The organism is Vibrio vulnificus CMCP6, from assembly GCF_000039765.1.
In the GTDB taxonomy this organism is placed as follows: Bacteria; Pseudomonadota; Gammaproteobacteria; order Enterobacterales; family Vibrionaceae; genus Vibrio; species Vibrio vulnificus_B.
The window spans coordinates 2132888-2190558 of sequence record NC_004459.3; the positions used below are offsets into that span (position 1 = coordinate 2132888).

Sequence of the window (57671 nt, forward strand, 5' to 3'; positions counted from 1 at the left end):
GGTGTGATTGAAGTCGATGCAGAAGGGCGTATGGTGGGCTTTGAAGAGAAACCGAGCGCGCCTAAATCGATTCCGGGTGACCCAGACTTTGCCTTGGTTTCAATGGGTAACTATATCTTTGAAGCGGATGTGCTGTTCGCTGAGTTGATTGAAGATGCGGACAACGAAAACTCATCCCACGATTTTGGGAAAGATATTATTCCTAAGATGTTCCCACGTGGTGATGTATTCGTGTACGACTTTAGCCAAAACCGCATTTCCGGAGAAAAAGCGGAAGTGTATTGGCGTGATGTCGGTACCATTGATGCTTACTGGCAAGCGCACATGGATCTGTTGAAAACAGACGCGCCATTCTCTCTATACAACCGAAAATGGCCGCTGCACACCTATCAGCCACCGTTGCCTCCAGCGACGTTTACCGATTCAGATAACGGGCGTGTACAGATTATTGATAGTCTAGTTTGCAATGGCAGCTACGTACGTGGTTCACGTATCGAAAAGTCTGTGCTAGGTTTCCGTAGTAATATCGCATCAGCCTGCGATATTAGCGAGTCTATTTTATTGGGTGATGTCAAAGTTGGGGAAGGCTGCGTGTTACGCCGTGTTATTGTTGACAAGGACGTAGATATCGCGCCAGGAACGCAAATAGGTGTGAATTTGCAGGAAGATAAGAAAATCTTCCATGTCTCTGATGACGGTATCGTTGTTATTCCAAAAGGAGCAAGAGTTGGCTACTAACCCTTTGTCGATTCTGTTTGTAGCATCGGAAGTCGAAGGTTTGATCAAAAGTGGTGGCTTGGCGGATGTTGCCAAGGCACTGCCTGAAGCTTTAGTGAACCTTCAGCATGATGCGAGAATTGCCATTCCGGCTTATACCGCAATTCCAGATGTGTGTGATGATGAAGTCATCCTCGATACACATCTAGAAACCTGGCCACATACTCATTATCAAGTCAAAAAACGTTTCTTAGGTGACAATCCTGTCTACTTAATTGCGTGTGGGCATTATTTTGACCGTCCGTCGATGTACGCTGAGAATAATCAGGCGTATACCGATAACGGTGAGCGCTTTGCTTTTTTTAGTGCTGCTTGTTTGGATATGTTACCAAAGATTGGTTTCCAGCCTGACATCGTGCATGCCAATGATTGGCATACAGGCTTAGTGCCATTTTTGCTTAAGCACCGTTACGGTCAAGATCCGTTTTTTGCACAAACAAAGAGTATTTTGTCTATCCATAATGCGGTCTTTAAAGGTGTCTTTCACTATGATGAGATGCAATGTTTGCCTGAATTTCATTGCCGAAATGTACCCGATGCTGCTGTCAGCTCTACGCATATGACGATGCTGAAAGCTGGGGTTATGAATGCGGATAAAATCAACGCAGTGAGCCCAACTTATGCAGAGGAACTGAAAACTGAACTTGGCAGTCACGGAATGGCTTGGGAGTTTCAGCAACGCGCGGGTGATCTCGTCGGGATTCTAAACGGCTGCGATTATTCTGCATGGCATCCAGATACTGACAGCTATTTACCCATCAACTACAAAGCAACTAAGCAGAGCATGGTGAGAGGGAAAAATGGCTGTAAACGTGCGCTTCAAGAGCAAGTCGGCCTACCTATAAAGGACGTCGCTATGTTTGGTATGGTATGTCGCTTGACGCATCAGAAAGGGGTGCATTACCTATTGCCAGTATTAACTGAGTTCCTGAAGTTGGATGTTCAGTTGGTTTTGGTTGGGACCGGTGATCCGTTGCTTGCTGCGCAATTACGTGATGTTGCAGCACAGTTCGGTGAAAAGTTTGTCTTTGTTGAAGCTTATAACAATCAACTCGCACACTTAGTTGAAGCTGCATCCGATTTCTTTTTAATGCCTTCAGAGTTTGAGCCTTGTGGCTTAAACCAAATCTATAGCATGGCGTATGGCTCCTTGCCGATCGTGAGAGGCGTTGGGGGTCTAAAAGACAGTGTATGTGATTACGATGTGAATCCAGAGACTGCGACAGGATTTGTGTTCTATGAGCCCACAGCGCAAGCGTTGTTGATTACCATGCAAAGAGCGTTGTTACTGTATGCACAGAACCTAACAGAGCTTCGACGGGTTCAGCTGTACGCGATGGAACGAGATTTTTGCTGGAACAAGGCAGCAGAGCAATATGTGGAGTTGTATCGTTCTGCGCTAAAATAGAGTAAAAGTTCTGAAATATGAATGGAAAGGCACTGATTATGGTGCCTTTTTACGTTTTTTAACCGAACTCAAATAGAATTTGAATTGATATGTGGTAGGATTCTTGCCTCCCATTCTTACTATGGTGATTCATTAACTATCCTTGTGGCTGAAGTCCCCATTTCGATTGGATTGTTCTTTGATACATCACCATTGCAAGTGGGCTAGCTATACTGTTTAAACCTTTTAGTTTTCTTTTTTTGGCGTTGTTTTATGGCTCAGGCGTTACTATTTCACAAAACTTATCTCCATCCTACCAGCCAAGAGTGGGTGGTTTTTGTGCATGGTGCGGGTGGCAGTTCGTCCATCTGGTTTAAGCAAATTAAAGCGTACAAGCAGCATTTCAATCTGTTATTGGTTGACTTGCGTGGGCACGGTAAATCCAATCAACTATTAAAAGAATTGATCAGTAACCGCTATACCTTTGGGGCGGTGACGCAAGATATCCTTAAGGTGCTTGATCATCTTAAAATTCATTCCGCGCATTTCGTTGGGATGTCGCTAGGGACGATCATTGTCCGAAATCTTGCGGAATTGGCAGGAGAAAGGGTTAAATCTATGGTGCTTGGTGGTGCGGTAACGCGTCTCGATGCGCGCTCTCGTATCTTGGTCTCTCTCGGTAACTTTGGCAAACATGTGTTGCCCTATATGTGGTTATACAAACTGTTTGCCTATATTGTGATGCCGCAAAAAAATCAGCAGGAATCACGCCATCTCTTTATCCGTGAAGCGAAGAAGCTTTGTCAAAAGGAGTTTAAGCGCTGGTTTATACTCGCGGCAGAGGTGAACCCACTAATGCGTTATTTCAAAGAACGTGAATTGCCGATCCCAACGTTATATTTGATGGGAGACCGTGATTACATGTTCATTAAACCCGTCAAAGAGATGGTTGCGGCTCACACCCAGAGTGAGTTGCTAGAGATAAAAAACTGTGGTCATGTGTGCAATGTGGAAAAGCCCGACGAGTTTAACCAGCATTCGATCGATTTTATCCAACGTCAAATCTAATGAAATAAGAGGAAGGCTAGGACCTTTCTCTGTCAATTGCGCTCATTACTCAAGTACTTGTCCACAATGCCAGCAAGCTCCAAATTGACCTTCTATTTCTTCTCCGCACTGTGGGCATAGCCAATTTTGATGTGCGACTTGCTGCTCACGAAAGCTGGCTAATATCGCTTTAGCAAAATCGAGTTTCTCGGGTTCCAACAACCAAATGTATGGATTGGTATCCTCGGTTGCTGGTAATTCACCTTTTAAGCCAAATAAACCCTCACCTCGAACCTCACATTGTACCGCTTCATTAATCAGCAATTGACACACAATATGTGCTTCGATAGGGGTGTTGGCGGTGAATATCTTCATAAGTGGCTTCCTTTTATGAAGAGAGCTGAGGTCTAAATTTACTCATGATCCATTTTACAGCGATAGGAAACACACCCAGTAACGCAAATGAGGCTAATACTGTCGGTGAAAGTATCCCCGACAACGAGTTGATGTCGGCCAATTGTGTCCCCGCATTTAGGTAAACAGCCGTACCAGGTAGCATGCCGATCTGGCTAGTAAGATAGTAACGACCAATGGAAATTGGTGTTAAACCCATCAGCAAGTTAATAAGGAAAAATGGGAAGACTGGGATCAGGCGTAACGAAAATAGATAAAAGGCGCCATCCTTTTCAACGCCTTGGTTGATCGCGCTAAGTTTGTCTCCAAAACGTGCCTGCACCCAATCTTTTAGCAGGTAGCGACTACTCAAAAATGCGATGGTTGCTCCAATGGTGCTGGCAAATGAGACAAGCAATAGGCTATACCAAAAACCAAACAGAGCAGCGCCCAATAGTGTGACGACGGTTGCTCCTGGTACTGAAAAGGCGGTAAGACCAACGTAAATGACAAAATAGCTTATTGAAGCAAACAGAAAGTTTTCTTCAATAAAACTGTTCAGGGCAAGTTGTTGTGCTTTAGCGTTGTCGAGTGTGAGGTATTGACTAAAATTAACCGCCAATAAAATAATGGTCGCGATAAGCAAGATTCCGAATACGAGTTTTTTGTTCATTCAATTTTTCTCCAGATAGCTTGGTTATCAGACCTGATTGATACAGAAAATCTTTCAAACGATATAAAAAAACCACATCATTTTGATGTGGTTTTAATCTATAAGAAATAATAAACGTGCTTGCCTACAAAGACAATTTATTCACTAATTCGTCTCGACGTTGCTGAGGAATCACACTCCAGTGCGTACCATTGATGGCTCCCTCTAACGCCCAAAGCAGCTCTAAGCTCACGGCACCACTGTGGGTGTTTTTAATCGCTTCGTATGCACGAACCGCGCCTTGAGACTCCAACTGCTCGACTGTTTCAATTCCCGCCTTTTTCAGCATTCGTTCGGTGGCTAAACGCAGGTTAGGCAGGTCTTTTAATCGTTCAGGTTTTGCTGTTGCTTGCTGTTGTTTATCGTTATTAGCACTGGCCAATGCACGTTTGGCTACGTTGAGTAGTGCATTTTGGTCTTGCCATAGCGCGTCTGAAATCGCGTAGTACTTAGTGACAACAGGGAAACCACGCTTAGTATAAACGTATGGTTTGAGTCCTTGCTTTTCAAAAAGTAATGTTGATTTTTGATCTGCGCGAATATGAAGCTGGTCTTTCACCACAAGTGCGAACATGGTCTCATCTGCAAAAAGGCCGAATCCGCCAAACATTGAGCGAGATTTTATCGCACCAAGTTGCTCAAAAAGCTTCATTGAATCTTTGAGTATCGGTTTATCCATGATGTGTTATCTCGGTGTAATTACTATTACGCCACCAAATCAGGTCCGAGAGATTAGCAAACCAATGCAAATACAATGTCATTAATGGGTAAACTTGTTGTTATGCATTTTTGCCATCGGTAACCCCGCTACCTACCAAAAAACGTCTGGTTTAGGCCGGAGGCTTTGCGTCCCACTTTTTCAAATGGTTTGCCCTGTGCGTGACACTAGAAGGATACGATTTCTATTGGAGTAACATCACATTTTCAAATAAAAAATGTGACATTGGTTCAGATAATAGTTGCAGTTAAGTGAATGATTGCTCGATTTTAAGAACTTAACAGAATTTGACTTAACAAATCACTTACTAAGAATGAAAAAAAAGCATCCAGATTTGGATGCTTTAGAATATTAGTCTTAACTAATTGATTTTTTTAACGGTATCGCGAACCACTAACTCGGGATGCATTTCAAACACGCGTTTGTCATGTTCTTTGTCCTTAATTCGTTCGAGAAGGATCTCAAATGCATTTTTACCAACACGGCGTTTTGGCTGGTGGATCGTTGTTAGCGGTGGTGAGAAGTACTCTGCTAACTCAATATTATCGTAGCCAATCACAGAGATGTCTTCAGGAATGCGAAGGCCTAACTGTTGAAGGCGGCTCATCAAACCCAGTGCCATGGTATCGTTGAAGCAGAAAACCGCCGTTGGGCGATCTTGCCACGACGCGATCTTGTCAGCAGCCATCACAGCCGTGTCACATTCGAAGTTTCCTTCAAGGATCCACTCGTTGTTTAGTGTGATATTGGCTTCCTTCATCGCACGTTTAAAGCCTTGGATGCGCTCTTGGCACGCGGCTTTTTCAAAGTGGCCACTCAAACATGCGATTTTTGTATGGCCATTATCAATCAGGTACTTAGTGGCCAAGTAGCCACCTTCTTCTGAGTTATCGATAATTTTATCGGCTTGTGAGCTGATTGGACCCCAGTCCATAATCACTTTAGGAATATCTGCATGCTTATCAAGCATTTCGCGGAGCTCTTCGGTGAGGTCTGAACACATCACCAAAATGCCATCTACGCGCTTTTCCGCAAGCATACGAATGTAGTCACGTTGCTTCTCGTAGATACCGCCCGTATTACAAAGAATTAGCGTATAGCCTTGGCGGTAACAGTAGCTTTCTACGCCATCAATTACTTCAGAAAAGAACAAATTGGTCGACTGTGTGACCAGCATACCAATAGTACGAGTGGTGTTGCACTTTAGGCTACGCGCTACTGCGCTCGGTGCGTAGTTGAGCTCGTCAACCGCTTTCATGACTTTTTCTTGAGTGGCTTCTGCAACAAAACGCGTTTTGTTGATTACGTGCGACACTGTGGTCGTGGATACTCCAGCGAGACGCGCGACATCTTTAATTGTGGCCATAGGTATTGTCCTGTCTAAGGTTGCATTTTGAATCTACGATTCTTTGTTGCAACACAGTTTGCTACCTTTCTCCGAATTCGCTTTGTAAGGAAGACACACTAGAAAAGCAGCAGCTTAGCTTTAAATAAACACAAAAACCGCTGTATTTCAGCGGTTTGCATTAAAATCATATTTTATCGATTGCGGTCTCAATTTTAGACCGAGACGGCAAGAGTGGCAACCTACTCAAACGGCGAATAGTGTATCCGCGTTCACACTTTAGTGGTTAAAGTGTAACCGAGTGTTTGCTCTATTGATAAGGGCGTAATTATTATCCAACTAAATAGTCGCTGTCCAGCATACAAAACGCAACAAGTAGTTTTATTGCACTGTTATAGAAGCCAAACTCATCATATTCTGCTGCTCGTTGAGAGAAGCTAGGTAACCAAGAGAGCAACATTTCTTGAATAAATGCGTTTTGCTCAATGAAGGCTTCTTCCATGTGGCGATCTTGTTCAAACTCATTTGAGCGAATGATAAGGTTGCCAAGAAAGTCGAGCATGATCGCTAAGTGATCGGCCGGTTCATTCAGTTGTTGATTGACCTGCACACCATGTTTTTTCAGCCAAGCGTCCATTTTTTGTGCTGGTTCGCCATTGAGTAGGCCATCTTTTGTTAGATAAATTGATGCGTATGGAAGTGCGCCGTGTTTTGCGGTTTTCAAAAATAGGTCACAAAAATCTGCCGCTAATTCCAATTGCGCATCTTGACGGTCAACAAGACGATTGAGTGCATCGACAAAGGCGTTAACGGATGGTCTCAGTGCATCGTTTTCAGCCAATCCAGTTAAAAACGCTCTAATTTCCATGCTTTGATATTTATCGAGCTCTTCCTGTGTCAGCTCTTTGGCAAATAAGCTCGAAAGCCACCAATATATTTCCGCACGTTTTTCATTAAAGGCTTTTATCTCTTGCATCATTTATCGCTCCTAAATCAATCTCCTATAAGTGTAACCAAAAAAAATGAATAACAATAACGCCTATTGTTAAGAAAAATATAAATATATTTGAGCTTGTTAATGGCTTGATATTAAGCTTGTTTTGAATCAATAAAAATCAAGATACTTGCATTTCAAACGAAGTATGACTAGAAATGTTACTAGTTATGAATAGAATATCTGCCCGTGTAGACAGAAATGACATGAAGTGGTGTAAATGAGCTATCACGTATTAGTCGTAGAAGATGATGTAGTGACTCGCAGTAAACTCGCGGGTTATTTTCAAAAAGAAGGTTACACAGTAAGTGAAGCGGAAAGTGGTGCCGAGATGCGCCATATTTTGCAAAATAGCTGCGTTGATTTGGTGATGTTAGACATTAACTTGCCAGGTGAAGATGGCTTGATGCTGACCCGTGAACTACGCAGCCAATCGGACATTGGCATTATTTTGGTAACCGGACGCACGGATAGCATAGATAAGATTGTTGGTTTGGAGATGGGGGCAGACGACTACGTCACCAAACCATTTGAATTACGAGAACTGCTGGTTCGAGTGAAGAACTTGTTGTGGCGAATTTCGCTTGCGCGCAGTGGTGGTTCAAAACATCAAGACGCGGAAAACGAAGACCATATTGTCCGCTTTGGCGACTGGACTTTCGATATTCATCGTCGAGCGTTGAGTCACAACGGTGAGCCAGTGAAGTTGACCAAGGCAGAATATGAGCTTCTGGTGGCGCTTTCGTCTTACCCAAATCAGGTATTAAGTCGTGAACGCATTCTCAACATGATCAGCCATCGTGTTGATGCGCCAAACGACAGAACGATCGATGTTTTGATTCGTCGCATGAGAGCAAAAATGGAGTTTGATCCTAAGAACCCACAAATTTTTGTGACCGTGCACGGTGAAGGCTACATGTTTGCAGGCGACTAGGCGTTGCTTAGAAAGCCAAAATTAACAAACAAAAAAAGAGCGGATTAAGCTCTTTTTTTGTTTCTGCAGGTCATGATTCATCATTTTGATGCGCGATTCTCTGCCATGATTTGTTCGTCAGTAAGAAGCAAATCTCGCATGCCTTGCCATAGCTGGCCGAGGGTTTCGTACCAGTAGCGCTCAGTTTGCTCAAGGTAGATGGCTTTAGGGGCATATCTATCCCAAGCTTGAGAGATGTTCTTTTGCGCAAGGTAGTTTGTTGGCGCAGGTAACGGCGTTATGCCAGCGTCATGAAACTCTTTCATTGCACGTGCCATGTGACTGGCAGAAGTAACCAAAACCAGCTGTTTCTGACGCACAAATGCTGCTGCTTGTCTCGCCTCTTCCCAAGTATCTTTGGCATCTTCAAGAAGAATAATGTCTGATTTCGCGACACCCAGAGCCAAAGCCACGTTTGCCATCATGCGCGCATGGCTGGTTTCTGAGCCGCCCGCATAGCCGGACAGAATCAATTTTGAGCCCGGATACATCTTTAAAATACGAATCCCTTCCGTCAAACGCATCAACGAAGCACGGCTTAACTCAGACGTAGGGGGGATTTGATCATCCACCACATGGCCATTGCCCAATACCATGACGTAATCGACGGTTTGTACTTCGGGTAGAAATACAGAGTATTGCCTTTCTAATGGCATTAATAACTTGCTGGCAACGGGTTGGAAAGAAACCAAGAATATCCCCAAAAAGGAGAATAATATGATGAAACACCCCGTTTTTTGTCTGGTGCTAAACATAATCAGCATCAGACCAGCTAAGCCTATTAAAAGTAGTGCTGGCAAAGGCATTAACAGTGCCGAGAGCACTTTTTTCAGCTCAAACATACAGAAATAGTCCGAAAAAACATCACTTGATAATAAAAATAAGAGAATGCCTCTTTATATCTGCTTTCCTTATGACAGAATAGCAGCACGATTAGATATGATAACTCAAGCTGCTGTGAACCAAGACCGTAATTTCGACGATATTGCCCACAAATTTGCAAAAAATATTTACGGGTCAGACAAAGGCGAGATTCGCCAAGTGATTGTTTGGGAAGATCTTCAACAATTGTTAGCCACCTTTGACGAGGCCAAACAGCCTCTAACCGTATTGGATGCGGGGGGCGGGTTGGCACAAATGTCACAAAAGCTTGCCAAACTCGGACATCACATTGCCTTATGTGATCTATCTTCTGAAATGCTGCAATTAGCAGAGCAGGATATTGCAAAAAATGGCTTGCTTGAGCAGTATCGGCTGATCCATTCTCCGGTGCAGAAGATTGGTGAGCACCTAGCAGAGCCCGTCGATGTGGTGATGTTTCATGCCGTGATGGAATGGTTGGCGGATCCAAAATCCGCGTTGGAAACGGTATTAGAACAAGTCGCACCGGGTGGCGCCGCGTCTATTATGTTCTACAACCACCATGGCTTGGTTTATAAGAATGTGGTCTGTGGCAATATCCCACATATTCTTGAGGGTATGCCTCATCGCAAACGCTTTAAGCTGCAACCGCAAAAAGGCCTAGAACCTCAATCTGTTTATCAGTGGATTGAAGACGCAGGTTTTGAAATTTATGGAAAATCCGGTATTCGCTGTTTCAGTGATTATATAGGGAACAGACAGAATATGGGTGATTACCAGTACGAGGATGTGCTCGAGTTGGAACGACGTCTGTGTCGCCAAGAGCCTTACCTCTCGCTGGGCCGATACATTCATGTGTGGGCTAAGAAGAAAGATAAACAGGAATAACAATGAGTGAGACAACTCTCAATGCTGCAGAGCAACCAATCGATGAATTGGTTAGTTGGGTTAAGCAGCACGATTTCTCATTGAACCTGACCACCGAGCGATTGGCGTTTCTCATCGCCATCGCTGTATTAAGTAACGAAAGGTTTGATGAAGAGTTGGGTGAAGGTGAGCTGCATGATGCGTTTACTATCGTCACTCGACTGTTTGAAGAAACGGGTGAAGCCTCAGCGTTTCGCGCCAATAACGCCATCAATGAGTTGGTTAAGCAGCGCCTGATCAGCCGCTTTACCAGCGAAATGACGGAAGGTGCCAGTATCTACCGTCTTTCGCCGTTGGCGATCGGCATTACTGACTACTATGTCCGTCATCGAGAATTCTCCAAGCTTAGACTATCGATTCAACTCTCCATGGTGGCTGGCGAAATGGCGAAAGCCATTGAAGCGGCCAAGCAAGGCGGGACGGCAGGGCATTGGAAGAAAAATGTCTATGCGGTGCTGAAATATTCAGTGGGTGAGATTTTCGATCAAATCGATCTCAACCAACGCGTGATGGATGAGCAACAACAATCGGTTAAACAGCAAATTGCCGATCTGCTGAACAAAGATTGGCGTGAAGCGATCAACAACTGTGAGTCACTGCTTTCAGAAACCTCGAACACGCTCAAAGAGCTGCAAGATACACTGCAAGCGGCAGGGGATGAGCTGCAAACTCAGATCTTGGATATTCAAGAGTTGGTCTATGGGGATGAAGAACTCGAGTTTATCGAAGAAACTCTGTTTGGGTTGCAGATGAAGCTCGATCGCATCACCAGCTGGGGTCAACAAGCCATCGATCTGTGGATCGGTTACGACCGCCATGTTCACAAATTTATCCGTACCGCGATTGATATGGATAAAAACCGAATCTTCAGTACTCGTCTACGCCAATCGGTCAAAGATTACTTCGACATGCCATGGTATCTCACTTACGCAGATGCGGAACGTTTGAGCGATTTGCGTGATGAAGCCTTAGTGCTGCGTGACGATGAAGTGACCGGACAAGTGCCACTTGAAGTGGAGTATGAAGAGTTTCAACAAGTCAATGATGAGCTTGCCGAGCGTATCGGTGAGATGTTGCGCCTACATAAAGACAACGGCAAGCCGATCGATCTCGGCATTGTGCTGAAAGATTATCTCGCGCAGCACCCTAGCACTCATCATTTCGATTTAGCTCGTATCGTTATCGACCAAGCGGTGCGCATGGGTTATTCCGAATCGGATTACCAAGCGATTCAGCCAGATTGGCAGGCAATTAACGACTACGGCGCAAAGGTACAAGCAAATGTCATCGACCGATATTAATGAATACATGCCAGAAAATCTGGCCAAAGCGATTTGCAACCCGCTGTTTCCAGCATTGGATAGCATGCTGCGTGCAGGTCGTCACATCTCGAGTGAAGATTTAGATAACCACGCACTGCTATCGGATTACGAAGTTGAGCTGTCGGCTTTTTATCAACGTTACAACACGGAGTTGGTGAAAGCGCCAGAAGGTTTCTTTTACCTTCGTCCGCGTTCAACCTCATTGATTGCCCGCAGTGTGCTCTCTGAGCTGGACATGTTGGTGGGCAAGGTGCTCTGTTTCCTTTACTTGAGCCCAGAGCGTTTGGCGCATGAAGGTATCTTTACCAATCAAGAGTTGTATGAAGAGCTGATCGCACTGACCGATGAAAAGAAACTGATGAAATTGGTGACCAACCGTGCGTCCGGGTCTGATCTCGACCGTGAAAAGTTGTTCGAAAAAGTACGCACCTCATTAAGACGTTTACGCCGTTTAGGCATGATCATCAATGTGGGAGACAGCGGCAAATTCAGCATCAGTGAAGCGGTGTTCCGTTTTGGTGCGGATGTGCGCGCGGGAGATGATATTCGCGAAGCGCAATTGCGTTTGATCCGCGATGGTGAAGCGGTGGTTCACACTCAAGAGCCGACTCAGGCAAGCCTACTGGCTGACGAAGAAGAACAGGATTATAACGAGCAAGCTGAATTAGAAGGTGAAGCATGATTGAAAGAGGTAAATATCAATCGCTGACCATGGTCAACTGGAACGGCTTTTTCGCTCGTACCTTTGATATTGATGGATTGGTCACCACCCTGTCAGGGGGCAATGGTGCAGGTAAATCAACCACGATGGCGGCGTTCATTACCGCGTTGATCCCAGACCAAAGTTTGCTGCATTTCCGTAACACAACCGAAGCGGGCAGCAGCCAAGCCTCTCGCGATAAAGGGCTTTACGGTAAGCTACAACCGGGTGCCTGTTACGCGGCATTGGATGTGGTGAACTCACGCAATCAACGCTTACTGTTTGCGGTGAAGCTACAGCAAGTGGCGGGCCGTGACAAAAAAGTGGACATCAAGCCGTTTGTGATTCAAGGCTTGCCAAGTCATGTGAAGCCAACGGATGTGCTGATTGAATCGGTCTCGGCCACTCAGGCGCGCGTTCGTCAAATCAACGAAGTGAAAGAGAGCGTTGCTCAGTATGAGGGCGTTCAGTTTAAGAGCTTCTCTTCGATTGTCGATTACCATGCACAGATGTTTGAGTTTGGCGTTATTCCGAAGAAATTACGCAACTCGAGCGACCGTTCGAAGTTCTACCGCCTGATTGAAGCTTCATTGTATGGCGGTATTTCGAGTGCGATTACTCGTTCACTGCGTGACTACCTGTTGCCACAAAATGGTGGGGTTAAGAAAGCGTTCCAAGATATGGAATCGGCATTGCGTGAAAACCGTATGACGCTGGAAGCGATCAAAACGACGCAAGCTGACCGCGATCTTTTCAAGCATTTGATTACGGAATCCACCAATTATGTGGCGGCAGACTATATGCGTCACGCCAATGAGCGTCACAAGAAGTTAGAGCAAAGTTTGTCACTACGCTCTGAACTCTTTAGCTCACGCGAGACACTGATTGAGCAAAACCGCTTACTGAATCAAGTTCAGCAAGAATTGGAAATGTTGGTTGAATCAGAATCGGCATTGGAGCAAGACTATCAAGGCGCTTCTGACCATTTGCAGTTGGTGCAAAATGCTTTACGTCAGCAAGAGAAAATCGAGCGTTACCAAGAAGATCTTGAAGAGCTGAATGAGCGTCTTGAAGAGCAATCCATGGTCGTGGAAGAAGCGCAAGAGCGCGTCTTAATGGCCGAAGAGCAGTCTACCGTCGCAGAGAACGAAGTAGACAGCTTGAAAACGCAGTTGGCCGATTACCAACAGGCGTTGGATGTGCAGCAAACTCGCGCGCTTCAATATCAACAGGCAGTTCAAGCGCTAGAAAAAGCCAAAGTGCTTTTGTCTGACAGCACGTTAACCGCTGAATCTGCGCAAGCCTTGGTAGCGCAGTTAACCCAAAGCGAAGCAGAGCAGACCCAAGCCTTGTTGGCGCTAAAGCACAAACTGGATATGTCCTCCGCGGCCGCGCAACAGTTTGAAAATGCGCTGAAATTAGTGCACAGCATTGCTGGTCAAGTTGAACGTGCAGAGGCTTCTCGCCATGCGAAAGCGGCTATTCAACAAGCGCGTTCCGCGCAGCAAGTGGTGCAAAACGAAAACCAATGGCGCGCGCAGCATCGTGACTTAGAACGTAGCTTGAATCAGCAAAACCAAGCGCAAGCCTTGGTCGCGGAATACCAAAAAGCACACCAAGTTACGCTTGATGATGAAGTGATGTTTGAGCAAGAGCGTGAACGTCATCATGCCCAACTTGACTCTCTTGAGATTGCGTTGGAAGAGAATCGCGAATTGCGTAGCGAGCAGCGCCGTCAGGAGCAAGATTTACAAAGTGACATCACGCAGCTTCAGGCGATCGCGCCAAAATGGATTGCGGCCAATGATGCACTCGAAAAACTGCGTGAGCAAAGTGGCGCAGAGCTAGCGGATAGCCAATCGGTGATGTCACAAATGCAGCAAGTTCTTGAGCAAGAGAAACAGCTTTCTCAAGCCAAAGACAAGCTGGCAGAGCGTCGCAGCCAACTGGAAAGTGAAATTGAACGTCTGGCCTCTCCTGGTGGTTCTAATGACCCACGTTTGAAAGGTTTAGCGGATACGCTAGGCGGTGTCTTGCTTTCTGAGATCTATGACGACATCACCATTGACGATGCGCCTTACTTCAGTGCGATGTACGGCCCTGCACGTCATGCGATTGTGGTGTCCGATTTGTCGGGCATCGAAGAAAAACTGGTGGAACTCGACGACTGTCCTGAGGATCTTTACATCATTGAAGGCGATGTGGATGCCTTTGATGACAGCTCAATCAAAGCGGAAGAGCTAGAGGGCGCAGTGTGCGTGCGTTTGAACGATCGTCAAATGCGTTACTCTCGTTTCCCTGTGATCCCGCTGTTTGGTCGTGCAGCACGTGAACAACGTTTAGAGCTGCTGCGTAGCGAGCGCGAAGAAGTCGTTGAAAAGCACGCGAAAGCGGCATTTGACGCGCAGAAAATGCAGCGTCTATTCCAAGCGTTTAACCAGTTTGTGGCTGAGCACATCCAAGTGGCCTTTGCTGCGGATCCCGAGCAAGCACTTGTGATTGCGCGCGATAAGCGTAACCAACTGACGCGCACTTTGGCTGAGTTGGAAGCGAAAGAGCTGCAGATGCGCAGCCAAATCCAAAACAGTAAGCAAGCGCTTACCATGCTGGATAAATTGGCACCGATGATGGCGGTGATCAGCGATGACACCATCGGAGAGCGCTTCGCGGAACTGGAAGAGAAAATTGCTCAGTTGGCCGATGCGAAGCAGTTCTTAGGCGCACACGCCAAAGCGGTTGAGCAGTTAGAAAGCCAATTAGCGGTACTTGACGCTGATCCTGAGCAGTTCGATGCACTGGAAGCGCAATATCAAAGCGCAGATAGCCAATTGCAAGCGTTGAAGAAGCAAATTTTCGCCTTGTCGGATTTGGTTGAACGTCGCCACTATTTTGCTTACGCCGATTCGGTTGATCTGCTTAGCAAGAGCAGCGAGCTGAGTGAACAGCTAAAAGCGAAATTGGTGGAAGCGGAACGTGCACGTAGCCGTTACCGTGATGAGCTCAAGCAGCAGCAAGAGCAGATGAACCAATACAACCAAGTGTTGGCCTCTCTAAAGAGTTCATATCAAGCGAAGTTGGAAACGGTTCAAGAATTTAAGCAAGAGCTGGCAGAGTTTGGTGTCAGTGCCGATGAAGGGGCGTTGGAGCGCGCGATTCGTCGTCGTGATGAACTTCACGAGCGTTTGCACACCTCACGCAGCCGTAAGAGCGAGTACGAACGTACCCTTACTTCAACAGAGCTGGGCATGAAAGAACTCGCCAAGCGCTTGAAGAAGGTGCAAAAAGAGTACGTAGAACTGCGTACGTTTGTCGTTGCTGCGAAAGCAGGCTGGTGCTCAGTACTGCGTTTAGCACGTGAAAACGACGTTGAGCGCCGCCTACACAAGCGTGAGCTGGCTTACTTGTCGGCGGGTGAACTGCGTTCCATGTCGGATAAATCACTGGGTGCACTGCGTCTTGCGGTTGCCAACAATGATGATCTGCGTGATGCACTGCGACTCTCTGAAGATAATGCGCGTCCTGAACGCAAAGTATTGTTCTACATTGCGGTTTACCAGCACTTACGTGAGCGTATTCGCCAAGACATCATCCATACCGATGATCCGGTCGAAGCGATTGAAGAGATGGAAGTGGAACTGGCTCGTCTGACTGAAGAGTTGACCATGCGTGAAAACCGCTTGGCCATCAGTTCTGAGTCGGTGGCGAGCATCATTAAGAAAACCATCCAACGTGAACAGAACCGTATTCGCATGTTGAACCAAGGTTTGTCCAATATCTCGTTTGGCCAGGTGAAGGGAGTTCGACTCAATGTGAAAGTGCGCGAAAGCCATGAAGTGTTACTGAATGGTCTCGCCACGCAGCAAGAACAGCATAAAGATCTGTTTGAAACGGCACGTTACACCTTCTCTGAAGCGATGGCGAAACTGTTCCAGCGTGTTAACCCGCACATTGATATGGGGCAACGTTCACCACAAGTCTTGGGTGAAGAACTGCTGGATTACCGCAACTACCTTGAATTGAGCATTGAAGTAAACCGTGGCTCTGATGGTTGGCTACAAGCGGAATCGGGTGCACTGTCTACTGGTGAAGCGATTGGTACTGGCCAATCTATTCTCTTGATGGTGGTGCAAAGCTGGGAAGAAGAGTCACGTCGTCTGCGTAGTAAAGACATCGTACCGTGTCGTTTGCTGTTCCTTGATGAGGCGGCGCGTCTGGATGCGAAATCGATCTCAACACTGTTTGAGCTTTGTGACCGCCTCGATATGCAACTGCTTATCGCTGCGCCAGAGAACATCAGCCCAGAGAAAGGCACCACTTATAAACTGGTGCGTAAAGTGTTTAAAGATCACGAACACGTGCATGTCGTCGGTTTGCGTGGCTTTGGCCAAGAGCAGAAACCGAAGAGTGAAGCGCAACAGATGATCGAAGAGTTTGAAGCGTAAACTCAATAGCGATAAAACCAAACGCCCGCGATGATCATCGCGGGCGTTTTTTTATTGTTGATGAAGCTCAGGGCGAGTCAGCGCTTGCTGGCGAAATTGCTTCGGTGACGCGCCGCTCCATTTACGAAATGCGTGACGGAAATTGGCGCTATCGGAAAAACCAACACGCTCTGAAATCTCTTCAATGCTCATTTTCGTGGAAGCAAGGTAGTGGCGGGCAAAATGGAAGCGTACATGATCTAAGATTTGTTGGTAGCTACTCTCTTCTGTTTTCAAGCGACGGCGAAGGGTTCTTGAGGACATGCCAAGTTCGGCGGACAAGGTTTCAATAGATGGATAATACCCTGGTCTTTCCACAAACATTTGGGTGATTTTTTCCTTGAGGCTCGCTTTGCCGCTTACTTTCTCCAACATTTCGTCGCACGATTTAAGGCACAGTTGCAGTGTGGCGGTATTGGCCGCGGGAAGAGGCTCTTGCAAACTCCTAGCATCAAACTGCCACTCTAAACGTGGGCTGTTAAACTCGATTTGGCAGTGAAATATTTGCCGATACAGTTCACTGTATTCCGGTTCGGGATAGGGGAAACGGATAATCGTGGAAGGGAAGGGCTTTTGCATCACTTCTTCGCATAAGCTGTGTATTGCAGCAAACCAATATTCACAACAAAACGGCAAAAGAGATTGCAAATCAATCAATTGTTCGGCTCGAAAATAGCCGGTATGGCCTTCGATACCCATGGTCTTTTTGAGCACAGGGCCGGCCAATCGCAGGTACTTAAAACCAATCATCATCGCGTCGAAGAGCGTATTGCTGCTAAATATCGCGTAACCCAGCACGCCAAAATCACTAAATCGGGCTTGCTGACCGACGCGCAGACCTAATCCGCCCTCTTCTGAATGGGCTAAGGCATTGCTAAAAATCGCCAATTTTTGTGCGAGAGTGATGTGCGTGTCCGGAGTATAGAGTTGCGAAACGCTGAGACCACTGCCGAGCAGCAGTGAGTCAATGCTGACTTTTGATTCCAAATAGCGGTTGAGTAGCTGCAGATCTAAAATGCCACAAGCTTGAGCATCCGGTTCATAAACGGCAACGTATTTCATTGTCCCTCTCCATTTCAACGTCATCCTAGCGCGGACTGAGGTGCGATTTAGTCACCTTAAGATAATTTTGTCCGAATATCACCGTTTTTTGTCTTTTTGTAACCTGTGCGTCATGTTATCAAAATGTTGTAATCATTTAAATTGCACCGTGGGAGAGAAACATGAATGTACTGGCTAGGCAAGATAGGGACGTACATCGCGATCAAGGAGTGATGGCAACCCATGACGCCACAGCAAGCGAACTTGCAACGTGGTTTTCCGAATTACAAACGGCTTATCAAGCAGAGCCTAGCGCGAGCTACTTGGTGAGAAAACATCGATTACTGGCGCTAAAAAAACAACTTTCTCGCTATCAAGACATACTAGCAGAAGCAATGAGTCAAGATTTTGGAGGTCGAAGTCATACCGAGTCCATCATGGCGGATGTGCTTGCGCCAATTCTTGATATCAACCATGTGCTCAAACACTTGAAGGGGTGGATGAAGCCCAGCCGAAGAGCGACAGAGTGGCTGTTTAAAGGCAATCAACTGGAGGTTCGTTATCAGCCGAAAGGCGTGGTAGGCATTATCTGCCCTTGGAACTTCCCGTTGTATCTCTCGATAGGCCCGATGATCACGGCGTTAGCCGCAGGCAATCGCTGTATGATCAAGATGCCACCCAATTGCCCGCAAACCACGCGACAGCTCCGTCGCATGCTTGCCGAGATCTACCCAACAAATCTAGTTCGTATCGTAGAAGGTACGCATCCAGAAGCTATGGACATTTCACATTTGCCTTTTGATCATTTGGTGTTTACTGGGTCCCCCACGAGCGGAAAGATCATCATGGCAAACGCTGCCGCCAATCTCACGCCGGTGACTTTAGAGCTGGGGGGCAAGTCGCCAGTGGTGGTGTTTGATGATTATGAGATAGAAAAAGCAGCGCAGCGAATTGCGCATGGTAAAGGGTTCAACTCTGGGCAAATCTGTATCGCTCCCGATTACGCGTTTGTGCCTGAAGGTAAGCAGGAAGCCTTTATTGATGCGTTGAAATCTGCCCATCAAAGTATGTACGGTGATATCAAGGCCAATCAAGATTACACCGCGCTAGTTGACGACGCGCAGTACCAGCGATTCCATAGCTTGCTTGAGGATGCGCGAAGTAAAGGAGCGACGATTACCCAATGTCTTGAACCTGGAGAAGGGCGAAAAACGCCGCTGTATATTGCGACCAATCTGACGCCAGATATGCGTATCTGCCAAGAAGAGATCTTTGGGCCTCTGTTACCTGTTCACACCTTTCAGGCCATCGAAGAGGTCATCGACTATATCAACCAACGGCCAAGGCCTCTGGCGTGTTACTTGTTCAGCCATCATCCAAAACAACGTGAAACCTTGCTCACTCAAACCCACAGTGGCGGTGTCACCATCAATGGCTGGGGCTGGCATGTGCTCAACCATTCTGTGCCGTTTGGCGGCGTCGGCAATTCCGGCATCGGCAACTACCATGGCGAAGAGGGCTTTCGTGAACTTAGCCACGCACGCACCGTTTTGAAAATGCGTGATTGGTTTCCGATTCAGTTGTTTGCGCCACCCTATGGCAATTGGGTGCAAAAACTGGTGGTACGCGTGTTTGCTGGCAAACCTGATCCCACGCTGAAAGAGTGATTTTTAAAACAGCTTCAACCGTACTGATGGCGTTGAAAACGTCATAAAGCAGAAATACCCAGTCGAGGTAGAGGAGAGAGCATGAAGGAATATGATTTTATTGTTGTCGGTGGCGGCTCTGCCGGTTGTGTGTTGGCGTCTCGATTGACGGAAGATCCTGACGTCACCGTCTGTTTGCTGGAAGCGGGGGCAAAGATAGCAGCCCTCTCATTCATACACCTGTTGGCATGGTGGCGATGATGCCCACCAAAATAAACAATTGGGGGTTTGAAACCATCCCACAAGCAGGTTTGAATGGTAGAAAAGGGTATCAACCGCGGGGCAAAACGTTAGGCGGTTCCAGTTCTATCAATGCCATGATGTACGCCAGAGGGCATCGATACGACTACGACTTATGGGCGAGTTTGGGAAACGTCGGTTGGAGTTATGACGACTGCTTACCCTATTTCAAAAAAGCGGAGAACAACGAGATTCATCGTGATGAATTTCATGGCCAAGGTGGCCCTTTGAATGTCACGAATTTACGCTCACCGAGTGACGTGTTGGAACGTTATTTAGCCGCTTGCGAGTCGATAGGCGTCCCACGCAATCCCGATATCAATGGTGCGCAACAGTTGGGAGCGATGGCCACTCAAGTAACACAAATCAATGGTGAAAGGTGCAGTGCCGCCAAAGCGTATCTTACTCCTCATTTGGACAGGCCAAATTTAACGGTGTTAACTCAAGCGACCACCCATAAAATTCTCTTTGACGGCAAGAGAGCGGTTGGCGTCGAATATGGCCAAAAAGGCCACACGTTTCAGATCCGCTGTAAGCGAGAAGTGATTTTATCTGCTGGCGCGTTTGGCTCTCCACAACTGCTTTTGCTTTCGGGCGTCGGGGCGAAGAAGGATTTACAGCCATATGGTATTCAGCAAGTTCACTCATTACCCGGGGTAGGGGAGAACTTGCAAGACCACATTGACTTAGTTCATACCTATCGTTGCAGTGCCAAGCGCGATACCTTTGGTGTCTCACTTCGTATGGCGTCGGAATTGACCAAAGCGTTGCCACAATGGATCACGCAACGGACGGGTAAAATGAGCAGCAATTTTGCTGAGGGGATCGGCTTCTTATGCTCTGATGACAGCGTAGAGATCCCCGATCTGGAGTTTGTTTTTGTCGTGGCGGTAGTGGACGATCATGCGCGGAAAATTCATGCAAGCCACGGCTTTAGTAGCCATGTGACTTTATTACGACCCAAAAGTGTTGGCCGCGTCAAACTGAACAGCGCCAACCCTTACGATGTTCCCCACATTGACCCGGCGTTTTTTACGCATCCAGAAGATATGGAAATCATGATCAAAGGCTGGAAAAAACAGCAGCAAATGTTAGAGAGCTCGGCGTTTGATGACATTCGAGGGGAGAGCTTTTATCCCGTTGATGCCTCGGATGACAAAGCGATAGAGCAAGACATTCGTAACCGTGCTGATACACAATATCATCCGGTTGGCACGTGCAAAATGGGCGTGGCAAGTGATCCGCTGGCCGTGGTTGATCATCAGCTCAGAGTTCATGGCTTAGCGGGGCTAAGGGTGGTGGATGCCTCCATTATGCCGACCTTGATTGGTGCAAACACCAACGCGCCAACCATCATGATTGCGGAGAAAATCGCCGATGCGATTAAAGCGCACTATGCGGGTTTGGTTTGCGAGGAGAAGGAAACAATGCCAGCGGTTTAACTGTTATTAAGAGTGCTATTGTCGACGTTTTAGGATAAAAATACGCCACTGCGCTCAAATGGCCAACAAGAAAACGCCCGCAATCATCGCGGGCGTTTATCGTATAAGTGACGCAAGAATTGATCTAGCTTGCGCTGCTATCAAAATCTTGTTTTGCGCCAAATTGACGCATTGAATACGCGACGCGCTCTTCTGCTGAGGGATAGACCAGTGGTGCGCCCAAGTTCTCAATATGGTGTAAGCGTGGTAAAAGCCCGGCACCGTTGGCAATTTGAATCGCTAGACCAGGGCGAGCGTTGAGTTCCAATACCATTGGTCCTTCTTCTTTATCCAACACCATATCGGTACCGAGATAACCCAGTCCGGTCATTTCCCACGCACTGGCTGCCAAGGTCAACAAACGTTGCCAATGAGGCACTTGTAAAGTAGCAAGATCTTTTCCTGTGTCTGGATGGTGAGTGACAGGTTGGTTGAACTGCACGGCACGAATCGCTTTCCCCGTCGCAATATCAATACCTACCCCAACCGCACCTTGGTGCAAGTTGGCTTTTCCATCCGACGCGGCCGTTGAGCAACGCATCATCGCCATCACAGGGTAGCCTTTGAATACGATGATCCGCACATCGGGCACCCCTTCGAAGCTGAATCCGTCAAAGCAGTTATCAAACTTAATTAAGTTCTCAACCACGGCGACATCGTTCTTACCACCAAGAGAGAATAACCCCGCTAGAGCATTAGAAATATGGCGTTCGATCTCTTCTTTGTTGATGGTGGAACCCGAAGGTTTGGTGTAAACGCCCTCTTTGTGCGAGGTCACCACAAGAATGCCTTTACCGCCACTACCACGAGCGGGTTTGATCACAAACCCGGGCCAATCTTTGACCATTTCGTGAATGCGTTTCACATCGGCCTGATTGCTGATCACACCAATCAACTGCGGCACTGTACAGCCCGCACGTTGCGCGATGATCTTGGTTTTGAGCTTGTCATCCACCAAAGGGTATTTGGAACGGTCGTTGTAGCGACCAATATAAGCGTGGTTACGCTTATTCATCCCCATGATCCCTTTGCGTCGCAGCTTCATCGGTGATGTGTACTTAGACAAAAAGGAGAACATAGATTAATCCTCCACCAATGGCTTAAAGCGGCGCAGTTCTGTAATGCGGTATCCAGTGTAAGTACCCAATAGCAGAATTGCCGCCAGTACCACAAGCTGAAGACCAATGAAGTTAAAGGTTAGGTGCTGGATGTATGGGTTAGTCATGCCAAGGTAAACCAATACTGCGGTAAATAATGAACCACCGCCTTGCAGTACCACCTCTTTCGCGCCTTCTTCTTCCCACAAGATGGACATACGTTCGATGGTCCATGACAAGATGATCATTGGGAAGAAGGTGATAGAAAGGCCTTCGGTTAGACCAATCTTGAATGCCACGACGGTGAACACGGAAATAATCAGAATAACGGTAATAATGACCGCAGATATCCGCGCAACCAACAGCAAGTTCAGCTTGGAGAGGTAGCTACGAATGATCAAACCCGTACCCACAATCAATAAGAAACCGACAATCCCCGTAACCAGTTGCGTCTGTACAAACGCCACGGCAATCAGTACGGGCATAAAGGTGCCGGATGTTTTCAAACCAATGATGACGCGCAAGAACACCACAATGAGTGCGCCAATCGGCACCAACATGATGGTCTTAAACATCGCTTGTTCTTCGAGAGGTAAGCTGTGAATCGAGAGGTTCAGTAGGCCATCGGCTTCCACTTTGTTGTTGGTTGCCGCTTGCGGTGAAATGTCTTGCGCAATCATGGAGAAATGCACTTGGCTATTTTGACCACCGACCAAATCCAGTAGCGATACGTTAGAATCATCCCATACCAGCAAGTTGCCTTGGTCAGCGTGTTGCTCAGAGTTTGGCGAGAATAGAACCCAAGATTGCCCATCCCACACTTGAATCATTGATTCAATAGTTTGGCGACGACGACCATCTTCCAAAGCGATGACTCCGACCATTTTGCTTTGAACATCGGCAGTCGAAAGCAGTTTGTAGATGGTGGTGGCACGGTCAGCGTTGTTAAGCAGTAGCGCTGCGTTTTGGCTGTCGGGATCGTTGAGTGTCTTGATCAACTCGCGCGTGAACGTGATGTTATCAGATGAGCGAGCCATCGCGCGCTCAATTAAGGCTTTCGCGGCTGTTTGTTCCGGATTAGAGTAGGTCGGTTTGTTGATCGGCTCAGTGGGCGGTTGTACGGTCACTTTTGCCTGTGGGTCCACTAGAAACTGTGTTTTGTAGTAAATCGTTTGTGGGCCACTCGCCTGACGGATCGACCACTCGGCGCGACGACCCGATGCGGTATTAACGTAAGAGACGCCATAGCCTGGAGACGATGCTGTCTCATTGATCAAGGTGAAGCCATTTTGAGTATGAGGTGCTGCAAGTGAGGCTTTCACCTCTTGACCGCTGGCGTTAAATTCAATGCGCGCTTCAATATCCCAGATCTGGCGGCTTTCGCCGGGTGTCCATGGCACGCCATAGGTTTGATGGCGAAACACGCTGAGTGTTATCCCTGCGACAATCAGCAGGATGATAGAAAGATAAAAGGGAACTCGGGAAGTCATAGCCTACCTATTTTTTCTTTTGTCCGGTTTGAATGTAACTGCGACTAACGTCAACAAGAGCAATATCGCGAATAAACTCACGACCTAAAAGAACGGGATGGCTCATTTGTGAGCGGTCTGCCAATGTAAATTGCGCCTTTTCTTTGATTTCGCCCACTTTGACCCACAGCTCGACGACTGCGCGGCGTTCGGTATCGTCGTTGGTCGACTGACGAATCTTCACATAACGAATCACGGGTGCTTCAATCCAGTTTTGGTCAGTGCCAGGTTGTTCTGGATCTGAGAGGTGGAAGCGAACCCAATCTTTACCATTGCGCTCGAACATTTCGATGTCAACGGCATTCAGTGATGATGTGGTTGCCCCGGTATCAACACGTGCATCAAAAGACTGATTGATCGACTCAATGGTCACTTTTTCAATCGCACCCAAGATGATTTGATTTTTGGCTGGTGCTGGTGGCGCGGCAATGACTTTAGGTTCAGGTTTTTTCTCTTCAGACGACGCCAAACTTTGCTGTTGAGTCAACTGAAGATGTTCAACTTGTTTTTGTAACTCGGTAATTTGAGTCTCAAGGCTCTCGATGTAATCGACTTGGTTTGAGGATTGCAGAGTGAGATTCTCTATCTTATTCGTAATACGAGTCTCAGAGTCTTGGAGGGCGGTCAGGGTTTTCTGATGATATTGCTCACCATTGGTTAAAGTACAGCCAGATAACAAAACGAGAGCGAGTACTGGCGTCAATCTTATAAACATTGAATGCCTTAAAAAGTGAATTAGGGGAATAAGTTATTGTAAAGAGGAGTGTAGCGTATAAAAAAGGATGCGTGAAGCATCCTCTTGTTAGGGTTTAGTGATACTCAAATTATTGAGTCAAAACCGTGTCAATTATGGCTTTTTCGCCACCAAAATTGCGCGGCGAGGTGCTGGATAACCTTCCACCGTTTTGCTCGGGTCATTCTGATCGAGATAATCAGGCAGTGAATTGTGAGTCATCCAATTGGTGGTGCGTTGCTCGTCGACAGAGGTGACGTTTTCGTCCACGATGCGCACGTCTTCAAAGCCAACCAATTCTAACCACACTTTTAAAGCGCGAGCTGAAGGGAAGAAATACACATTGCGCATTTGAGCGTAGCGTTCCTTGGGAACCAAAACTGCCGTTTCATCCCCTTCAATCACCAAGGTTTCCAGAATCAATTCACCGCCGGAGACAAGCTGATCTTTCAGTTGAATTAAGTGATCAAGCGGAGAGCGACGGTGGTACAACACCCCCATGCTGAAAACAGTATCGAACGCTTCAAGCTTTGGTAGCTGTTCAATGCCCAATGGCAGCAGGTGTGCACGTTGATCGCCACCCATTAACTTACGGATCGCTTCAAACTGAATTAAAAACAGGTGTGATGGATCAATACCCACGCACAGACGTGCGCCTTCACCTAACATGCGCCACATGTGATAACCGTTACCACAACCGACATCCAGCACGCTGCGATTTTTCAATGGTGAAATATGAGGCAGAACACGGTCCCATTTCCAGTCACTGCGCCATTCGGTGTCAATATGAATGCCGTGAACGGTATAAGGGCCTTTGCGCCAAGGGTGGAAAGTACGCAGCAAGCTTTCAAGCTTCTTCAACTCGCCTTGATGGAACGGGGTGTCATTGCTAATGGTGACAGAGTGCTTAATGTCTATCTGATCGGGTGCGCCTTCTGGGATCTTATTGAGTGCTTTTAACCAGCGAGGGAAATCACCATGCTCAGCATTTTGCCAATCTGTTAGCTGTTGAGGTAGAACGTTGAGCCATGGCTGAAGACGAGTGTCTTGAGCGATTAACTGGTAAAAATTAGCAAAATTAAACATCGTTTTTCACTGAGTAATAAATTAAAAATTGACACTAAATGCGAAACGTTAAGACTTTCTCGCTTCTCGCTTCTCGCTTCTCGCTTCTCGCTTCTCGCTTCTCGCTTCTCGCTTCTCGCTTCTCGCTTCTCGCTTCTCGCTTCTCGCTTCTCGCTACTTAATCGCAAACATCGATCCAAAGTTAAAGCATTGGAACCAAACATCGTAGCTGCTGAATCCAATTTGTGCGAAGCGCTCTTTGTGTTGTTTCTTCGAATCTGGACGCATCACGTTTTCAATGGCACTGCGTTTTTGGCTGATTTCTAGCTCACTGTACCCATTTGCTCGTTTGAAGTCATGGTGAAGGTCAATCAACAGTTCATTAGAAACTTGATCTTCAAAAACGTACTTTTCGGAAAGGATCAAAATGCCGCCAGGACGCAAACCGGCGTAGATTTTTTCCAGCAATACGTAACGATCTTCTGGTGATAAGAACTGCAAAGTAAAGTTCAGAACCACCACGGAAGCATTTTCGATATCTATGTGGCGAATATCGGCTTCAATCACGTTCACGGGGGTATCACTGCGATAAGCATTGACGTGAAGCTTGCAGCGCTCAACCATCGCTTTAGAATTATCGACCGCAATGATCTGACAGCCTTCTTGTTTGATGTGGCGACGCATTGAGAGTGTGGCTGCGCCCAGTGAGCAACCCAAGTCATACACGTTACTGTGAGGTTTGACAAAACGTTCGGCCAACATACCAATAGCAGAAATGATGTTGCTGTAACCCGGAACCGAACGTTGAATCATGTCTGGAAAGACTTCCGCCACGCGTTCATCGAAGGTGAAATCCCCAATTTTATCGATTGGAGCCGAAAAAATAGTATCTGGATTGCTTTTTGGGTTCATAACCATTCTCTGCTAACAAACTGCCTGTTTTCACATAGGCGGTAAAAAGGCGCGTATTTTAGGGGAATTTCCTCAAGCTGTCATGCATTGCAAGACAAGGCTTAGAACATCTGTATTTGGCTATTGCCACTATTGGCAGGAAAATCAGACAGATTGGGTAGTTTCACTTGTTGCTGTAATTGTTGGTAAAGTCGTTTGGCTAACTGGGGGCCTTCTACGTTATCTGGTGTGTGGATCATTAAATAAGGTTGCTTACCCTCGGTAATCCAAAGGGGTAATTTGCTCAGCCAAGGGGCAAAGAAGGGCAGGTTGCTCTCTAAATCGGGATGACCAATAAAGCGAATCATTGGATGCTCTCCCGTCGCGATGGCGTGAACGGGCACCTTTGGTTTTTTCTGGTGCGCATCGATAACGGCCTCCGTTGTTGCTGGGGCTGCGAAAACCGGACGGCTATCCATGATGATGCGATCAATCTTTGTTTCCATTAACCATTGATTCAAGCGTTTCTCATCCTCTCCTTTCGCAAAAAAAGCCAAATGACGCACTTCGATTCCCAGCGGAAACCCTTCGGGAAAGTAAGAGCAGAAACGTTGTAGCAGCGGTAAATGCTCTGGTGAGAAAGCCGCAGGAAGTTGGATTGTCCATTGGCCAATACGCGGGTGCAGCGGTTCCATGACACTCAAAAACTCGCGTAACAAACCCTGAGAGCCTTTAAGCATCTGCTGGTGGGTAATCTGCTTTGGCAACTTAAAGGTGAAACGAAAATCGTCATGCGTCGCCGCGCGCCAGTTGAGTACGGTTGGTGTATTTGGCGTTGCGTAGAAGGTCGTATTGCCTTCGACAGTGTGAAAGACCTGTGCGTACTTTTCCAGTCGCTCTGCGGGTTTGGTCCCCGAGCCATAAAAGTCTTGTTGCCACTGATTGTGTGACCACATGGTCAGACCCAATCGAAGAGGAAGCGTGTTCATGGTTTCTCGCTGCATTTATTCCTAGCCTCACTGTACGAGAGTTTTGCCGAAATCGGTAGTTTCGCGTTATAATCCCGACCAATTTTTCACATTTGATGTGCTTTTGAGCAGTTGCTGTATCAAAAAGCATCAATGCATGATAAAACGCAATAAATTGTATTCTGACTAGTCGATTTTCACCGACATTCAGCGTATAAATGGACCTTTGCTCTGTTGAGAAAATGACCGACAGAGAGTAGTTAACAATTTTAGAGAGATTGGGAATTTCATTATGCGTACCCATTACTGTGGTCACCTGAACAAGTCCCTTGCAGGACAAACTGTAGAACTTTGCGGCTGGGTTAACCGTCGTCGTGATTTAGGCGGTCTTATTTTTATTGATATGCGAGATCGTGAAGGTATCGTTCAGGTAGTTGTTGATCCAGATATGGCTGATGCGTATGCAGTGGCAAGCCAACTGCGTAATGAGTTCTGTATCAAGCTAACGGGTGAAGTTCGCACTCGTCCTGAAAGCCAAGTGAATAAAGAAATGGCAACGGGTGAAGTAGAGATCTTGGCTAAAGGTCTTGAAATCATCAACCGTTCTGACGTGCTGCCTCTCGACTTCAACCAGAAGAACTCGGAAGAGCAACGTCTGAAGTATCGCTACCTAGACCTACGTCGTCCAGAAATGAGCGACCGCATCAAGCTACGTGCAAAAGCGTCTAGCTTTGTTCGTCGTTTCCTAGATGACAACGGCTTCCTAGACATCGAAACGCCAGTACTAACCAAAGCGACACCAGAAGGCGCGCGTGACTACCTAGTACCAAGCCGTGTTCACAAAGGCAGCTTCTACGCACTTCCTCAATCTCCACAGTTGTTCAAACAGCTGCTTATGATGTCTGGCTTTGACCGTTACTACCAAATCGTTAAGTGTTTCCGTGACGAAGACTTACGTGCTGACCGTCAGCCAGAATTCACCCAGATCGATATTGAAACGTCATTCATGACGTCTGATCAAGTACGTGCAGTGACGGAAAAAATGGTTCGCGAAATGTGGCTAGAGCTACTGAACGTTGACCTAGGTGAGTTCCCTGTTATGCCGTTTAGCGAAGCGATTCGTCGTTTCGGCTCGGACAAGCCAGATCTGCGTAACCCACTAGAGCTAGTAGACGTTGCTGACCTAGTAAAAGACGTGGATTTCAAAGTGTTCTCTGGCCCTGCTAACGATGAGAAAGGTCGTGTGGCAGTTATCCGTGTTCCTGGTGGTGCAGAGCTTACTCGTAAGCAAATCGATGAGTACACTGGCTTTGTGAACATCTACGGCGCGAAAGGTCTAGCATGGATGAAGGTTAACGACCGTGCAGCTGGCATGGAGGGTATCCAATCTCCAGTCGCTAAATTCCTAAGCGAAGATGTGATCAACGGTATTCTAGAGCGCACTCAAGCAGAATCGGGTGACATCATCCTATTTGGCGCAGACAAAGCTAACATCGTTGCTGAAGCACTAGGTGCACTTCGTCTTAAACTTGGCAAAGACCTGGGTCTAACCAAAGAAGGCACTTGGGCTCCACTATGGGTTGTTGACTTCCCAATGTTTGAAGAAGACGACGAAGGCAACCTACACGCGATGCACCACCCATTCACATCGCCTCTAGGTCTGACTGCTGAAGAGCTCAAAGCAAACCCAGCGCCAGCGATTTCAAATGCGTACGACATGGTTCTCAACGGCTACGAAGTGGGCGGTGGTTCTGTACGTATTCACAACGCAGAAATGCAGGCAGCGGTATTCGATATTCTTGGTATCGATGCTGACGAGCAAAAACTGAAATTTGGCTTCCTATTGGACGCACTGAAATTCGGTACGCCTCCACACGCAGGTCTTGCATTCGGTCTAGACCGTCTTGTCATGCTGCTATGTGGTACTGAGAACATTCGTGACGTTATCGCGTTTCCGAAAACAACAGCAGCCGCGTGTCTGATGACGGATGCGCCAAGTGTGGCTAACCCAGCAGCACTTGAAGAGCTTGCGATTGCCGTGACGGTTGCAAAAGAAAAAAGCGCAGAATAAGCAATAAGCGTTAAAAAACTCCCGCAAACGCGGGAGTTTTTGTTTAAGGAACAGATAGGAAGTGTCATGTCGATTATTCTAGGAATTGACCCAGGCTCTCGCGTTACTGGCTATGGTGTGATTCGCCAAAATGGCCGACACCTGCAATATCTTGGCAGTGGTTGTATTCGTACATCAGAAAAAGATTTACCTGGTCGTTTAAAGCAAATTTATGCGGGTGTAACGGAGATTATTACTCAGTTTCAGCCGGATGCGTTTGCCATCGAACAGGTCTTCATGGCGAAAAATGCCGACTCAGCACTCAAACTTGGCCAAGCGCGTGGTGCGGCAATCGTTTCTGCCGTGAATCACGATTTGCCAGTTTACGAATACGCCGCTCGTTTGATTAAGCAAGCCGTGGTAGGCACGGGTGGGGCTGATAAAGCACAGGTGCAACACATGGTGCAACATATGCTCAAGTTACCCGCTAAACCCCAGGCGGACGCGGCCGATGCGTTAGGTGTTGCCATTTGTCACGCCAATACCAATAAAACCCTCATTGCCTTAGCCGGGCAGGCGACCAGTGCTAAACGAGGCCGTTATCGCTAATTGGCTTAAAAATGAGACATCTCAAGCAGAATAAATAATCTAATTTGTTATTTAATTGTTAAGAAATTAGTCTGGTCGGAGGTCTAGTTATATTTCAGTCAAGGAAGATTGAAGATGAATCCCGCCCATCTCTGGCACCGCTTTTGTGTGCCTTCACAAGCCCAATGGACGAGCGCTCAGCAAAGACAAGCGGCGATTCTGTCGCTGTTTACCTTTATCGCGTTCCTCGTTGGCCTATACAGTTTGTTCAAATGGTCGCGTCACGGCCATGAAAGTCTGATCACTACCTCAATCGCTCTGATTCTGTGCGAACTCGCCGCCGCGGCAGTGTTACGATGGAGTCGAAAACCGATATTGGCCCTTAACATTGGTTTTGTTGGAATGGTGACACATGCGCTCAACATCATTTATCAAAGTGGCGGCGTGGTGGAGTCTACCCAAACGTATTGGATCCCGCTGTTGATCGTGGCATTTTTTCTTTCCGCGACTCGCATCATGGCGCTGATATGGAGTGGTTCAGTGATCATGATTGCCGCACTGATGACTTACTTTCATCTTTCTGGAGTGGCTTTCCCTCAGCTCGAGCTCGCATCGTCAGCACTTCGCGTGGAAATATGGTCAGGCACCGTATTGCCCTTGGTGGTGATCTGCATTGCTCAAGCCTACACGGCAGGACAGCGTGATAAAGCTATCTCAGGTGCGGAACGGGCAACCGCACAAAGTGAAGAAGCGGCGTTGAATGCCAAACAAGGGGCTGCAAATCTTACTCAGGTACTGCAACAGGCGACGGTAAGTTCGACCGAACTCAATCAGGTTTCTTTAGCGTTGGATTCACAATCGCAAACCCTAGATGCTCAAGTCAGTCAGCTTAATTTGAACTGTCAAAGTCAAGCGAGCGCGGCGGAAGAAATAAGTCAGCAGATCCACCATATTGCGGAAGGGTTGAATGAGTCTGGCCGATTTGTCAGTGAACTTCAGCAACGCAGTGAAACAGTCCATCAGCAAGCGGCGGAAAGTTCAAGGTTGCTTGTTGACTCCACTCAAGCTATTACACAAATACTCACCAGTCATGAGCAGATCATGCGAGTGGCAGATTTGATTACCTCCGTTGCAGAACAAACCAACTTATTGGCATTGAACGCAGCGATTGAAGCGGCCAGAGCAGGAGAGCAAGGCCGAGGTTTTGCGGTGGTCGCAGAGCAGGTACGCGAGCTTTCGTCAAAGAGTAGCTACTCCGCGTTGGAAATTCGCCAGTTATTGGACAGAAGTGAACAAGAAGTTCGTCACGGACAGCAAGTGGTGCACCTGAGTGCCGAGCGAATGGAGAACATCATCGCACAAATCAATACAATTCATGTCGATGTGCAAGCATTGGCTGATATCGTAGGGCAACAAAACCAAGCCGTCAAAGAGTTGGATGACGCCAGTAGCGAAGTGGCATTGAATGTGGCCAATACTAAGTGCGTTGCCGATGTGGTGGCAGACAATGGTAGTGAGTTACGACAGCACGTGAATAAAGTCCGGTTGCTCAGTAACCAACTCGATCAAGTGATCTCAAAAAACGCCACTCATTAAGATAAAGAACTGGATGTCTATCCAGTTCTTTATTATCCTGTCGCAAATTCATTTCTAAAGAGTATTGAACGTGATCGGACGTCTTCGCGGCATTCTGCTGGAAAAACAACCCCCTGAATTGTTGATTGAAGTTAATGGCATTGGCTATGAAGTTCAGATGCCAATGAGTTGTTTCTACGAGCTTCCTAACATTGGGGAAGAAGCCATTATCTATACTCATTTTGTGGTGCGTGAAGATGCTCAGTTACTTTATGGATTCAATACCGTGAAAGAACGAGCGCTGTTTAGAGAGGTCATCAAAGCCAATGGGGTTGGACCAAAACTGGGTTTGGCCATTTTATCAGGCATGACGGCAAGCCAGTTTGTGGCGTCGGTAGAAAGAGAAGACATTTCCACGCTGGTGAAATTACCGGGCGTTGGCAAGAAGACCGCAGAACGTCTTGTGGTTGAGATGAAAGATCGTTTGAAAGGTTGGAGCGCTGGCGATCTGTTCACGCCGTTTACCGATGCGGCGCCAGTCGATTCAGGCAGCACAAGCAGTAACAGTGCAGAAGAAGAAGCGGTCAGTGCACTCTTGGCGTTGGGATATAAGCCTGTTCAGGCATCAAAAGTAGTATCGCAGATTGCTAAACCGGATATGACCAGCGAACAGTTGATCCGTGAAGCGCTCAAGTCCATGGTCTAATCGCGCAAAATAGGTATTGATATGATTGAAGCAGATCGCTTAATTGCTCCGGACAATCCCGCTTTTCGTGATGAAGATGTGATTGACCGCGCGATACGACCAAAGAAACTCGCCGATTACCAAGGCCAAGATCACGTACGTGATCAAATGGAAATTTTTATTAAAGCCGCGCAATTGCGTAACGAAGCGCTCGACCATTTATTGATTTTTGGCCCTCCAGGTTTGGGTAAAACCACCTTAGCGAACATTGTTGCAAACGAGATGGGCGTAAATATTCGCACCACGTCAGGGCCGGTGTTAGAAAAAGCGGGAGATTTAGCGGCCTTGCTGACCAATCTTGAAGAAAACGACGTGCTCTTCATTGATGAAATACACCGACTCAGCCCGATGGTGGAAGAAGTGTTGTATCCAGCCATGGAAGATTACCAATTGGATATTATGATTGGTGAAGGCCCTGCTGCACGTTCAATCAAAATCGATTTGCCGCCCTTTACGCTAATTGGTGCAACCACTCGTGCCGGCTCACTGACTTCCCCTTTGCGTGATCGTTTTGGTATTACCCAGCGTTTGGAGTATTACAAAATTCCTGATCTGCAGAATATTGTGCAACGCAGTGCTGACTGCTTGGGGCTTTCCATGGAAGCGGAAGGGGCATTAGAGGTGGCGCGTCGTGCGCGTGGTACACCGCGTATTGCCAATCGCTTGTTGCGCCGCGTACGCGATTTTGCTGAAGTAAAAGGCAATGGTCACATCTGTGCAGACACCGCAGACAAAGCGCTCAACATGCTAGATGTGGACTCGAAAGGCTTTGATTACATGGACCGCAAGTTGCTGTTGGCCATCATGGAGAAATTTGGTGGTGGTCCGGTAGGCTTGGATAACATGGCAGCCGCGATCGGTGAAGAGAAAGACACGATTGAAGATGTGTTAGAGCCCTATTTGATTCAGCAGGGTTATTTACAACGCACGCCTCGAGGGCGAATCGCAACCGATCGGGCGTATCTTCATTTCGGAATTGAAAAGTAAGTTTGCAAGGCTAGGCATTAAATTTCCTAGCCTTTTCTTTAATGTGAGCAAAATCACAATAAAGAAAATCCAACTACCTCTAAATAGGTAATGCAAAATCGCGCATTGTAAACATCTCGTAGCCATAATGAGGCGTGCATTTCCTTCTGATTACCTGGCGTTAACAAACTGTCTTGCATTTGCTTGATTTAGATCAAGTTGATTGTTTTTTAGACAGAAATGCCGCATGTTTCTTGATTCAAATCAAAGCGCTTTGCGTTTATAAAACTTTTGAAACCCTCAGTTTTTAGCAGTAGTATTAGCCGCAGCTATATTAGCTGATGCTTAACAATTAACTAACCAATGCGGTACATTTTTGCAACAATATGTTGGTTTAATTCAACATTATTCAAGAAAGTTCAACTCTTGATGATGATTTGTAAAATGTAGAGAGTGTCATTCAGCCGACACATAGGAGTTACCATGATTGACGTAGTTGATCTGTCGCGGTTGCAGTTTGCACTGACAGCGATGTATCACTTCCTATTCGTACCTTTGACTCTAGGCATGGCTTTCCTTTTAGCCATCATGGAATCGCTGTACGTAATGACCGATAAGCAAATCTACAAGGACATGACTAAGTTCTGGGGTAAGCTTTTTGGTATTAACTTTGCCCTAGGTGTGGCCACAGGCCTTACCATGGAATTCCAGTTTGGTACGAACTGGTCTTACTATTCCCATTATGTCGGTGACATTTTCGGTGCCCCTCTTGCTATTGAGGCACTCGTCGCATTCTTCTTAGAGTCCACCTTCGTCGGTCTATTCTTCTTCGGATGGGAGAGATTATCTAAACGTCAACACTTGGCCGTTACATGGTTAGTGGCATTAGGTTCTAACTTCTCTGCGTTGTGGATTCTTGTCGCGAATGGCTGGATGCAAAACCCAGTGGGCGCTGAGTTCAACTTCGAAACCATGCGTATGGAGATGGTGAGCTTTGCCGAAGTGGTACTTAACCCTGTTGCTCAGGTGAAATTTGTTCACACAGTTGCGTCTGGTTATACAACGGGTGCCATGTTTATCCTTGGCATCAGCTCATACTATCTATTGAAAGGCCGTGACGTCGCATTTGCGCGTCGTTCGTTTGCTATTGCGGCTTCGTTCGGTATGGCATCGATCTTATCCGTTATCGTTCTTGGTGATGAATCAGGTTACGAGCTTGGCGAAGTACAAAAAGTAAAACTTGCGGCGGTAGAAGCGGAGTGGCACACAGAACCTGCTCCAGCAGCGTTTACTCTGTTTGGTTTACCGAATCAGGAAACCATGCACACCGACTACGCGATCAAGATCCCTTACGTTATGGGTATCATTGCGACGCGCTCTTTTGACGAGCAAGTAACGGGCCTTCGTGACCTACGTGATCAGCACGTTGATCGTATCCGTAACGGTATGTATGCCTACGAGTTGCTAGAAAAACTTCGTGCTGGCGATCGCTCTGAAGCGAACAAAGCGGCATTTGATGAAGTGAAAGGTGACCTTGGTTACGGCTTGCTACTTAAGCGTTATACCGACAAGGTGACCGATGCAACGGAAGAGCAAATTCAAGCCGCCGCGGATGACTCCATTCCAACCGTATGGCCACTATTTATGTCGTTCCGCATCATGGTTGGCTGTGGCTTCATCATGCTGTTTGTCTTTGGTGCAGCATTCGTTCAAACGTGCCGTCAAAAGATCGAGCAAAAACCTTGGATTCTGAAAGCGGCGCTATTTAGCATCCCACTTCCTTGGATTGCGATCGAAGCAGGTTGGTTCGTCGCTGAGTACGGTCGTCAACCTTGGGCGGTGGGTGAAATTCTCCCAACCCACGTTGCCGCTTCGGCACTGACGATTGGCGAGCTATGGACCTCTCTATTCGCTATTTTGGCACTGTACACCGTGTTCCTGATTGCAGAGGTGTACCTCATGTTGAAGTTCGCTCGCAAAGGACCAAGTAGCCTTAAAACAGGTCGTTACCACTTCGAACAAAATGGCGAGTCTATTGAAGACAAAGTTAATCGCCAAGTAGAAGCGTAAGGCAAGGAGACAGAAAATGTTTGATTATGAAATCTTACGACTGATTTGGTGGGTTCTGATCGGTGTTCTACTGGTTGGTTTCGCCGTCACCGATGGTTTCGATATGGGGGTGGGTGCGCTCGTTCCTGTTATCGGTAAAAACGACACTGAGCGTCGTATAATGATTAACACCATCGCACCGCACTGGGATGGTAACCAAGTTTGGCTAATCACCGCTGGTGGTGCACTGTTTGCCGCTTGGCCTCTGGTTTATGCAACGTCGTTCTCTGGCTTCTATCTAGCGATGTATGTCACGTTAGCGGCACTTTGGCTACGTCCACTTGGCTTAGACTACCGTTCTAAAATCGAAAACCCAAAATGGCGTAATGCATGGGATGGCGCGATCTGTTTTAGTGGCGCGGTACCGCCAGTGATATTCGGTGTTGCTTTTGGTAACTTACTGCAAGGCGTACCATTTGAGTTGAACAACCTGCTAATGTCAGAGTACAAAGGTTCATTCTTTGCACTATTGAATCCATTTGCATTACTTTGTGGCGTTCTCAGCTTAATGTTGTTTGTTCTCCAAGGTGCAACTTGGCTACAAATGAAGACAACAGAAGCGCTGCATACCCGCGCACGTAACGTTGCTCAAATTGCGGGCCTTGTGGTTGTGGCATTGTTCGTGATTGGTGGTTTCTGGGTTCAATCGATCGAAGGCTACGTGATTACGAGCACCATCGATACATTTGCAGATTCCAACCCGCTGAATAAAGAGGTTGTCCAACAAGCGGGCGCTTGGATGGCGAACTTTGAAACCTATCCAGCCATGTGGGCTGCGCCAGTATTGGGCGTGTTCATGCCATTGCTTGCGGTGATTGCCTCTCGTTTTGAGCGTGGTGGTTTCGCTTTCCTATTCTCAAGCTTGGCAAACGCCGGTGTGATTTTGACGGCTGGCTTCGCAATGTTCCCATTCGTGATGCCTTCAAGCCTTGTTCCTGCACACAGCTTGACTATGTGGGATTCAACAGCAAGTGAACTGACCCTTGGTTTGATGACGGCTGTCGCGGCGGTTATGGTACCTGTGATTCTTGGCTACACAACTTGGACTTACTACAAGATGTTTGGTCGTCTAGATAAGAAACACATCGAAGACAACGACGTTTCAGCTTACTAAGGAGTAATTACTATGTGGTATTTCGCATGGATTCTGGGTGTACTATTAGCGTGTGCATTCGGCATTATTAATGCTCTTTGGTTAGAGCACAGTGAAATGATGGATAAAGACAGTGAGTAACTTGGATGCGCGAATCGCTTCGTTGCATGAGCCGCTAGACAAAACAATCTTAAAAGTGATTGCGTTGTTGCTTGGTTTCTTGCACGTGGGATTAGTGATGTGGGACCCAGAAGCATACGCAACTGCGATTGGCGGATTCAATGCGCTAATCGGTCCTGCTCTAATCTGGGCGGTTTGCTCCAGCATGGTTTATGGCGTTGGATTTAAGCCGAAGAAATGGGTGTGGCAACTCTTGTTTAGCCCATACTTCTCGCTGTCTATATTGCTGTTTCTCACCGCTTTATACATTTTGTAACCGAAAAGGTTAATAATTGAGCCAGGCATCTTGCCTGGCTTTTTATTTTCCCCACGCAACTCAAAAAAAGTCTGAACTGCGGTACCAATTTATGCCGCTTACGTTATAGTAATTGCCTTTAAACGCGAATGAATTGGTAGAATTTTGAACGGAATACGTCAGCCTTTTACTTGGCCAGTTACAGTGTATTACGAAGACACCGATGCAGGTGGGGTGGTCTATCACTCCAATTATCTGAAGTTTTTTGAGCGAGCAAGGACCGAATTATTACGCTCAGTCGGTATTTCGCAGAATGTCTTGCTGGAACAAAACATCGGCTTTGTTGTCCGACACATGGATATCGATTTTATTCAGGGTGCTCGCCTTGACCAACACCTCACCATATTGACTAAAATTGGCGAAATTAAACGCGCTTCGCTGCTTTTCTGTCAGGAATTAGTCAATGATGACGGCAAGTTATTGTGTAAAGCAACAGTTAAGGTAGCATGTATCGACAATGTAAAAATGAAGCCAATTGCAATACCCACTTCTATTATTTCGGAGCTGACAAATAGTGACTGCTGATATTTCTATTCTTGACCTGTTTTTACAAGCAAGCCTACTGGTAAAACTGGTAATGTTGACTTTGCTTGGTATGTCAGTTGTGTCATGGGCCATGATCATCAAACGCAGTAAAGTGCTTTCAAAAGCAGCAAAAGATGCAGAAGAGTTTGAAGATAAATTTTGGTCAGGTATTGATCTCTCTCAGTTGTACCAACAAATCAAAGCTCGAAAAGATGAGCTTTCTGGCACCGAAGAAATTTTCTACGCGGGCTTCACCGAATTCGCGCGTTTACGCAAAACCAACCCAACATCGCCGGACTTCGTGATGGAAGGCACTGGTCGCGCCATGCGAGTCGCGGTGTCTCGTGAAGTTGACGAGCTGGAAACGAGTTTACCATTCCTTGCTACCGTAGGTTCCATTACGCCATATATCGGTCTATTTGGTACTGTGTGGGGTATCATGCATGCTTTCATCGCGCTTGGCGAAGTGAAACAAGCAACATTATCAATGGTGGCTCCGGGTATCGCAGAAGCGCTTATTGCGACAGCAATGGGTCTTTTTGCCGCGATCCCTGCGGTTATGGCTTACAACCGATTTGCCAGCAAAGTGGGCAAGCTAGAGCACAACTACTCAACGTTTTCGGAAGAGTTTCATAGCATTCTGCACCGTCAGGCGATGGCAGGTAGTCAGTAATGGCCGGGTATCAACCAAAAAAACGTAAGATGACCGCAGAGATTAACGTCGTGCCTTATATCGACGTTATGTTAGTACTGTTGATCATCTTTATGGCAACAGCCCCGTTTGTTTCTCAGGGGGTTGACGTTGAGTTGCCAAAAACCAGTAACGCTAAAACCATGTCGGATTTAGCGGGTGAAAGTGACAGCAGCTTTATCATCATTGAGGTCGACAGCGAGGGCAACCTAGGTCTGAGTGTAAACAATGATGAAGTGCAGCGTGGACTCTCTTTAGAAGATGTGATTGTGCGTGTGAAAGCCGAACTTTCACTAAAGCCAAATTCTCCCGTGGCAGTGGGTGGTGACGCGGCGACACCTTATGCGGAAGTCGTTTTGTTGCTAGATGAGCTGAGTAAGGCTGGCATCGAGAAAGTCGGCCTACTGACGGATATCAAATAGAACCAGACGCGATCATGAGAGAAAAGAAAAGCAAACGGAATGATTACGTAGTACCGATAGCAGTATCGGCGGCTCTGCACGTTGTTTTAGTTATCGCACTTTTGTGGGGCGCGGACTTTACCATGTCTAAACCACAGCCGAGTGGGCAGATGGTCCAGGCAGTCGTCATTGACCCTAACTTAGTAAAACAGCAAGCCAATCAAATTCGTCAGCAGCGCGAATCGGCAGCAAAAAAAGAGCAAGAAAGATTAGATAAACTGCGTCGTGAAGCGGAGCAACTGGAGAAGAATCGCAAAGCGGAAGAAGATCAGTTGCGCAAGCTAAAGGAGCAACAAGCGCGTGATGCCAAAGCGGCGCGAGAAGCCGAAGAAGCGCGTAAACAGAAAGAACAAGAGAAGAAAGTCGCAGAAGAAAAAGCACGCAAAGAGAAAGAGCGTGTTGCAAAGCTTGAAGCTGAGCGAAAAACAAAAGAAGAAGCGATTAAAAAAGCGGAACAAGAACGTTTAGCGAAAGAAGCAGCCATCGCGAAAGCAGAGCAAGAACGCATCGCGAAGGAAAAAGCGGCAAAAGAGGCAGAAGAAAAAGCTCGCCGTGAAAAAGAAGCCGCCGCTAAGGCAGAGCAAGAGCGCATAGCGAAGGAAAAAGCCGCCAAAGAGGCCGCAGAAAAGGCGCGTAAGGAAAAAGAACGTTTAGAGCGTCTTGAGCGTGAACGTAAAGAACAAGAAGCCGCACTGAACGACATTTTTGCTGGGCTTGAAACTGAATCTAGCCAAAACAGCGCAGCGAGAAGCCAGCATGTTCTGGATGAAAAAAATCGTTATGGTGCTATTTACACACAACTTATTCAGCAACGCCTTCTTAAGGATGAATATTTGTTGGGAAAGTCGTGTAAGGTGAACATTAAATTGATACCAACAGGTGTCGATGCAATCGTCAATTCGGTGAGTATTTTGGAAGGGGATACCCGAGTCTGTAACGCGGCTAAGAGCGCTATTTTGCAGGTTGGTTCCTTCCCAATGCCAGCGGATGATGCAGTGAGACAAGAGCTGCGTAATATCAATTTAACTGTTGATTTCGAATAAAAGGACTAAGACGTGAAAAAACGCCTTTTGATGGGATTACTAGTGCTGCTAAGCAGCGTCACGAATGTAGCCAATGCGGCTTTGGAATTGATCATCACCGATGGTATCGATTCAGCAAGACCAATTGCGATTGTTCCTTTTAAATGGCAAGGAACAAAAGCACTGCCTGTTGATATTTCGTCTGTTGTCGCGTCGGATCTTCAACGAAGTGGTAAATTCAGCCCAGTTCCTACCAGCAAGATGCCTCAAACACCTTACAACGAGTCGGAAATTAACTTCGACGCATGGACTAACTTAGGTGTGGATACCTTGCTAACGGGTTCTGTGACACAAAATGAAAAAGGCGAATACGTCATCAACTACCAACTGGTGGATGTGGTGAGAGGCCAACTGACTAGTGGTCAAAGCCGAGCGCTGGAAGATGGCCAATTAGTGCTGTCGAAAGATCACGTATTGTTCAATAAAGTGGCGACGATTACCGCTCCAAGAATGCGTGAGTATGCTCACCGCATTTCCGATCTGATCTACGAGCAGCTCACTGGTGAACGTGGTGCGTTTCTCACTCGCATTGCTTATGTGGTGGTGAATGATAAAGACAAATTCCCATATCAGTTACGAGTGGCAGACTACGATGGTTTTAACGAGCGTTTAGTGCTGCGCTCAAAGCAGCCTCTCATGTCTCCTGCTTGGTCTCCTGATGGTCGTCGGCTTGCTTATGTGAGTTTCCAAAATGGCCAAGCGGAAATCTTTGTACTGAATATTTATACCGGTGAGCATGAGAAGCTAACGTCATTCCCTCGCCACAATGGTGCGCCAAGATTCTCTCCAGATGGCAAGAAATTAGCCATCGTATTGTCAAAAACTGGTTCGCTTCAGATCTACACTCTTGATCTGCAAACGCGTCAGCTAACACAAATAACGAGGGATAGATCAAATAATACGGAGCCATTTTGGCATCCTGATGGCAAATCACTCATCTTTACATCGGATCGGGGTGGTAAACCCCAGATATATAGAGTAAATTTGAGCGACGGGTCGACTAGCCGTCTTACTTGGCAAGGCAGCCAAAACCTAGGTGGGCAGATAACGCCAGATGGACGATTCTTGATTATGGTCAATCGAAGCGATTCAGGTTTTAATTTGGCTAAGCAAGATCTCGAAACCGGCGCCGTTCAGGTATTAACCAAAACGTTGTTGGACGAGTCTCCGAGTATCGCCCCGAATGGAGGTATGGTGATTTATAGCTCCATTTACGATAAAAAAAATGTGTTGTCGATGGTTTCTATCGATGGCCGCTTTAAAGCTAGATTACCGGCAACAAATGGGCGTGTAAGAGCTCCCGCATGGTCTCCGTTTTTGTAGCAACTAAGTTTGATAAACAAAGGAAAATAAGATGCAACTTAATAAGGTTCTTAAAGGGCTTCTAATCGCACTACCAGTGATGGCTGTTACCGCGTGTAGCTCTAGTGATGACGCTGCGTCTAACGCAGGCACCAGCACTGAAACAAACCAAACTACTTCTGGTTCTGCGAACACAACTGACACAACAGTTGTAACGCCAATCGATCAGAATGGTCAGCTTTCTGAGCAAGAACTGAAAGAGCAAGCTCTTCGTGAAACTCAGACAATCTACTTCGCGTTTGACAATGCAACTATCTCTAGCGATTACGAAGAGATGCTAGCAGCTCACGCAGCTTACCTAAGCAAAAACGTAAACCTAAAAGTGACTATCGAAGGTCACGCTGACGAGCGTGGTACTCCTGAGTACAACATCGCACTAGGTGAGCGTCGTGCGCAAGCTGTTGCTAAATACCTACAAGCGCTAGGTGTTCAGGCAGACCAAATTGCTATCGTAAGCTACGGTGAAGAGAAGCCTCTACTACTAGGCCAGACTGAAGAAGTCTACGCGAAAAACCGTCGCGCAGTTCTAGTATACTAATTGAGGAATTGCCTCATGTTCAGTAACACTAAGCGAGCTGTTACGCTTACGTTACTGGCAAGTGCAGCGAACCTAGCGTTCGCTGCACCAGCTCCAGTATCCGATCTCAACAGCGATTCAACGAACACTTCGGTAGCTTCCGCTACGTCCTCCTCTGCTCCGGAAACGGATGTACAGCGTCTTGAACGTTTATTGCAAAACCGTAATCGCGTGCAATTGCAAATGCAGCAGCAAATTGATCAAATGTCGCAAGAAATTGCCGAACTTCGTGGTCAACTTGAGCGCAATAGTTACGATATGCAGCAAATGCTGGAAAGACAAAGAGAACTCTTTATTGAGCTTGATCGTGTCCGCAATGAAATCAAGACGGTAGGAACGCCAACCCAAGCAACGGCCGTGGAAGAAGGCGGTGAGCAGGGCGTGTTTAGCTCTAATGTCGATGAGCAAACGGCCTATCAAAATGCCGTAGACCTAATTTTGAAGAAGCGGGATTACGCTGGTGCAATTGCTGCGTTTAAGCAGTTCCAGAAAGATTTTCCCGATTCCAATTTCGCCCCTAACTCTCATTACTGGTTAGGCCAGCTTTATTTTGCTCAAAAACAAGATAAAGAAGCGGCGAAAAGTTTTGCTGCTGTCGTCTCTTATAAGGATTCAAACAAACGCGCTGATGCCCTAGTGAAACTGGGTGACATCGCTGCACGTAATAACAATCCTGAACAGGCGAAAAAATATTATCAGCAAGCGATAGATGAACACCCAGGCAGCGCCTCTGCCAAAGTGGCAAAATCAAAACTGTAAAATAGGGAGCGAAAGCTCCTTATTTTTTGCTTCTCGCCTGCTGGAAACAATGCGTGCGGCTTTTGCATCTTACATAATCTTAAGGTTACAATACGCGGATTAAAGGAAGTTGCGTAGAGCAAGAGCAATGAGCCACATACTAGATAAAATTGACACCGTTTACCCTTTCCCGCCGAAGCCAATTCCCCTGACTCAGGACGAGAAAGCGGCGTATATCGCCAGTATCAAACAGCTACTTAACGAGAAAGACGCGGTCTTGATCGCCCACTATTACACCGATCCTGAGATCCAAGCGCTGGCTGAAGAAACCGGTGGTTTTGTTGGTGATTCTCTTGAAATGGCTAAATTTGGTAACCGTCATCCAGCAGGTACCCTGATTATTGCGGGTGTACGCTTTATGGGTGAATCGGCAAAAATTCTAACGCCAGAAAAACGCATTCTTATGCCGACACTGGAAGCCGAATGTTCACTGGATCTTGGTTGTCCGGCAGATAAATTCACTGAATTCTGTGATGCCCATCCTGACCACACTGTGGTGGTTTATGCCAATACTTCTGCGGCAGTAAAAGCAAGAGCGGATTGGGTTGTGACCTCAAGTATTGCTCTGGAAATTGTTGAGCATCTGGATGCTGAAGACAAACCGATCATTTGGGGGCCAGATCGCCATCTTGGTTCTTACATCGCGAACAAAACGGGCGCAGACATGTTGCTTTGGCAAGGTGAGTGCGTTGTTCATGATGAGTTTTCTGCTGACGCCTTGCGCAAAATGAAAGCTGTGTATCCGGATGCTGCAATCCTTGTTCATCCAGAATCTCCGGCAAGTGTTGTAGAGCTCGCCGATGCGGTGGGATCAACAAGTCAGTTGATCAAAGCGGCAAAAGAGCTGCCACAGCAGAAAATGATTGTTGCAACTGACAAAGGCATTTTCTTTAAAATGCAGCAGTTGGTACCTGAGAAAGAGCTGATAGAAGCACCAACAGCAGGTGCTGGTGCCACATGTCGCAGCTGTGCACATTGTCCGTGGATGGCAATGAATGGGTTGAAAGCGATTGAAACCGCTTTGCGCGAAGGTGGCGAACAGCACGAGATTTTCGTTGATGAAGCTCTTCGTGTTAAGTCCTTGATTCCATTAAACCGTATGTTGGACTTTGCGGAAAAGTTAAATATGCAAGTGAAAGGCAATGCATAAATTTGAGTGTTTGCTCACAAAATTTTGAACCAGCCACCATGGCTGGTTTTTTTGTATCAAATAATTGCTTTATATTCAGCCTCTTGATGAATAAGGACGTCGATTATGTCGGTTTGGTTTCTACTCAAAAAGTGGTTTCAAGCGCATGTATTTAGCTTGAGTAATCGCAATCTGTTCATTTTGTTGGTGTGCTATGTCGCGCTGTGCTGGCTCTTGCTTGCGTGGGCAGGGGAGCAAGCACTCACTGAAAATGTCACGACATTTGTCTATTACCTGATGGTGACGGCGTCGACCGTGGGCTACGGTGATTTATCTCCGGCAACGCCACTGGGCCGTTGGGTTGTGATTCTTGTGGTGATCCCAGGTGGGTTAAGTCTGTTTGCGGCTTTGTTGGGGCGTGTGGCAAGTTCAGTGATTGATTACTGGCGAGCAGGTGTATTGGGAAAAAGGAGAGTGCGCGTGAATAACCATATTCTTTTGCTAGGTTGGAATGGACAAAGGACCGTCCACCTGATTCGTATGTTGCAACATGAAGAGGTGGGTAAGCGACCCATTGTGCTCTGTTCCCGCTCGGATATTGAAAATCCTCTCCCCGGAGAAATTGGCTTTGTGAAGGTAACCAGCTATACCGACGCGTTGGAAATGGCGAACGCGAATGTGGCGGATGCAAGCTGTATTATTGTTGATAATCAGCAAGACGATATCACGCTTTCGGCTGCGCTTTACTGTGCCAACATTAACCCTAATGCTCATTTGTTAGCGTATTTTAAGGATGATGCACTAGGGCAACTCTTGAGTCAGCACTGCCCTAAAGCGGAGTGCATCCCCGCCGTGGGCGCGGAAATGTTGGCCAAGGCGGCCGTTGACCCAGGGTCAAGCGCGCTTCACCAAGAGTTGCTCGCCTCTACTCGCGGCATGACGCAATACTCTGTTGAGTATCCCAAACATTTAGCGCAAACCAATGTCGACGCGCTATTTTCATTTCTAAAAAAGCATCACCAAGCAACGTTGATTGCGGTGGACGTGGGCCAAGGTATTGAGCTCAATCCGCATCTCGATCGCAAAGTGCCAAGTGGGGCAAAACTGTTTTACATTGCAGATGAACGTATCCATTCATTCGAATGGGAAGCTATAAAGGAAAATTAATGTCTGTTTTATCAGGTCTGTTGGCGGGCTTTACCAACTTTTTACTCTATTTTTCACTCTCGATTGCTTTTGTGCTCGCATTCAAGTTCATCTATGTTCGTTTAACGCCGTACGATGAATGGAAGTTAATCAAAGAGCACAGCAATACCGCGGCAGCCATTGCACTCAGCGGCGCTTTTTTAGGCTACTGCATTGCCATTTCAGGTGCAGCAAAAAACGCCATCAGTCTCGTGGATTTCGCTGTTTGGGGTGTCGTTGCAATGTGCGCGCAGGTGATCGCTTTTGCTATCGTTCGCTTTGTTTTAGTGCCTCGAATCACCGAACGCATCGAACGTGATGAGATCCCTGCAGGTATTATTTCTGCGACCGTATCGATTTCCGTTGGCGTGCTGAACGCTGCGTGCATGTCTTACTAGGAGCTGAGATGAAACGCAGCTCGAATGTCAAAAAATCTTCCTTTGAGAAGATCATGCCAGCGATCCCTTATGTTCTATTCGGCGGCTTCTTTGCCTATACCGTTTACGAACCCGAGACGGAAGGGTACATCTTCAAAGATGCCGACTATTGTAAGCGCAATAACCCAGAGCTTGGTGCACAGTGTGATCTTGCTTATCAAGAAGCTCTCGCCAGAGCGGAGTATAGCGCGCCTAAATACAGCTCGTCGCAAGCTTGTCGTAGTGAGTTTAGTGACGATGAGTGCCATTACAGCTCGGTTTATCATTCGTACATCCCACGCATGAATAGTTTTTTCTACACTTCCGACACCAGTGGTTTAAAGAACAGCAGCAAATCCTTCTTTTCTGAGCCTCTTTATCGCTACAAGCATGGCTACTATTCCGGTTCTGGCGTTTCTTATGGCAGTACGTTAGGCAAAGCGGTGAACATCAATACCAGTTCACTCAAATCAAGCGGAGGAACGATTGGTAAAGTGATGTCACGTGGTGGCTTTGGCCATTCTGTATCGGTTAGTCGAGGCGGATAAGTTGTTTCGTCGTGAGATAGAAGAGCGCGCTCACTGGCGCGCATTGGCAAAGCGGTATGGCTTTGGTTTTCATACCATGTATGGGCAACCTTATTGGGATGAATCGGCTTACTACCAATTTAATCTTCAGCAAATCGAACAAGATCTCGAAGCCCCGACAGAAGAGATCCATCAAATGTGTCTCTCCATCGTAGATAAAGTGGTTCACAATGAGCAACTCTTAGCTCGTTTTGGCATCCCGCAGCCAATGTGGGAGCAAGTGCGCCTTTCGTGGATGATGAATGAGCCTTCACTCTATTCTCGATTGGACTTTGCCTACGCGGGTAACGGGCCTGCAAAGCTCTATGAGAACAACGCTGACACCCCGACATCGCTATTTGAAACCGCGTTTTGGCAATGGTTGTGGCTAGAGGATGTGGTGAATCAAGGCTGTGTGAGTCGCCGCGCGGATCAATTCAATATACTTCAAGATTTTTTGATTGAACGTTTTCGACAAATTGCCCGCTTTCAGCCGGGGCAAACACTGCATTTCAGTTGCTGTAAAGAGACAGAAGAAGATCGAGCCACGGTGCAATACCTTGAAGATTGTGCCAAGGAAGCTGGTTTGCAAACGGCGTTTGTCTTTATTGAAGACATTGGTATCGACAGCCGATCTTGTTTTGTAGACGCTGAAAACCGCGTTATTCGCTGGATGTTTAAACTGTACCCTTGGGAAGAGATGTTTTCTGATGAATACAGCCGTTTTCTTTCTGAGGCAAAAGTGAACTGGCTGGAGCCAATGTGGAAGTCCGTATTGTCAAACAAAGCGTTACTGCCTTTGCTATGGCAAGAGTTCGAGGGGCATCCCAACCTGCTGCCTGCCTATTTTAGCGATGATCCAAAAGCAAGCTCGCTGAAAGATTTCGTCATCAAGCCATTGTTTTCTCGTGAAGGCGCGAATATTGAAATTGTCCGCAATGGTAAAACCCATCACAAGACAGAAGGGCCGTATGGTGAAGGACGTTTCATCGTTCAACAGTATTGCCCGCTTCCGAAATTTGGCAATAGCCACACATTGATCGGCAGTTGGTTGGTGAATGATAAAGCTGCTGGTATTTCCATTCGTGAGGATTCCAGCATCATTACTCAAGATCTTGCTCGTTACTTGCCACATGTGATCTTATGAGCATTGGAAAGGCGTAATTTTTCAGCCGAAAACAAAGACCCCAGCTTATTGACTGGGGTCTTTGTTTTATAGGGTATTGATGGCGTTACTGTTCGTCTGCCAGCATCACGCCACGCTGAGTCAGTCCACACAGCATCATTGGCATGGCATTGAAGATCTCAGCAAATTGATCCAACCCGTCAAAACCTTGCTCGCTTAATGTTGCGATGGTGGTCTCTGGATCGTACAGCATGGTCAGAGACAGCAGCACACCGCCGAGCAAGGCGTTTTCTTCGCTGTGTTCCGGCATCAGCGTTTCCCAATCATCACGGGCTAATTGCCAGCCTTGCAACAGGCCTTCGCAGAAATCGCGCGTTGCTTCGTTAACAATCTCTGCTTCGTCTAGCGCGCACTCTTCTGGCCATTGCCAAGTGCCCTCAATCAACGCTGGGCGAGCTTGATTCCAAAGATTCACGATGGCATCAATATAGCTTTCGAGTTGTTCACCATCGAGGAAAGGAGCCGTTTCTTCACCACCCCAAAGGAACGGAAGCCATTCGTTTGGAGGAAGAATGTTTGGCGCAGCGGCCATTGAGGTCACGAAACCTTGAGTTTTTGCGTGATTGAGCAGTTTGCCTTCAAGTTCAGGGAGAGCGATTATGTTGTGTAAATTCAAAATAGAATACCGTCTGATCTAATAAATGCGCGTGATGCGCCATCTTACCAAGCAAAACCTGACCAAGCAAAATGTAGAGACAAAAGGCCAAGCGAGAAAATCCTCACGAGAGCGATCACGATAATGGCACTTTCTTGATCCAGTTAGCGCTAAGGAATAACAGTATGCATTTTGCTGAAAATTGGGTATACACTTAAGCGAGACAACAGGGAAAGTATTGATAAATTATGAGAATACGCTCGTCACTTCGGAAAAAAAGCATCTATGCACTGAGTCTCTATTTGTGCTTTTTCATCGCCACAATAGGCAGTGTTGCTTATTTGGTGGTGGAACCGCCGGTGCGCAGCAATATCGAGAGAAATCTCGATCTCAGGACAGAGTTGCTTGCCTCACAAATCAAATCTCCGTTTAATCGCGCCGTGGGCGTGCTTAACAGCCTGGTCGGCGTGGCCCAAAGCCAGCAAAAGGGCACGAACCAACCACAAATCCTCGGAAGAATTATTGCCAGTAGCGATCAAGTCATCGCCAGTGGTGGCGTATGGCCGGAGCCGCAGCAAATTGACGGCTCACTGCGCTATGTCAGTCTGTTTTTCAATAAAGGAGAGGATGGTCGCATCGAGCAGATCCACTCTTACAACAATCCTGAATCTAGCGGCTATCACACGGAAAGTTGGTATTTATCGGTCGTCAATTTGCCAGAAAACAGCGTCGCTTGGTCAAACGTATACACCGACCCTTACACGCAAGTTCAGATGATCACTGCCTCTCAGCCTTATTTTATTGATGGTGAGTTTGCAGGTGTGGCAACCGTTGATATCTCACTAGAAACGCTTTTCGATTTCGTTAAAGGTCATACTGAGAAATATCAACTTGGTGTGTCAATTTCTGACCCTGGTGGTAAGTTGTTGCTTGAGCATGCTTTTCATCTCACACGCGATCGCTATATCAGTGAAATTGAAGTGGCCGATATTGGTTGGCGTGTCCGCGTTATCAACTCGCAATTGACCGTGTCTGATGAAGTGTTTGGCCAAGTGATGAGGGTAGAAGCAGGTATTCTTCCTTTCCTTCTGATTTGTGTTTTGGTGGGCTATTACACACTGAATCGATACGTGATTAAGCCCATCATCTCGATTGCGAAGAAAGTGGATGTGTCTAAAACGGGCGGTATTATCGACATTCACTATGACAGTGAAGACGAAATCAAACACCTAATCGAAACCATCAATGAGAAAACCGTCTATTTGGAAGCCGAGAAAGTCAAAGCCCAAGCCTCAACCAACGCTAAAACGGCCTTTTTGGCCACGCTCTCCCATGAAATTCGTACCCCGATGAACGGTGTGCTTGGTACGGCACAGATCTTACTAAAAACGCCATTAAACGAAGAACAACGTAAGCATCTCAAAACCCTCTATGATTCCGGTGATCACATGATGACGTTGCTCAACGAAATTCTCGATTACTCGAAAATAGAGCAGGGGCATATGGAGTTTGATAACAATCCTTTCCCATTTGACTCCATCATTGGCAGTGTTAACAGCGTTTACTACACCTTATGTGCCGAGAAAGGCCTGCAGTTTAAAGTGTACACAACGGTACCAACGGGCCGCTGGTATTGCGCAGACAAAGCACGCCTGCGCCAAGTGTTATTCAATCTGCTCAATAACGCCGTGAAGTTTACCGCAAGAGGCTTGGTGGAAGTGTATTTTGAAGAGCACACAAGGGAGCAAGCCAACTATCTATCAATCAAAGTAAAAGACACCGGCATCGGGATCCCTGAGTCGGCGCAAAAACGCATCTTCCGACCTTTTGAGCAGGCTGAATCGTCAACCACTCGCCGTTTTGGTGGTACAGGGCTTGGCCTCGCCATCGTCAAACAAATTGCTGAACAGATGGGCGGCAGTGTTGCTGTGTCTAGCCAAGTAGGATTAGGAACCTGTTTTACGGTTGAGCTGGCTTTGGAATGCACCTCACCAGAAACGGAGAGCCCTGAGCCAAGATACAAGCTCAACTATCAGGGGTTACGAGCACTGATTGTTGAAGATAACCGGACCAACGCCATCATCATCGAAACCTTCTTAAGGAATAAAGGCTTCAGCTGTGAACGTGTGGAGAATGGAGAGCAGGCGATAGCGTGCGTAACACAGCACCCGTTTGATCTGATACTGATGGACAACCATATGCCCGTTATGGATGGTATTGAAGCGATTACCGCGATTCGTGCCATGGACTCACCTTGTCGACATACCTTGATTTTTGGCTGTACCGCCGACGTGTTTAAAGAAACCCGAGAGCGCATGTTAGGGGTAGGGGCGGATCATATTATCGCCAAGCCAATAGTAGAAGCCGAACTGGATGATGCTTTATTCCAACACGCGAAACTTTTGTACCAGTTTCGAGCAGAAGATGTGCAAGCACAAGTTGAAGAGCAATCGATAGAATCACTTCTCGTCGGTTTCTATATCGCGATAGAAAACGGGGAACTTACTCAAGCGCACAACGCGATCAGCCAAATTCGCGGCCAGCACAAAGACGCGATCGAGCCTGCATTGGCACAATCACTCGCCAGAATTGAACAGCAACTGAGCGAGAATAAACAACCAGATCAAGAAGAAATCAACCTGCTGACCGTGTTGTTGGCGGATTGAGTTATTTAATGTAGTTTAATTACGAAATAAAGCCGCTGAAAAAGCGGCTTTATTCATTTCTGGCGAATTAAACTACATCTTGCGTTTAAATTGGTTATTAATTTACATCTTTCAATTAAAAATGGTGCCAAAAACTACAAATTATACTGCTCTAATAGCGCGATGAACTGCATGTGAGTTTGTTTGTTGGTTCATGATGTCGTTATTTTGCTAATTTTGCAGTTTTTAATTTTATAGAGGAAGAAAATGAAATCTCGTGCGCCATTTTGTATCCGTCATGCGGCAGCTGATACTTTTGCTATGGTGGTTTTTTGCTTTATCTCAGGGATGATTATCGAGATTCTGATTTCTGGAATGACTTTCCAGCAATCTCTGGCATCAAGAACGTTATCTATTCCGGTTAACATCGCGATCGCGTGGCCTTATGGTGTGTTTCGTGATTGGGTTCTTCGCCAAGGTGCGCGTGTATCGACCAGTGGACTGATGAAAAACGTATCCGATTTAGTGGCGTATGTGCTTTTTCAATCACCAGTCTACGCCGGTATTTTGCTTGCGGTAGGCGCATCGACAGAGCAGATCATCACGGCAGTGACCAGCAATGCGATTATCTCTTGCGGTATGGGCGTTCTGTACGGCTACTTCCTAGATATGTGTCGCCGTTGGTTTAAGGTTCCTGGCTACTATCAGCAAGCATAATTGCTGGTAGATTGCTCGATTTAGCCAATTACTAGCCAACTAAACTCCTCATGGCGCTTTTTTTTAAAACTGGGCTTGACCAATCCCAAGATAATCATTAAATTAGCGCCTCGTTGGCACGAGTTGCCACACAAAATTTGATTCGGTGAGTTGTCCGAGTGGCTGAAGGAGCACGCCTGGAAAGTGTGTGTACGGCAACGTACCGAGAGTTCGAATCTCTCACTCACCGCCACATTCTTGAAGAAAGACGTCCTAGGACGTCTTTTTTTATGCCTGTAAATTTGTTAAATCAATGACTTTAATTCATTGAAAGTCCAATGAAGTTCGATACAAGTTATCAACGACGAACTAAGTTTAAGAAAATACTCACGTCACGTTTAGGTGCCTTAACCACTCATCAAATCCGTTTGGGAACAACCGTTTTCTAGCAGTTTAGAAAGGCTTTGATGTGATCGATAAATATCCCACACTCTATTGCAGGCCGATCTTGCTATCAGGCTATTCTGAGAGCGCTGCCTTTATCATTTTTCGTCCTAGCCATGAGCACGGATAAATCTTCGCCAGATCAAGGTTATAGAAACTTGATCAACAGCAAATTTACTCCAACATGTGGACATAAATCACGAAAGTTCGATTAAAACACGGAGAATATTGAGTATTATGTAACTCTATGAACATCCATATGAGACATAACTGTTGAACTTAGCGAAAGCCCTTAGCATTCTTTCAAAATCTTCACCTTATGCGGTGAGCACTGAGAGAGAGCAAAATCAAGATCATCTGGCTGATTACAAGCGCTACATCTACATCCAGACAGATATAGAAACGGATTTCAAAAAGGCACTCCTATCTGCCAAGCCCAATCAAATCATCTTCCTATGTGGAAGTAGTGGCGATGGTAAATCTGAGATTTTGACGCAGTATAGCCAGAAGCACAAAGCGACTCATGATTTCCACTTGGATGCGACTCACAGCTTCAACCCAAGCCAGACGGCTATTCATACTCTCGATCATCGATTTTCCGAGTTCAAACAAAGCAATAAACCTCTCGTGGTTGGCATCAACGTGGGTATGCTCGGCAACTACACGGAAGAAGGGGCTGGAGAGCATATCGATGTTAAGAATGCAGCTCGGAGTTTTCTCGCTCGCAATCGCTCTGAAATTCCAGAGCAGTATGTGTTTTTGGATTTTGAAGACTATCCGAAGTTTACATTTAGTAACGAGGGTAGTGCATCTGATTTTGCGGAGCAGTTTCTAAAAAACTGACAGCTCAGACGCTTGATAACCCGTTTTATGTGCTTTAAGTGCGTTCAATCGTATTGTCCTAAAGCATGTTGATTTTGTGGTTTTTGAAAAAATACTGGAGGGATTTTTGGGCCTTGTTGCTCTTATTGATCAAGTAACGTGAAGCTAAAGATGAGTTGCAGCATCACTAGCCGCAACTCACTGTACTTAAGTGTAATCAAAGTATGCTGTCAATTGATGAGCTTCTGGTTGCGCTCTAAGTAATTTTTCATCTTGCGTCGATCCCATACGGCGAAGGAAGTAATGAACTAAAGCTCTTCGGGTTGTTATTTCCAACTTACTATCTTCCATAGCGTAGTCGTCTGCAACAACCACTCGCTGTTGCTCAGATAAGTAAGGATTAGGTGTAATCGTTAACTTAACTTGATGGTTCCAACTGTCATCGTGCTCTCGTGTCTTTGATGACTTATCCATTAAGTCAGGTTCGTTTCTAAAGCGACTTAATACAAAATCTCGAAACTCATGTTTTTCTTCACAATATGCTCTTACATGCCACCTTATTCCATCATAGACTAAGCTGTGAGGCGCAATAATTCTACCTCGAACTTCAGGGGTAGAGAGTGACACATAGTCAATGTCTACGCGAAGATTAGCCCTTGCTGCCGCAATTAATCCTCGAACGATGTTCGGTGATATAGTCCTTTCAGGGACGTTCAATATAGTCGATTGAGCTTCCCCCCAGTTAAAGAACTCAAAGGTTTCTTCTTGGTTATATTGTTGATGGAGCATCAGCAAGTACTCATGAGCAGTCCCTTGAGTAAACAAAGGCTTAAAGTTGTCTGCTGGCCTGTAGCCTTTAATTGTCCTATCGAGTATCAATTGACCTTGGTTAGTTAAGCTAATGTACTTGTTGATATCCCTAGAAGCTTGTTGTCTTCCTATGTGAAAAGCATCACATAGATGATTTGTCGTGAGTCGACCCTCCCAAAGAGCAATGATCTCAATTAGTCGAAATCGTACTTGTTGGTCCCATTTGATATCTGCTTGACTCATGTTCGTGCTCATAAATGTTACATGTTGATGTATACAGTATATACATGTAGCAATAAAGTACATATATTTATTGTGGATATTGGGAGGAGCACTAAAAGTCAGGAATCTTTACTGTGTGAGAGTCGATGGTATTGAAAGCTGTAACCTGATTTAGTGGCCACAAATTCAAACTGGTTGATTTTCAATTAAGAAAAACAACAAAACTCGAGACAAATACGATGATGTATGCCGGATTGACCAAAGTTATTGCTATAAATTCTTATCAGAAAAACAAGATGTTTTCTGAGTATTCTTTTGATGCTCCCACTCAGATCACTGGCGGTAACGGAGAAGGCAAAACATCACTGTTAAGGCTCATTCCGTTCTTTTATGGAGCGACTGGCACGCAGATCGTCAGAAAATCGAATGTTAATAAGCCCTTTGCAGAATGGTATTTACCACACAACAATAGTTATATTGTTTTCGAGTACATTACTGCTCGTGGTCAAGTTGCTCATGTCATTTGTTATCGAAACCTTAGTACTAAAGGTGGAGTTGTTTACCTTTTCGTTAAAGGTCAGTTTGAGCAGTCAATGATCATTAAACAAGATAGCGAAGACAAGCCTTACGCTATCGGCTGTACAAAGCTGGCTGCGGAGCTGAATGCTAACGGCTTACATTACGAATCACGTATTACTAGCGTCAAAGAGTATCGCGAAATTATCCAAAACATTAATGCAGGGAATTTGAGCAATCAGTTCCTGAGCTACTCTTTGTGCTCTGGTCGTCATGATGTCCGTCACATTGAAAAAATCACAGCGGCGTTGATTCAAGGTGAATTCAATATGGCCGACACAAAGGCGCTTTTCCTGGATATCCTCGAACAAGGGAATAGCACATTAGAGTTTGGTGTAGATGCAAACAGAATTGAACAATGGTGTGATGATTACAACGGCCTAACTGCGTTCCTAAACAAAAAAGAAGCGTTCATTGACGCTATTGCGAACAATAAGCAGATTGCTTATCTAACCAATCAGCTAGCAAGTGCCTTAATAACTATTCGTGACGTGTCTGAAAGCCTTGATGGATCTCTTAAGACAACCGAACTGAAGCGCTCAGATTTTCTTGAAAACAGTGACAAGCAGATTGGCGAAATTAATCAAGATAAGCTTGATAAAGAGGTTCAAAAGAGTGCTCTTCAACGCTCTATCACAAGTATCAACTCTGAGATCGAAGTACATCACAGCAAGCTTATAACATACGAAAACAGTGGTTATCCAGAGCTGTCCGTCAAGCTTAAGCAATTGCCAGAAATGGAAGACAGGGTGGCACAACAAAGACAAAGTTACGCCAATCTTGAAACTAAGGTAAATGATGCCAAAGCAAAGTATGAGAAAGACAAACAAAGCCTTGTTAGTAAGTTCAACAAAGAAAAGTCTGACCTAACAGAGCAAAAACTTGATGCCGAAAAAGAGTGCAAGGTTAAAAAAGACAAGATAGACGATGTATATCAGCCACAGTTAAAGGAACTGACCCAAACCCATACGAGTTTTATAGCGGATAAATCTCAGGCTCTTATGGAACATAAGGCTGAACTCGCCACTCAAAAACAGCGACTAAAGAACCCAGATATTGATGAGCTTCTCATTGAGCAGAGAGAGCTGTTGGAGTCTGAGAAGGACAGATTACAAGAACAAGTAGACACGTTAAAACACAAGACAACTGTGAGTGAGAAGGAAGGAGTCAACTTACAAACTAAACGTGAAAAGTTACTCGAAAGATTAGAGGCCACTCGTCGAAATATGCGCGATGCCGAAGCTAGGTTAAAAGTAGTCAGTAACCGATTAGACCCAGATTCAGGAACCTTGTTCTCGTTCCTGGAGGCTAATCGACAGGGATGGCAAAGCTCTCCACTTGGTCGTGTTCTTACCGATGAGCTTTTGATGGACACGACACTCAAGCCTTCTATGACTGAAGATTCAGGTTCAATGTACGATTTATATATCGATACGAGCAACCTAGCCGATTGTAGTGTCACCAACAAAGCTGATGTAGAAGAGCAGGCTCAATTGATGGATCTTATCGGTGAGCTTGAAGATGCAGAGGCCGATTTCAACAAGCACATTTCGAAAAATGATTCTGCTATTAAGCAGTCAGCGCTTGAGTTGTCACGACTACGCAATGAGCTGCGAAACGCTGAGGGTGACCTAGCACAAACTAAGATTAACCTTAAAAACAAGAAAATAGAGATTGCCCGTGCAAAAGAGGGCTTAGTCGAAAAAATTAATATAAGCATCAAATCGATTGAGAAAGCTATAGCCCTGATTGAACAGGAAATTTCAGTGACGCGTGAACGTTTTGAAGAAGCAAAATTAGAGTTAAACAACGACAGGCTTACTCAAATTAGCAATGTTGAATCATCACTTGATCTCACGATCGGAGCTATAGACGAACTACTGGAAAAAAGGACTCTGACATTAGGCGAGAACAAACAGCGCATCAAAACGGAGTATGAACAGCGGTTGAGTGATCAAGGTATTAGTGGCGAAATCTATCAATGCTACAAAGAAGAAATCGAATTGCTTGATAATGAGATCAAAAACTTAAAAGAGAAGTCTCATAAAATCAAAGAATACGAGACATGGCTTGCTGTTTATGAAGTGGATGATCCTAAGAGACGTGACGATCGCAATACTAAGGTCAAAGAGCTTGAAACGGTGCATCAAGAGATTAAATCTTTTGACATTAAACTGAAAGAGTTGAGAGCTAAAGTTCATCGAACCAAAAAAGAGTTTGATGAGAAGCTCTCTATCTTGAGAAACCACAAACAGCGAGCTGACAGTGCAATCTCTCGCCTAAGTAACTATGTGATGTTTGAGGGCGAAGAAGGCAGCCAAGAAGCGCTCGATTATAACGGCGATTTAAATTCACTATTGAGTGATGTAGAGAGCAAACTCCCAGAGTTAGAGAGACTTACTAAGCTACGTAAAAAAGATATACAACAGATGGAAACTATAACTCTCAACCTTGGTGGCGGGGAGCTGTATCGTTTCTGGAATGAAAGCAGCCGAAACACCATTTCAGAGGATATTGTTGCTAGTGACTCTAAGCGAATAGATATTCTAGAAATCATCATGAATGACATTATTCCTCAAGTGACCAGCATAACAATTGAAAGCGCGGTCAACATGGGGCGTATGCTCGTTGACTTCAAGCATCGGTTACTTGGCTTCGACCGTGATATTAAAAAACTTGGTCGTAATATCTCTGAACAAGTAAAGCTCAATAACACGTTCTCTGTAGTTGGTTCTATTGACATTAACGTTGAGAGTTCGCTTTCCAAACTACAAGGTTGGCAAGATATTATTAACTTCTCTGAGATTTACGAAGAGTGGGATAAAACGGGATCTGCTGAGCTACCAACCAAAGAGTTTTTTAATGCGTTAAGTACACTGACGTACCACATTAGTGCCGAGAAAGTTAAGAAGCCTACTGAACTGTTTGATATCAAATTTGAAGTCATCGAGAACAACCAGCGTAAAACGGCCAAAACAGATAAAGATATGCGTGATTTAGCCAGTAATGGCACGAACTTGCTTATTCAATCCATGTTGTATTTAGCGCTACTGACGCAGCAACGTGGAGCAAGTCGACTATCAATAACTTACCCAACCGATGAGATTGGTAAGCTGACGGCAGAAAACCAAGCCAAACTGCTCAAAATGATGGGGGCACACAACTTCAATGTTATCGCGGCTCAACCCGATGGCAATAATCGTACAGCTAATTTATTCAAGTACCTGTACCACTTAACGCCTTACAAGAACATTTTCAATAAACCTAAAGTTAGCAAACTCGCGTTAGCCAAAGCCGCTGAAACTAGCACAGGAGTAGAAGCATGAAGCCAGTATCACTAGTTCTAGAATCTCTACTTAGTGGCCGTTTTATCTGCCCAGCCACTGATCGTGAAGCTTACAAGACACTTAAAGAGGACCGAACACACCGAGAAATCAATCAAGCGTTGACTCTTATGGGCCGCGAGCTCCAATGTACGAGCAGAACCAGCGCCTATTATGTCACCTATAAAAGTATCGACGATCACAATCGTCGTCAGGTGACTACGTTGATGAGTAATGTACACGGTATCATTCGACCTGTAGTTAAATTCGTGTCGACAGTCAGTGAGGCTGCTCAAGTTGAAGCGGTGATGGTTGGTGGTGATGAGTTAAATGTGCCTGTGCTGAGTGCGCAAATCCAATCGTCTCCTAGCTTGATGGAGAAACTCGATAGTATTTACCGACTCCCAAAAGTGAGTCGGAAAAAAGTGCGTGACAGTGCAGCGGATAAACTCAATGTGGTTGTCGAATTTCTGGTTAAGGAAGGCGTGGCTCATTTAGTAAACAAAGAGCGCCAACTCTATGTGATGACGGGAAAATTAGACTTTGTTTACGAGGTGCTCGATTTTATCGA

Annotated in this window: 49 protein-coding genes, 1 tRNA gene, 2 pseudogenes and 1 riboswitch (2 of these 53 running past the window's edge); of the genes and pseudogenes, 37 read left to right on the forward strand and 15 right to left on the reverse strand. The window is 46.2% G+C overall.

The annotated features are described in order from the left end of the window. From glgC to VV1_RS10050, 3 genes are all read left to right on the forward strand, one after another. Positions 1 to 738, forward strand: partial view of a glucose-1-phosphate adenylyltransferase gene (gene glgC / locus VV1_RS10040; protein ID WP_011080011.1) — the 3' portion only. It extends 480 nt beyond the left edge of the window; the window shows 738 of its 1218 coding nt (coding positions 481–1218); its start codon lies off the left edge, out of view; it ends in the stop codon at positions 736 to 738. Next, entirely contained in the window at positions 728 to 2185 is a 1458-nt protein-coding gene (glgA, locus tag VV1_RS10045) for a glycogen synthase GlgA (RefSeq protein WP_011080012.1), read from the forward strand. The genes glgC and glgA overlap by 11 nt, the downstream gene beginning before the upstream one ends. 252 nt (positions 2186 to 2437) lie before the next feature. Then, complete coding sequence (locus tag VV1_RS10050; protein WP_011080013.1) at positions 2438 to 3232, forward strand: alpha/beta fold hydrolase; 795 nt, start codon at positions 2438 to 2440, stop codon at positions 3230 to 3232. A 45-nt stretch (positions 3233 to 3277) separates the two neighbouring features. Here VV1_RS10050 and VV1_RS10055 read toward each other — a convergent pair whose 3' ends face one another. From VV1_RS10055 to torD, 5 genes are all read right to left on the reverse strand, one after another. Next, the gene (locus tag VV1_RS10055) at positions 3278 to 3586 is read right to left on the reverse strand and encodes a putative signal transducing protein (protein WP_011080014.1); all 309 of its coding nucleotides are present in this window, start codon (positions 3584 to 3586) and stop codon (positions 3278 to 3280) included. Positions 3587 to 3599: 13 nt separating this feature from the next. Continuing rightward, positions 3600 to 4277 carry a TVP38/TMEM64 family protein gene (locus VV1_RS10060; protein WP_011080015.1) on the reverse strand — a complete coding sequence of 226 codons (678 nt, stop codon included), beginning with the start codon at positions 4275 to 4277 and terminating at the stop codon, positions 3600 to 3602. A gap of 124 nt (positions 4278 to 4401) precedes the next feature. Next, complete coding sequence (locus VV1_RS10065; protein WP_011080016.1) at positions 4402 to 4995, reverse strand: TfoX/Sxy family DNA transformation protein; 594 nt, start codon at positions 4993 to 4995, stop codon at positions 4402 to 4404. Between the two features lie 115 nt (positions 4996 to 5110). After that, positions 5111 to 5199: riboswitch (cyclic di-GMP riboswitch) on the reverse strand. A 196-nt stretch (positions 5200 to 5395) separates the two neighbouring features. Then, a complete protein-coding gene (gene purR, locus VV1_RS10070; protein ID WP_011080017.1) occupies positions 5396 to 6400 on the reverse strand; it encodes an HTH-type transcriptional repressor PurR in 1005 nt (334 codons plus the stop codon). Positions 6401 to 6710: 310 nt separating this feature from the next. Then, a complete protein-coding gene (gene torD / locus VV1_RS10075) occupies positions 6711 to 7358 on the reverse strand; it encodes a molecular chaperone TorD (RefSeq protein ID WP_011080018.1) in 648 nt (215 codons plus the stop codon). A 235-nt stretch (positions 7359 to 7593) separates the two neighbouring features. Between torD and torR the strand changes: the two genes are divergently transcribed. Continuing rightward, positions 7594 to 8307, forward strand: a complete 714-nt coding sequence (gene torR / locus VV1_RS10080) for a two-component system response regulator TorR (RefSeq protein WP_011080019.1) — start codon at positions 7594 to 7596, stop codon at positions 8305 to 8307. 80 nt (positions 8308 to 8387) lie between these two features. Here the strand turns inward: torR and elyC are convergent, their stop codons facing one another. Beyond that, positions 8388 to 9188: an envelope biogenesis factor ElyC gene (gene elyC / locus VV1_RS10085; protein ID WP_011080020.1), complete on the reverse strand. Its 801-nt coding sequence runs from the start codon at positions 9186 to 9188 to the stop codon at positions 8388 to 8390. Positions 9189 to 9285: 97 nt separating this feature from the next. On the opposite strand from elyC, the gene cmoM reads away from it, so the two are divergent. From cmoM to mukB, 4 genes are read left to right on the forward strand one after another with little or no spacing between them, the layout of a single operon-like run. After that, on the forward strand, positions 9286 to 10095 hold the full coding sequence (gene cmoM, locus VV1_RS10090) for a tRNA uridine 5-oxyacetic acid(34) methyltransferase CmoM (RefSeq protein WP_011080021.1): 810 nt from the start codon (positions 9286 to 9288) through the stop codon (positions 10093 to 10095). Between the two features lie 2 nt (positions 10096 to 10097). Continuing rightward, positions 10098 to 11435, forward strand: coding sequence for a chromosome partition protein MukF (mukF, locus tag VV1_RS10095; RefSeq protein WP_011080022.1), 1338 nt, complete (start codon positions 10098 to 10100; stop codon positions 11433 to 11435). Continuing rightward, positions 11416 to 12138, forward strand: a complete 723-nt coding sequence (mukE, locus tag VV1_RS10100) for a chromosome partition protein MukE (protein WP_011080023.1) — start codon at positions 11416 to 11418, stop codon at positions 12136 to 12138. Before mukF ends, mukE begins: the two co-directional genes overlap by 20 nt. Continuing rightward, complete coding sequence (gene mukB, locus VV1_RS10105) at positions 12135 to 16598, forward strand: chromosome partition protein MukB (RefSeq protein ID WP_011080024.1); 4464 nt, start codon at positions 12135 to 12137, stop codon at positions 16596 to 16598. The genes mukE and mukB overlap by 4 nt, the downstream gene beginning before the upstream one ends. Positions 16599 to 16649: 51 nt before the next feature. Here mukB and VV1_RS10110 read toward each other — a convergent pair whose 3' ends face one another. Next, positions 16650 to 17699: an AraC family transcriptional regulator gene (locus VV1_RS10110; protein ID WP_013571411.1), complete on the reverse strand. Its 1050-nt coding sequence runs from the start codon at positions 17697 to 17699 to the stop codon at positions 16650 to 16652. Between the two features lie 161 nt (positions 17700 to 17860). On the opposite strand from VV1_RS10110, the gene VV1_RS10115 reads away from it, so the two are divergent. Both VV1_RS10115 and VV1_RS10120 read left to right on the forward strand, forming a co-directional pair. Continuing rightward, positions 17861 to 19345: a coniferyl aldehyde dehydrogenase gene (locus VV1_RS10115; protein ID WP_011080026.1), complete on the forward strand. Its 1485-nt coding sequence runs from the start codon at positions 17861 to 17863 to the stop codon at positions 19343 to 19345. A gap of 81 nt (positions 19346 to 19426) precedes the next feature. After that, positions 19427 to 21066 (forward strand): annotated as a pseudogene (locus VV1_RS10120) (GMC family oxidoreductase). A gap of 124 nt (positions 21067 to 21190) precedes the next feature. Here VV1_RS10120 and VV1_RS10125 read toward each other — a convergent pair. The 6 genes from VV1_RS10125 to VV1_RS10150 all read right to left on the reverse strand — a co-directional run bounded on the left by VV1_RS10125 (position 21191) and on the right by VV1_RS10150 (position 27409). Further along, complete coding sequence (locus VV1_RS10125) at positions 21191 to 22183, reverse strand: alpha-L-glutamate ligase-like protein (protein WP_011080029.1); 993 nt, start codon at positions 22181 to 22183, stop codon at positions 21191 to 21193. 3 nt (positions 22184 to 22186) lie between these two features. Continuing rightward, on the reverse strand, positions 22187 to 23692 hold the full coding sequence (locus tag VV1_RS10130) for an inactive transglutaminase family protein (RefSeq protein WP_011080030.1): 1506 nt from the start codon (positions 23690 to 23692) through the stop codon (positions 22187 to 22189). A 7-nt stretch (positions 23693 to 23699) separates the two neighbouring features. Further along, positions 23700 to 24446 carry an ATP-dependent zinc protease family protein gene (locus VV1_RS10135; RefSeq protein WP_011080031.1) on the reverse strand — a complete coding sequence of 249 codons (747 nt, stop codon included), beginning with the start codon at positions 24444 to 24446 and terminating at the stop codon, positions 23700 to 23702. A 132-nt stretch (positions 24447 to 24578) separates the two neighbouring features. Further along, complete coding sequence (gene cmoB / locus VV1_RS10140; RefSeq protein WP_011080032.1) at positions 24579 to 25550, reverse strand: tRNA 5-methoxyuridine(34)/uridine 5-oxyacetic acid(34) synthase CmoB; 972 nt, start codon at positions 25548 to 25550, stop codon at positions 24579 to 24581. A gap of 153 nt (positions 25551 to 25703) precedes the next feature. Next, the gene (gene cmoA, locus VV1_RS10145; RefSeq protein WP_043920963.1) at positions 25704 to 26441 is read right to left on the reverse strand and encodes a carboxy-S-adenosyl-L-methionine synthase CmoA; all 738 of its coding nucleotides are present in this window, start codon (positions 26439 to 26441) and stop codon (positions 25704 to 25706) included. Positions 26442 to 26542: 101 nt separating this feature from the next. Beyond that, positions 26543 to 27409, reverse strand: coding sequence for a DUF72 domain-containing protein (locus VV1_RS10150; protein ID WP_043921094.1), 867 nt, complete (start codon positions 27407 to 27409; stop codon positions 26543 to 26545). A 271-nt stretch (positions 27410 to 27680) separates the two neighbouring features. Between VV1_RS10150 and aspS the strand changes: the two genes are divergently transcribed. From aspS to VV1_RS10255, 21 genes are all read left to right on the forward strand, one after another. Continuing rightward, positions 27681 to 29459, forward strand: a complete 1779-nt coding sequence (aspS, locus tag VV1_RS10155; RefSeq protein ID WP_011080035.1) for an aspartate--tRNA ligase — start codon at positions 27681 to 27683, stop codon at positions 29457 to 29459. Positions 29460 to 29525: 66 nt separating this feature from the next. After that, positions 29526 to 30047: a crossover junction endodeoxyribonuclease RuvC gene (gene ruvC / locus VV1_RS10160; RefSeq protein WP_011080036.1), complete on the forward strand. Its 522-nt coding sequence runs from the start codon at positions 29526 to 29528 to the stop codon at positions 30045 to 30047. 114 nt (positions 30048 to 30161) lie between these two features. Beyond that, on the forward strand, positions 30162 to 31622 hold the full coding sequence (locus tag VV1_RS10165; protein ID WP_011080037.1) for a methyl-accepting chemotaxis protein: 1461 nt from the start codon (positions 30162 to 30164) through the stop codon (positions 31620 to 31622). Between the two features lie 70 nt (positions 31623 to 31692). Continuing rightward, positions 31693 to 32307 (forward strand): Holliday junction branch migration protein RuvA, encoded by a 615-nt coding sequence (gene ruvA, locus VV1_RS10170; RefSeq protein ID WP_011080038.1) that lies wholly within the window; start codon positions 31693 to 31695, stop codon positions 32305 to 32307. A gap of 21 nt (positions 32308 to 32328) precedes the next feature. Next, positions 32329 to 33333, forward strand: coding sequence for a Holliday junction branch migration DNA helicase RuvB (gene ruvB, locus VV1_RS10175; RefSeq protein WP_011080039.1), 1005 nt, complete (start codon positions 32329 to 32331; stop codon positions 33331 to 33333). Between the two features lie 462 nt (positions 33334 to 33795). Beyond that, on the forward strand, positions 33796 to 35382 hold the full coding sequence (cydA, locus tag VV1_RS10180; RefSeq protein WP_013571418.1) for a cytochrome ubiquinol oxidase subunit I: 1587 nt from the start codon (positions 33796 to 33798) through the stop codon (positions 35380 to 35382). 16 nt (positions 35383 to 35398) lie between these two features. Then, the gene (gene cydB / locus VV1_RS10185; protein WP_011080041.1) at positions 35399 to 36535 is read left to right on the forward strand and encodes a cytochrome d ubiquinol oxidase subunit II; all 1137 of its coding nucleotides are present in this window, start codon (positions 35399 to 35401) and stop codon (positions 36533 to 36535) included. A 12-nt stretch (positions 36536 to 36547) separates the two neighbouring features. Further along, entirely contained in the window at positions 36548 to 36655 is a 108-nt protein-coding gene (gene cydX, locus VV1_RS23165; protein ID WP_000270284.1) for a cytochrome bd-I oxidase subunit CydX, read from the forward strand. Next, complete coding sequence (gene ybgE / locus VV1_RS10195) at positions 36648 to 36950, forward strand: cyd operon protein YbgE (protein WP_011080042.1); 303 nt, start codon at positions 36648 to 36650, stop codon at positions 36948 to 36950. The genes cydX and ybgE overlap by 8 nt, the downstream gene beginning before the upstream one ends. A 144-nt stretch (positions 36951 to 37094) precedes the next feature. Beyond that, positions 37095 to 37514, forward strand: coding sequence for a tol-pal system-associated acyl-CoA thioesterase (gene ybgC, locus VV1_RS10200; RefSeq protein ID WP_011080043.1), 420 nt, complete (start codon positions 37095 to 37097; stop codon positions 37512 to 37514). Next, positions 37504 to 38187: a protein TolQ gene (gene tolQ / locus VV1_RS10205; RefSeq protein WP_011080044.1), complete on the forward strand. Its 684-nt coding sequence runs from the start codon at positions 37504 to 37506 to the stop codon at positions 38185 to 38187. The genes ybgC and tolQ overlap by 11 nt, the downstream gene beginning before the upstream one ends. Further along, positions 38187 to 38627, forward strand: coding sequence for an ExbD/TolR family protein (locus VV1_RS10210; protein WP_011080045.1), 441 nt, complete (start codon positions 38187 to 38189; stop codon positions 38625 to 38627). The genes tolQ and VV1_RS10210 overlap by 1 nt, the downstream gene beginning before the upstream one ends. A 14-nt stretch (positions 38628 to 38641) precedes the next feature. Beyond that, positions 38642 to 39709 carry a cell envelope integrity protein TolA gene (gene tolA / locus VV1_RS10215; RefSeq protein WP_011080046.1) on the forward strand — a complete coding sequence of 356 codons (1068 nt, stop codon included), beginning with the start codon at positions 38642 to 38644 and terminating at the stop codon, positions 39707 to 39709. 12 nt (positions 39710 to 39721) lie between these two features. Beyond that, positions 39722 to 41071, forward strand: coding sequence for a Tol-Pal system beta propeller repeat protein TolB (tolB, locus tag VV1_RS10220; RefSeq protein WP_011080047.1), 1350 nt, complete (start codon positions 39722 to 39724; stop codon positions 41069 to 41071). Between the two features lie 31 nt (positions 41072 to 41102). After that, positions 41103 to 41648 carry a peptidoglycan-associated lipoprotein Pal gene (gene pal / locus VV1_RS10225; RefSeq protein ID WP_011080048.1) on the forward strand — a complete coding sequence of 182 codons (546 nt, stop codon included), beginning with the start codon at positions 41103 to 41105 and terminating at the stop codon, positions 41646 to 41648. Between the two features lie 15 nt (positions 41649 to 41663). After that, entirely contained in the window at positions 41664 to 42446 is a 783-nt protein-coding gene (gene ybgF, locus VV1_RS10230; protein ID WP_011080049.1) for a tol-pal system protein YbgF, read from the forward strand. Positions 42447 to 42573: 127 nt separating this feature from the next. Beyond that, on the forward strand, positions 42574 to 43635 hold the full coding sequence (gene nadA, locus VV1_RS10235) for a quinolinate synthase NadA (protein WP_011080050.1): 1062 nt from the start codon (positions 42574 to 42576) through the stop codon (positions 43633 to 43635). A gap of 105 nt (positions 43636 to 43740) precedes the next feature. Next, complete coding sequence (locus tag VV1_RS10240; protein ID WP_011080051.1) at positions 43741 to 44781, forward strand: potassium channel family protein; 1041 nt, start codon at positions 43741 to 43743, stop codon at positions 44779 to 44781. Beyond that, positions 44781 to 45197, forward strand: coding sequence for a DUF350 domain-containing protein (locus VV1_RS10245; RefSeq protein ID WP_011080052.1), 417 nt, complete (start codon positions 44781 to 44783; stop codon positions 45195 to 45197). Before VV1_RS10240 ends, VV1_RS10245 begins: the two co-directional genes overlap by 1 nt. A gap of 8 nt (positions 45198 to 45205) precedes the next feature. Beyond that, a complete protein-coding gene (locus VV1_RS10250; protein ID WP_011080053.1) occupies positions 45206 to 45763 on the forward strand; it encodes a DUF1190 domain-containing protein in 558 nt (185 codons plus the stop codon). A gap of 1 nt (position 45764) precedes the next feature. Then, on the forward strand, positions 45765 to 46928 hold the full coding sequence (locus VV1_RS10255) for a glutathionylspermidine synthase family protein (protein WP_011080054.1): 1164 nt from the start codon (positions 45765 to 45767) through the stop codon (positions 46926 to 46928). Positions 46929 to 47013: 85 nt separating this feature from the next. On the opposite strand, the gene VV1_RS10260 is transcribed toward VV1_RS10255, so the two are convergent. Continuing rightward, positions 47014 to 47583 carry a UPF0149 family protein gene (locus VV1_RS10260; RefSeq protein WP_011080055.1) on the reverse strand — a complete coding sequence of 190 codons (570 nt, stop codon included), beginning with the start codon at positions 47581 to 47583 and terminating at the stop codon, positions 47014 to 47016. A 227-nt stretch (positions 47584 to 47810) separates the two neighbouring features. On the opposite strand from VV1_RS10260, the gene VV1_RS10265 reads away from it, so the two are divergent. The 4 genes and pseudogenes from VV1_RS10265 to dptF all read left to right on the forward strand — a co-directional run. After that, positions 47811 to 50228 carry a hybrid sensor histidine kinase/response regulator gene (locus VV1_RS10265; RefSeq protein WP_011080056.1) on the forward strand — a complete coding sequence of 806 codons (2418 nt, stop codon included), beginning with the start codon at positions 47811 to 47813 and terminating at the stop codon, positions 50226 to 50228. Between the two features lie 246 nt (positions 50229 to 50474). Then, on the forward strand, positions 50475 to 50924 hold the full coding sequence (locus VV1_RS10270) for an L-alanine exporter AlaE (RefSeq protein ID WP_011080057.1): 450 nt from the start codon (positions 50475 to 50477) through the stop codon (positions 50922 to 50924). 144 nt (positions 50925 to 51068) lie between these two features. Continuing rightward, a tRNA-Ser gene (locus VV1_RS10275) sits at positions 51069 to 51156 on the forward strand. A gap of 464 nt (positions 51157 to 51620) precedes the next feature. Then, a pseudogene (gene dptF / locus VV1_RS10280) lies at positions 51621 to 52225 on the forward strand (DNA phosphorothioation-dependent restriction protein DptF); the annotation flags it as partial. A 151-nt stretch (positions 52226 to 52376) separates the two neighbouring features. Here the strand turns inward: dptF and VV1_RS10285 are convergent. Next, positions 52377 to 53222 carry a BrxR family helix-turn-helix transcriptional regulator gene (locus tag VV1_RS10285; protein ID WP_043920964.1) on the reverse strand — a complete coding sequence of 282 codons (846 nt, stop codon included), beginning with the start codon at positions 53220 to 53222 and terminating at the stop codon, positions 52377 to 52379. Between the two features lie 218 nt (positions 53223 to 53440). Here VV1_RS10285 and VV1_RS10290 point away from each other — a divergent pair, with 218 nt between their 5' ends. Continuing rightward, entirely contained in the window at positions 53441 to 57103 is a 3663-nt protein-coding gene (locus tag VV1_RS10290) for an ATP-binding protein (protein ID WP_011080060.1), read from the forward strand. Next, on the forward strand, positions 57100 to 57671 hold the 5' portion of the coding sequence (locus VV1_RS10295) for a hypothetical protein (RefSeq protein WP_011080061.1). 67 nt of this gene lie beyond the right edge of the window; 572 of the gene's 639 nt are visible here — the first part of the coding sequence; the start codon lies at positions 57100 to 57102; the stop codon falls past the right edge of the window. Before VV1_RS10290 ends, VV1_RS10295 begins: the two co-directional genes overlap by 4 nt.

Coding starts and splice junctions, on each gene's coding strand:
- aspS (WP_011080035.1), top strand. CDS start 27,681: ATGCGTACCCATTACTGTGGTCACCTGAACAAGTCCCTTGCAGGACAA.
- mukF (WP_011080022.1), top strand. CDS start 10,098: ATGAGTGAGACAACTCTCAATGCTGCAGAGCAACCAATCGATGAATTG.
- VV1_RS10110 (WP_013571411.1), bottom strand. CDS start 17,699: ATGAAATACGTTGCCGTTTATGAACCGGATGCTCAAGCTTGTGGCATT.
- VV1_RS10290 (WP_011080060.1), top strand. CDS start 53,441: ATGATGTATGCCGGATTGACCAAAGTTATTGCTATAAATTCTTATCAG.
- VV1_RS10270 (WP_011080057.1), top strand. CDS start 50,475: ATGAAATCTCGTGCGCCATTTTGTATCCGTCATGCGGCAGCTGATACT.
- VV1_RS10250 (WP_011080053.1), top strand. CDS start 45,206: ATGAAACGCAGCTCGAATGTCAAAAAATCTTCCTTTGAGAAGATCATG.
- VV1_RS10135 (WP_011080031.1), bottom strand. CDS start 24,446: ATGTTTATAAGATTGACGCCAGTACTCGCTCTCGTTTTGTTATCTGGC.
- tolA (WP_011080046.1), top strand. CDS start 38,642: ATGAGAGAAAAGAAAAGCAAACGGAATGATTACGTAGTACCGATAGCA.
- VV1_RS10065 (WP_011080016.1), bottom strand. CDS start 4,995: ATGGATAAACCGATACTCAAAGATTCAATGAAGCTTTTTGAGCAACTT.
- VV1_RS10130 (WP_011080030.1), bottom strand. CDS start 23,692: ATGACTTCCCGAGTTCCCTTTTATCTTTCTATCATCCTGCTGATTGTC.
- VV1_RS10055 (WP_011080014.1), bottom strand. CDS start 3,586: ATGAAGATATTCACCGCCAACACCCCTATCGAAGCACATATTGTGTGT.
- ruvB (WP_011080039.1), top strand. CDS start 32,329: ATGATTGAAGCAGATCGCTTAATTGCTCCGGACAATCCCGCTTTTCGT.
- torD (WP_011080018.1), bottom strand. CDS start 7,358: ATGATGCAAGAGATAAAAGCCTTTAATGAAAAACGTGCGGAAATATAT.
- VV1_RS10245 (WP_011080052.1), top strand. CDS start 44,781: ATGTCTGTTTTATCAGGTCTGTTGGCGGGCTTTACCAACTTTTTACTC.
- VV1_RS10265 (WP_011080056.1), top strand. CDS start 47,811: ATGAGAATACGCTCGTCACTTCGGAAAAAAAGCATCTATGCACTGAGT.
- purR (WP_011080017.1), bottom strand. CDS start 6,400: ATGGCCACAATTAAAGATGTCGCGCGTCTCGCTGGAGTATCCACGACC.
- VV1_RS10125 (WP_011080029.1), bottom strand. CDS start 22,183: ATGTTCTCCTTTTTGTCTAAGTACACATCACCGATGAAGCTGCGACGC.
- cydB (WP_011080041.1), top strand. CDS start 35,399: ATGTTTGATTATGAAATCTTACGACTGATTTGGTGGGTTCTGATCGGT.
- torR (WP_011080019.1), top strand. CDS start 7,594: ATGAGCTATCACGTATTAGTCGTAGAAGATGATGTAGTGACTCGCAGT.
- cmoM (WP_011080021.1), top strand. CDS start 9,286: ATGATAACTCAAGCTGCTGTGAACCAAGACCGTAATTTCGACGATATT.
- cydA (WP_013571418.1), top strand. CDS start 33,796: ATGATTGACGTAGTTGATCTGTCGCGGTTGCAGTTTGCACTGACAGCG.
- elyC (WP_011080020.1), bottom strand. CDS start 9,188: ATGTTTGAGCTGAAAAAAGTGCTCTCGGCACTGTTAATGCCTTTGCCA.
- VV1_RS10115 (WP_011080026.1), top strand. CDS start 17,861: ATGAATGTACTGGCTAGGCAAGATAGGGACGTACATCGCGATCAAGGA.
- VV1_RS10210 (WP_011080045.1), top strand. CDS start 38,187: ATGGCCGGGTATCAACCAAAAAAACGTAAGATGACCGCAGAGATTAAC.
- VV1_RS10060 (WP_011080015.1), bottom strand. CDS start 4,277: ATGAACAAAAAACTCGTATTCGGAATCTTGCTTATCGCGACCATTATT.
- pal (WP_011080048.1), top strand. CDS start 41,103: ATGCAACTTAATAAGGTTCTTAAAGGGCTTCTAATCGCACTACCAGTG.
- VV1_RS10240 (WP_011080051.1), top strand. CDS start 43,741: ATGTCGGTTTGGTTTCTACTCAAAAAGTGGTTTCAAGCGCATGTATTT.
- cydX (WP_000270284.1), top strand. CDS start 36,548: ATGTGGTATTTCGCATGGATTCTGGGTGTACTATTAGCGTGTGCATTC.
- cmoB (WP_011080032.1), bottom strand. CDS start 25,550: ATGTTTAATTTTGCTAATTTTTACCAGTTAATCGCTCAAGACACTCGT.
- cmoA (WP_043920963.1), bottom strand. CDS start 26,441: ATGAACCCAAAAAGCAATCCAGATACTATTTTTTCGGCTCCAATCGAT.
- mukE (WP_011080023.1), top strand. CDS start 11,416: ATGTCATCGACCGATATTAATGAATACATGCCAGAAAATCTGGCCAAA.
- nadA (WP_011080050.1), top strand. CDS start 42,574: ATGAGCCACATACTAGATAAAATTGACACCGTTTACCCTTTCCCGCCG.
- mukB (WP_011080024.1), top strand. CDS start 12,135: ATGATTGAAAGAGGTAAATATCAATCGCTGACCATGGTCAACTGGAAC.
- ybgF (WP_011080049.1), top strand. CDS start 41,664: ATGTTCAGTAACACTAAGCGAGCTGTTACGCTTACGTTACTGGCAAGT.
- VV1_RS10150 (WP_043921094.1), bottom strand. CDS start 27,409: ATGAACACGCTTCCTCTTCGATTGGGTCTGACCATGTGGTCACACAAT.
- VV1_RS10165 (WP_011080037.1), top strand. CDS start 30,162: ATGAATCCCGCCCATCTCTGGCACCGCTTTTGTGTGCCTTCACAAGCC.
- ruvC (WP_011080036.1), top strand. CDS start 29,526: ATGTCGATTATTCTAGGAATTGACCCAGGCTCTCGCGTTACTGGCTAT.
- VV1_RS10050 (WP_011080013.1), top strand. CDS start 2,438: ATGGCTCAGGCGTTACTATTTCACAAAACTTATCTCCATCCTACCAGC.
- VV1_RS10285 (WP_043920964.1), bottom strand. CDS start 53,222: ATGAGTCAAGCAGATATCAAATGGGACCAACAAGTACGATTTCGACTA.